This is a genomic window from uncultured Porphyromonas sp., assembly GCF_905372525.1.
Lineage (GTDB): Bacteria > Bacteroidota > Bacteroidia > Bacteroidales > Porphyromonadaceae > Porphyromonas.
In genome coordinates, this window is record NZ_CAJPPN010000013.1 from 1 (window position 1) to 52,725 (window position 52,725).

Consider the following 52,725-nt stretch of genomic DNA (forward strand, 5'->3'; position numbering starts at 1 on the left):
ATCTAGGAGGGAAAAGTATACACGCGTGTACACAAGAGTGTACACGCGTGTATACAATAGTGTACCCACGTGTACACAAGAGTGTACACGCGTGTATACGATAGTGTACCCACGTGTACACAACAGCGCTCTAAGTATCTCCCCGGTGGGGCTCTCGCATGGTCGTCCCTTGAGCCTAGCGTCCAAGGCACCCCCGGGATCAGCGAAGGCACTCTAGGGGAAGAACTCATACCTCAGTAGAGCCCAGAAAAGTAGAGTGCGGGCGAAGGGTACACGCAGAGATCCTCTCCCACCTCTCCACCCCTAGGTATCCCCCTAAATACTCTATACGAATGGTATAAAGATTATTCTTATCTTTGCTGGTGCTGAAAGGCGATATGTGCATAGCAGGGGCACACCCTCTATCCCCCCCTAATGACTTAACTAGGATCGGGGAGGCATGAGGAGCCACCCACTGTGTGCAGGTGCTATAGGCCAGAGGGGAACCGAGAGGTTGTCCTCAACACTCGACTTAAGTAAGTATTAAACACAAACCCAGAACATGGCAGAAGACAAAGACTTTCTTCCTCGACCAGAGCAGACTTCGGAGGACGTGGCCGTCCGTCGTGTACGTACTCGTCGTGTCCCTACCGCTTCTACTGATGGGACGACTCAGCCCCCTTCGCATGGATCGGCGGCTCATCCACGCCGCAAGCGTGTCTATATCGTCTCCGATGATCCCGCTCCACACCCTAGCTACAGTACTCCTCGGAGTCCACGAGCCGAACACACCTACGACAGCCACAGCTCATCTAACTATCGTGGACACACACCCTCGAGTGAACGCTCTCAGTACGACGAACGCTACCAAGCCGAGCGTACGAGCGGTAACTACAGCTATCAGTACAATCGCGCAGAGCGTCCCCGCCCCAACTCCGGTGGCGGTGCCCCATACCCAGGAGCCAAGAAGGGCAAGAAGCCCGCTAAGGGTGCTCCAGCTAAGAAGGGTAAGGGGAAGAAGCCCCGCGCCTTCGTCCCACCCCCTCCTGTCAAGTACGAGGAGGTCGTAGACCCATCGCAGGACCTGCGCCTCAATAAGTTCCTCGCCAATGCAGGGGTCTGCTCTCGTCGTGAGGCCGACCTGCTCATCGCCGCTGGTGAGATCACCGTCAACGGGCAGGTCGTCACCGAGCTGGGCTCCCGAGTCACGCGCCTGGACGAAGTCGTCTACAAGGGGCAGCGTGTCACCTGCCAGAGCAAGATCTACATCCTGCTCAACAAGCCTAAGAACTGCGTCACGACCTCCGACGACCCTGAGTGCCGCAAGACGGTGATGGACCTCGTCAAGGGCGCTTGTGAGGAACGTATCTACCCCGTCGGTCGCCTGGACCGCAATACTACTGGGGTCATCCTCATTACCAACGATGGTGACCTCTCCAGCAAGCTCACTCACCCCTCCTACATGAAGAAGAAGATCTATCATGTATGGCTCGACAAGCCCGTGGCTATCGAGGATATGCAGCGTATCGCTGAGGGGATCGAGCTGGAGGATGGCGAGATCCATGCCGATGCGATCAGCTATGTCAGCGAGGAGGATCTAAGCCAGGTCGGCATCGAGATCCACTCCGGGCGTAACCGTATCGTCCGCCGTATCTTCGAGCACCTCGGCTACCATGTCCACAAGCTGGATCGTGTGTACTTCGCTGGGCTCACAAAGAAGAACCTCGGGCGGGGTCGCTGGCGCTACCTCACCGAGCAGGAGGTGAACAACCTACGCATGGGTGCCTTCGAATAGTCACTGCATATACATCCTAAGTTTGTATCTATGAAACGAACAAGAATCATCGAGCTACTCCGTGGTGAGCTCCTCGGACAGATTGTGAACGTAAAGGGCTGGGTACGTACCCGCCGAGGTAACAAGGCTGTTAGCTTCATCGCGCTCAATGACGGCTCGGTCATTCACAACATACAGATCGTCGTAGACCTCGAGAAGTTCGATCCAGAGCTCCTAGCTAAGATCACCACGGGTGCGAGCCTAAGTGTCGTAGGGGAGCTGGTCGCCTCTCAGGGGCAGGGACAGTCGGTAGAGATCCAGGCTCACGAGATAGAGGTGCTCGGTACGGCTGATCCTGCGACCTATCCACTGCAGAAGAAGGGACACTCGCTGGAGTTCCTACGTGAGATCGCACACCTACGTCCCCGAACGAATACCTTCGGAGCGGTCTACCGCATGCGCCACCACATGGCGATGGCTATCCATACCTTCTTCCATGAACGTGGCTACTTCTACGTGCACACCCCACTGATCACGGCTAGTGATGCAGAGGGGGCTGGCCAGATGTTTCAGGTCACGACACTCGACCTAGACAACCTCCCGCGTACGGAGGATGGTGCGATAGACTATCGTGAGGACTTCTTCGCACGTCATACCTCCCTCACGGTCTCCGGTCAGCTGGAGGGCGAGATGGCTGCCCTAGCTCTGGGTGGAATCTACACGTTTGGGCCTACCTTCCGTGCCGAGAACTCCAATACACCTCGTCATCTAGCTGAGTTCTGGATGATCGAGCCCGAGGTGGCCTTCCTCGAGATAGAGGAGAATATGGACCTCGCCGAGGACTTCATCAAGTACTGCGTGCAGTGGGCACTAGATCACTGTATGGATGACTTGACCTTCCTCGCCGAGCACTTCGATGCTGAGCTCATTGATCGCCTACGCTTCGTGCTGGAGAAGCCCTTCAAGCGTATGACCTATACGGAGGGGATCGAGATCCTCGAGGCGGCGGTGAAGGCTGGGCGCAAGTTCGAGTTTCCCATCTATTGGGGGGCAGACCTCGCCAGCGAGCATGAGCGCTACCTCGTCGAGGAGCACTTCCAGCGTCCGGTCATCGTGACGGACTACCCGAAGGAGATCAAGAGCTTTTACATGAAGCTCAACGACGACGGTCGTACAGTCCGAGGGATGGATGTCCTCTTCCCCAAGATCGGGGAGATCATCGGTGGTTCGGAGCGTGAAGCCGACCTCGAGAAGCTCACCAAGCGGGCTCAGGAGATGGGTGTCCCCGAGAAGGATATCTGGTGGTATCTGGACTCTCGTCGCTATGGAACAGCTCCTCACTCGGGCTTCGGACTCGGCTTCGAGCGTCTGCTACTCTTCGTCACAGGTATGACCAATATCCGTGACGTGATACCCTTCCCACGTACGCCTCGCAATGCCGAGTTTTAGTCAGAGCCTATACGCTTTCTGATTTTTAGTTAGTATGTCTCACGCCCCCGAGGAGTCTCGTGCTCCTCGGGGGCGTGTGTGTATCTATAGGGCTAGCTCTAGGAGCTAGGGTGGGGGAGTACGCTACAGCTGCCGTGCCCATCCTTGACTAGACCGACTGAGATACTTCTGCGAAGGGTAGAGGGGGCGGAGTGCGAAGAGTAGAGAGGGACGGAGTGTGTAGGGTAGAGGGGATGGGGTGCGGAGGATAGAGGGGAACGAAGTGTGTAGGGTAGAGGTCAAAGCGACGAAGGGCGGTCACCCCCAGTATATGGAGGTGACCGCCCTTGGGGTCAGTGTCTATCCTGATGGGATAGGGGAGAGGAGGCGAGCTACTTATCTACCTGCAGTAGGGATAGGATCTGAGTACGTAGTAGGAGCGTAGCATCTGGATCCTCTAGGATCTCGGAGAGGAGCCCGAGGAGCCTATTGACCTTGTTCTCGGGGGTATGCTCATCATTGACGGGGAGGATACGTATCGCCTGCTCATCGCCACTAGTCGGCAGCGCCTTAGCTGCGTGTATACGCTGGGTGGCGAAGAAGGTGAAGGGCTTCATCTCCGCAGGTAACCGCTCCGCTACCTCGGCCAAGGGGAAGAGGGGACGGTAGGAGTGAATGAACTTGTAGAAGGGTCCGATGACAAAGGGATTGATATGCTGTAGGATCGAGGAGAGCTGTACGGGTGTCAGGTGCTCCAGGGTCTCGACGTGCATATAGAGGTGCTTAATCTCGAGCTTCTTTAGAGCTAGAGACACGGGGTTCTTCCATTCCTTGAGGCAGTCTGCATCATTGACATAGACGAAGGAGGCACGGGTGCCCTGAGGGATCTGGATCTTGACGAACTGCTCCTGGGACATCACCTGCACGGGTAGATGGACATACTCGCTGTACTGGAAGAGTATCGCCTGCCAGACAAGGACGTCCGTCTCATTGCCGACGATGACATAGCCCTTCTCCCGTAGCTCCTCGCCCTGATAGACTTCCTCGACGAGGCGGGCGATGAGGTGAGTATAGAAGGGGTGCTTGAGCCCGACGATGAAGCCGAAGCCCTGATAGCATAGGTCGTAGAGTAGCCGCTCGACGATCTCGAAGGGCTCGACGAGGGTATGCTTGTTCCAGGGGATGGCCTCCTCGGGATAGGTAGCCTTGAGCTCTGCTCGCCACTGCTGCTCCCTGAGGCACTCTAGGACGAACTCATGGACGTCTTCGTAGCAGCGAAAGGAGGAGGAGATCGCCTGCGCTTGCTTGCATATATGGTCTAGGTGTACATACTGCTCTAGAGGGAGGATCCCATCCTCATCGAAGTACTGATAGAGTAGACGCTGGTACTCGGCCTGATAGGCTGTACCGATACGTACACGGATGCTACGCCCTCCCTTGTAGCTGACATAGATGGAGGTATACTCAGCTGAGTAGCTGAGACCAGCCCAGGGATAGCCTGGTACATGATCCTGGAGGTAGAGGGTCACGGCCTCCAGATGCTTGCAGGTGCCTAGTCCGTTGGTGCGGAAGTCCAGGCAGGAGCAGAAGTTACGATCACTCTGCACCCCACGGAAGGCTACCTTGTAGCGCCCTGTCGCACTGCTGACGAGGTAGTCCCCCCAGATGCGGTTCTTATCCAAGTGCTCGACTTGGAAGTCGCTCTCTCGAGCATTCTCACGGCGAAGAGCCACCTGCCACTCCTCGACCGTCATGTTCTCTGGACAGATCTTGTTTGATAGTCGATTACCTAATTTCATTTGTGTGTTGGTGTTTGTAGTGTATGTAGTGTGTGGGTTATCGTTTTCGTTGTCGCCTAGTGGCTGATGTAGTCGGTGGTGCGAGCTCCTCGCTGAGGAAGGGAGCCGTAGGACTATCGGTGATGTGTGTGAGTCCCTCTGGCGTCCCTTCGTAGAGGAGCTTTCCCCCCCCCCTGCCACCGTCGGGACCGATCTCGATGATGTAGTCTGCGCTCTTGAGTACATCTAGGTTATGCTCTATGATGATGACGGTATTTCCCCGATCGACGAGGCGATTGAGGATACCGAGCAGGACACGTATATCCTCGAAGTGCAGTCCTGTCGTGGGCTCATCGAGGATATAGACGGTCTTGCCCGTGTCACGCTTAGCGAGCTCGGAGGCGAGCTTGATACGCTGGCTCTCACCCCCTGAGAGAGTAGTGGAGGACTGCCCTAGCTTAATGTAGCCGAGGCCGACCTCCTGTAGCACTTGTAGTTTCTTGAGGATGTGGGGGACGTGGGCGAAGAACTCTACGGCCATGTTGATCGTCATATCGAGGACATCTGCGATAGACTTACCCTTGAAGCGCACCTCTAGGGTCTCTCTATTGTAGCGACGGCCGTGACAGACTTCGCAGGGAGCAAGTACGTCGGGCAGGAAGTTCATGGCGATGGTCTTGTAGCCATTGCCAGAGCAAGTCTCACAGCGTCCTCCCGATACGTTGAAGGAGAAGCGCCCGGGCTTGTAGCCTCGCATCTTGCTCTCGGGTAGCCCGACGAATAGGTTGCGGATATCGGTGAATACTCCTGTGTAGGTCGCGGGGTTGCTCCTAGGAGTACGTCCGATGGGGGATTGGTCTACCGCCACGACCTTGTCTACGAGGTCGAGCCCTTCGATCTCTCGGTAGGGTAGCGGTTCCTTGAGTGAGGCGTAGAGGTGCTGGCTGAGGATCGGGTAGAGCGTCTCGTTGATCAGAGTGCTCTTCCCGCTACCCGAGACACCAGCGACACAGATGAGGGTCCCTAGGGGGAAGGATACATCGATCCCCTTGAGGTTGTTTCCCTCGGCGCCTCTGAGACGTAGGACACGATCGGTGATAGGGCGCCGTGTGGAGGGGAGGTCTATCTGCTGCTCGCCACTGATGTAGCGAGCGGTGAGTGTACCTGCCTGCATCATCTCTCTTGGAGTGCCGGCGAAGACGACATGACCACCTAGTCGCCCAGCCTTGGGGCCTAGGTCGATGATGTGGTCAGCCTGTAGCATCATGTCCTTGTCATGCTCTACGACGATCACGGTATTGCCGAGGTCGCGGAGCTTCTGTAGGGAGTGGATGAGTCGTAGGTTATCTCGCTGGTGGAGGCCAATGCTAGGCTCATCTAGGATGTAGAGTACCTCTACGAGCTGCGTCCCGATCTGGGTAGCTAGGCGGATACGCTGACTCTCTCCTCCAGAGAGCGAGGCAGACATACGGTTCATCGATAGGTAGCCCAGCCCGACATCCAGGAGGAAGGAGAGGCGCGTGCGGATCTCCTTGAGTATCTCGGAGGCGATGATCTGCTGCTGGGGGGTGAGCTCGCGTTCGACTTGCTCGACCCACTGCATCAGTTGGGTCAGTTCCATAGAGGCTACCTCGCCGAGGTTCTTTCCTGCGATGAGGTAGTGTAGTGCTTCCTTGTTCAGTCGCCACCCGGAGCACTCGGGGCAGACCTGCGGCTTGGTGAACTGTAGGAGCCAACGCTGGCTCTGCTCGCTATCCTCCTCCTGATCCTGAGAGCTCATGAGATAAGCCCCTAGTCCGTCGTAGGAGAGGGGGATACCACGCAGGTCGGGGAAGCGGTCGTCTGTGAGGGTGATCTCCTCCTCACTGCCCTCGAGGATCTCCTGGATGAGGTCCTCGGGGAGGTTCTTGATCGGATCTTTGATGGATACTTCATACTTGGCACAGAGCGCCTCGAGCTGTGCGAAGATGAGTTGACGGCGGTACTTGCCTAGTGGGAGTATACCCCCCTGGTAGATGCTCTTGTTCTTGTCGGGGATGATGCTCTCTAGGTCGATGACACGTACCTCGCCGAGCCCCTTGCAGCGGGGGCAACTACCGTTGGGGGAGTTGAAGGAGAAGTTGTGTGGAGCGGGCTCGTTGTATGAGAGCCCGGTCTCGGGATCCATGAGGTGGCGGCTGAAGTAGGAGATCTCGCCCGTCTCCAGCTCCTGGAGCATCATCACGCCGTCACCCTCCTTGAGGGTAAGGCGTAGGCTAGTCATCAGACGGTCACGGTTCTTCTCCGAGATGGTGAGCTTGTCGGTCTGTACCTCTACGCTGTGGAGCTTATAGCGGTCGAGCTTCATCCCGTAGGTGATCTCTCTGAGCTCACCATCGACACGCACATTGAGGAAGCTCTTCTTGCGTAGCTGCTCGAAGAGCTCCTTGTAGTGTCCCTTACGCTGCTTGACCACTGGGGCTAGTAGCAGGACTTTCTTCCCCGAGAAGCGAGCCAGCAGTAGCTCTAGGATCTGCTCCTCGGTGTAGCGTACCATCGGTGCCCCTGTTAGGTAGGACACGGCTTGGCCAGCACGGGCATAGAGTAGGCGAAAGAAGTCGTAAATCTCCGTTACGGTACCTACCGTAGAGCGGGGATTCTTATTGGTAGTCTTCTGCTCAATCGAGATCACGGGCCCCAGGCCCTCTATCTGCTCCACGTCGGGACGCTCCATACCTCCGCCTAGGAAGCCACGGGCATAGGAACTGAAGGTCTCGATATACCTCCGCTGACCCTCGGCGTAGATCGTGTCGAAGGCGAGCGAGGACTTACCACTCCCACTTAGCCCCGTAAAGACGGTCAGGGAATACCTCGGTATATGAGCGTCTACGTTCTTCAGATTGTGCACTCGGGCACCCTTGATCTCTAAGTCTTGCATCTAGCTAGCCTAAATAAAAAGCATAGTACATACAAAAATACGAATAAATGCCCATCCTGCTCCTATTTTAGGTGGGGCAGAGGCTGTGAGATCACTAGAGGTCGTGGACAAAGAGCTCAAGGAGCATCGGCCGAAGGTAGTGACATCTGTATTCTAGGTGTGGAATGATCGAGTATACACCTGTTATCTAGGAGGGGAGAGTGTACACGTGTGTACACTAGAGTATACCTGCGTGTACACAACAGTGTACACACGTGTACACTGTAGCGCTCTAGGTATGTCCTCTGTAGCGCTATCGTAGGTTGGCTTCTAGGGGGCTAATGGCAGACGTCCTGGGGGATCAACTTCTGGGACTATAGGGTGTGTGACGGTCTGCTGAGAAAGCGTAGGACGGCATGCATGGTGAGCGAGGGACGGCATGCTGAGAAGGCGGGAGACGGCATGCTGAGAGATACGCTAGGCTCATGCTGGGGAAGTGAGCTCCTAGTACCCTGCTCGAGTCCCCGTATGAGGTCGTTACGGGGGAAAAGGGGTACTTTTGTTCCCAGATTGGATCATCTCCGATGACATTATTTATAGCAATTCTAGTATGAACTTACCCAACATAGCTGTCGTAGCAGGGGGATACTCGGGCGAGTATTCCGTATCTCTACGCAGTGCCTCTGGTATCCTCTCCTGGATCGATCGCAGTGCTTTCTCTCCCTATCTAGTCGTCGTGGAGCGAGAGGGCTGGTTCGTCCACCTAGGGCAGGGGAGTGAGCCTATCCCGGTGGATAAGGACGACTTTAGCTTCCTTGGTCCTACCGGGCGGATACGCTTTGATTATGCCTTCATCACGGTGCACGGTACCCCAGGGGAGAATGGTCTCCTACAGGGTTACCTCGATCTAGTCGGCGTGCCCTACAATACCGGGGGCGTGCTGACCGAGGCACTGACCTTCAGTAAGTATCACTGCAATCGTTACCTCGGCTCCTTCCCCCATCTGCGGGTAGCCGACTCGGTACGTCTGCGCCAAGACATGCCACAGCCTTCGTCACATGAGCTCGTGGAGCGTCTAGGCCTTCCCCTCTTTGCCAAGCCCAATGCGGGAGGGTCGAGTGTAGCGACCTCTCGGGTGAATACCGAGGCGGAGCTAGAGCAGGCTATCCGTGAGGCCTTCACCGAGTGTGACGAGGTTCTCCTCGAGCGGTTCATCGCTGGCGTGGAGGTCACCTGCGGGTGCTACGAGGCTGAGGGAGCCCTTCATCCTCTGCCCGTGACGGAGGTAGTCCCCAAGGGGGCTTTCTTTGACTTCGATGCCAAGTACAACGGCGCCGTCGAGGAGATCACTCCCGCACGCATATCCCCCGAGGCCACAGCACTCATCCAGCAGCTGACCTCGGAGATCTACCGGCATATAGATGCTCGGGGGATCATACGTGTAGACTATATCATCGAGGCCGATGGCCAGCCCACACTCCTAGAGGTCAATACCACCCCGGGGATGACCCCTACGAGCTTCATCCCTCAGCAGGTAGCAGCTGCTGGGCTCACGATGCCCCAGGTGCTCACCTCGATCATTCGCGAACGCCTCCCTCAGGCCTAAACCCTCCCCCCACTATGGATACCGATAAATATAAGAGCATTCGCCCCCTGATCCCAGAGGAAGTGCCTAGTGCTATCGCTCAGCTCGCCTCTCTAGCTCCCCTGCGTGGAGTCTACGAGAGCCTCGGGCTCAGTGCCAGCTGGGACGAACTGATGGCTACGCTGAAGGCCTGCCACAGTGTCGAGGACTTCAAGCAGCGTGTGAGCTACTATTGGGTCAAGCACGTCATGGAGCACTGCTGTCGCTCTGTAGAGCTAACCGGTACGGAGCATATCTCGCAGACGGGTGCCTACACCTACATCTCCAACCATAGAGATATTATCCTAGACTCGGCCTTCCTCAACGTACTCCTCGTCGATGCTGGGGCACACTTCCCTGAGATAGCTATCGGGGACAACCTCATGATCTACCCTTGGGTAGAGACCCTCGTCAAGCTCAATGGGAGCTTCCTCGTACGTCGTAACCTCCAGGGCCGAGAGGTACTACTCGCTGCCAAGCTCCTCTCCGAATACATGCACGAGGCTGTAGGCGAGGGGAAGAGCCTGTGGATCGCACAGCGTGAGGGACGAGCCAAGGACTCCTCGGACCAGACTCAGCCTGCCCTACTGAAGATGCTCAGTCTAGGCTCGGGGCAGCGGGAGGCAGTAGCAGCTCTGACACCCCTGAATATCGTCCCCGTGACCTGTAGCTATGAGTATGACCCCTGTGACTACCTCAAGGCGCAGGAGATGCAGCTCAAGCGGGATGTCGAGGGCTTCAAGAAGAGCCCCGAGGATGACGGTATCAATATGAAGACGGGAGTCTTTGGCTGGAAGGGACGTGTCTCCTTCCATATCGGACGACCACTCTCGGAGCTCCTCATGGGGATCGACCTGCCCGAGGGTGACCAAGCTCGCTATGCTAGCCTAGCGGCTATCCTAGATCGGGAGATCCATCGGGGCTATGCCCTCTATCCGATCAACTATGTAGCTGCCGACGAGCTACGGGGCGAGTCTACTCATCGTGAACACTATACGTCTGAGGAGCGGGATGAGGCGCTTCGCTATATCGATGCTCGTATCGCCCTCGTGCGCCTACCTCAGCATCTGACTCCCGACGAACCCTTCCTGCGCCGTGCGCTCCTGACGATGTATGCCAACCCCGTATATAACCAGCTAAAGGCCTATGATCCGAGCTAAGAAGCTACATAAATATCTAGGGATCCCCCTCTGTGTCCTCCTCTTCCTAGCCTCCCTCTCTGGGATTATCCTCAACCATCGTGAGCTCCTACAGCAGGTAGATATACCCCGAGCTCTCCTACCGAAGGACTACCTCTTCGATCACTGGAATAATGGTGCCGTACGGGGTATCCTGCGTGCCGATAGCCTAGCCTATATCTACGGTGGAGCTGGGGTCTGGCGTACCGATAGCACCCTCACGGCACCCGCAGTGCTCCTCGATGAGGGCTTCGTCAAGGGGGGGGATGAGGCCAAGATCATGTCCATGGCTCGAGACCATATGGGGCGGATCTGGGTAGCCTCGCAGTACCGTCTCTACAGACTCGACAGCTCGGGGAAGCGGTGGGAACAGCAGCCCCTGCCCTCCTCGGTGCACGGACGTCTGGCCGACATGCAGATCCGTGGAGATAGTCTCCTACTGCTCAGTCGCTCCCTCCTCTACCAGCGTACCCTCACGAACCCCGAGTGGAAGACCTACGAGCTCGGGGAGCCTGATACCTATACGGGGCGTCTCCTCCTATTCCGTATCGTGTGGGCGCTACATAGTGGAGAGTACTTTGGCCTCATTGGTCGTCTCATCGTAGACCTCGTCGGCCTACTGGTGATGGTACTGTGCCTGACGGGTATCTTCTACTCCCTATACAGCCACAGGCTGATGGGGAAGAAGAACAAGCGGGGGACAAAGAAGGCCTCGGAGGCCAAGCAACGACTCTCGCGTAGGCTCTCCTTCCACTTCAAGCTACATAAGCGGCTCGGGACAAAGCTCTTCTACATCGTCCTCTTCGTCTTCGTTACCGGCTGGCTACTACGTCCGCCGATGATGATCCCTCTGGTACTCAACGAGGCACGCCCCAATCGCTTCAGTGCGCTCTACAGCGAGAACCCGTGGTTTGACCGCCTCAGGGCTATTCGCTATGATGAGACGAACGGCTCGTGGCTCCTCTCTACGAGTGAGGGCTTCTTCACGCTTACCTCCTTCACCGACACACCTGAGCCCTGGGGCTATCAGCCACAGGTCAGCCCGATGGGGATCAACGCCTTCGCCCAGCGGCCCGATGGCTCCTGGATCATTGGTTCCTTTGCCGGGCTCTTCGAGGTACACCCCGAGCAGCCCGAGGAACCTCTGCGGGACTACTTCACCCACGAGCCCGTCGAGGAGGTGAGCTCTGGACGTCCCATAGGAGCCTATACAGTCTCTGGGCTCTTGGCTGGGGCTAACGAGCGGGAGGATCTAGTCTTCCTCTACGACCGAGGGGCTGTGCGACGTACCGAGGAGGGCACTGCCCGACAGGTATCCTTCACTCCTCAGCCGAGGGAACTGAATGAGATGCCCTACTCCCTCTGGCAGGCAGCGCTGGAGCTCCATGCAGGGCGCCTCTATAGCCCCTTCTTGGGCAAGTGGGGGACAGAGCTCTTTATCTTCTTCCTCGGCCTAGCCTCGATCATTGTCCTCGTCACGGGGCTACGCTCCCGTCGGCGCAAGCGCAAGGCCGAGCAACCTCCCTCCTCCAGCGAGGCTACCTCCTAGTCGGTAGCATAGCCCCCATTATTTTTCCCTTACCCCCGAGGCTTAGCTTGTGTTCTGTCTAAGTCTCGGGGGCGCTTTTTCTCCCCCGAGCCTATCGGGCATGCTTCCTCGGAAGCCTTTCTATAGCCTGCTCCGATGTGGTGGTGTACCTTGAAGGGCTAATGCGAGGGGTTGATTTATAGTTAGTTGAGGTGATTTCAGAAAAAGATGCTCGAGGTGTTGCTTTTTAGATTCCCTTTCTCTAACTTTGTGGGTGGATAGAGATTATGAGCCCCTTGCCCCTAATGCTCTGTCCTTATGTTAAACATCATACACTAACAAGCTATGAAGAAAATCATTCTTCTTGCAGGGGCAATGCTCCTGCTTCTAGCTGGGCAGTCTGCCCAAGCTGTTATCGTCGTTACCACCTGTGGCAAAGCCATTATGACTGTTGGCCCTGAGGGTTATGATGGGAGCGATAAGGAATATGAGGACTATCTACGTGAAATCAACAAGGATCTCTGTGGTACCGATGATAAAGCCATAGTTGTAGATCCTCGGATTATGTCTGTGGGCTCAATGACCGAGTATCATCCGCTCGCAGAGTTGACTCTGGATTTGAAGATCGGTACTCCAGCCCCATCCCAGTCGGAATAAACACAGGCTTTCCTACAACTATACACTAGGTGTTAATAAGACATTCTAGGGTATGTTGCTCTGTTACATAGGGGAAGGGGAAGTTTTCCCTTCCCCTATGTAACTATTACGATTAAACCATGATATGTTATGAAATCTTTTACGATACATAGCGCTAACCTGTTCCTCCTCCCCGTTTTTCTATGCCTTGGGATATTCGGGGTATACCAGCACTCTTCTGCTCAAAACGGAGAGCGTGTTTCTTACTATCTTCGCTTTAGGACTATAGATACAGCCTATCTGAAGTGTGAGTATCGTTATGCTTTCGTGGATAGTGGTAAGACAGATACCCATCTGATGGTACTTCTCGTGGGGAATAAAGTTCAGAAGTTCCAAGGAGATGATGGTTATCAATCGGACTCGCTAGCGATAATCTTCGATAATAAGCCCCATCAGGTGAGTTACTTTAGGTCTAGGGAGAAGGGGGTACCCTTCAATAGGTCGAACACCAAGTGGACTGTCTACCTAGATTACCCCGAGGGTAAAGTCTCTGTGGCGGATCGCGTATTCACCGATAACTACCTCTCTGAGGAGCCACTCGAGCCTATCCAGTGGAAGATTAACGAGGATTCGGTGAAGAACCTCATGGGCTACGACTGCATCCAGGCAGAGTGTGACCTCTATGGTCGTCACTGGGTCGCTTGGTATGCCCCCGAGCTATCCTGCTCGTCAGGCCCGTGGCTCTTGAGGGGCTTACCTGGGCTCATCGTACAGGCCTACGACACCGAGTATCTGCACGACTTCCTCCTACTGAGTGTCGCAGACCGCAAGATCCCTATTCCGTTCATTGAGCGGAACTACTTCAAGTCTGAGCGGGAGAAGGTCATCAAAGCCTATATGAAGTATGCGGCAGATCCCGGCAAGGTTATACTAGGCTCAGGTCTAGTACGTCCCGTTGGCAAGGAGCCCTTGTCCTTCTATCGTCGTCTTTTCACTCCGCTACGTCGGGTGAACCTCTGACCACTGTGGAACCTGCCTAGGAGTCGATCTATAACTATTACGAGAATGACAGCAACAAAGCATCGGTTACATGCCCTGCTCCCTTCCCTCCTTCTGTGTCTCGGGCTGTTGGGCTTGCCCCTATGGGCCTCCGCCCAGTGGGAGGACAAGCCCTATGTCTATAACGACTATGTGGCTATAGATACGGCCTATCTGAAGTGTGAGTATCGCTATGCTTTTGTGGATAGTGGTAAGACAGATACCCACCTCATGGTACTTCTCGTAGGGAATAAAGCGCAGAAGTTTCAAGGGGATGATGAATATCAAAGGGATTCACTAGGGGTGCTCTTTGACAACAAACCTCATAAGGATAGCTACTTTGTGGCTAGGGAGAAAGGGGTGCCTTTCTTTAGGTCTGGAACTAGATGGTCTGTTTACCTAGATTACCCCAAAGGGAAGGTCTCAATAGCTGATCGAGTGTTCATTGACAACTACCTCTCCGAGGAGCCACTTGAGCCTATCCAGTGGAAGATCAATGAGGACTCAGTGAAGAACCTCATGGGCTATGACTGTATCCAGGCTGAGTGTGATCTGTACGGCCGTCACTGGGTCGTTTGGTATGCCCCGGAGCTACCCTGCTCGTCAGGCCCGTGGCTCTTGCGGGGGCTGCCTGGGCTCATTGTACAGGCCTACGACACCGAGTATCTGCACGACTTCCTCCTACTGAGTGTCGCAGACCGCAAGATCCTTATCCCGTTTAATCTGCTGAACTACTTCAAGTCTGAGCGAGAGAAGGTCATCAAAGCCTATATGAAGTATGCGGCAGATCCCGGCAAGGTCATGATTGGCTCGGGCCTAGTACGTCCCATTGGTAAGGCTGCTGAGGAGCCCTCGCCTCGTCGTCGCTTCCCCTACACACCCCTACGCCGGGTGAGCCTCTGATGAACCTCTGAACTCTGTGAAACCTGTCTAGGAGTCAATCTATAACTATTACGAGAATGACAACAAAGCATCGGTTACATGCCCTGCTCCTTTCCCTCCTTCTGTGCCTCGGGCTGTTGGGGATATATCAGCATTCTTGGGCTCAAAAGGAAGATCGAATTACCTATTATCTTCGCTTTAAGGCTGTAGATACAACCTATCTAAAGTGCGAGTATCGGTATGCCTTTGTGGATAGTGGTAAGACAGATACCCATCTAATGGTGCTCCTAGTAGGGAATAAGGTGCAAAAGTTCCAAGGTGATTTTCGATCTGGTACTAAGTGGTCTGTCTATCTAGGCTACCCCGAAGGCAAAGTATCGATAGCAGATCGAGTGTTCATTGACAACTACCTCTCCGAGGAGCCACTTGAGCCTATCCAGTGGAAGATCAACGAGGACTCAGTGAAGAATCTCATGGGCTACGACTGCATCCAGGCAGAGTGTGACCTATATGGCCGTCACTGGGTCGTATGGTATACTCCAGAGCTGGCTTGCTCGTCGGGGCCGTGGCTCTTGCGGGGCTTACCTGGACTCATTGTACAGGCTTACGACACCGAGTATCTGCACGACTTCCTTCTACTGAGTGTCGCTGACCGCAAGATCCCTATCCCGTTCATTGAGCGGAACTACTTCAAGTCCGAGCGGGAGAAGGTCATCAAAGCCTATATGAAGTATGCGGCAGATCCTGGTAAGGTTATGTTTGGCTCAGGTCTAGTGCGTCCTATAGGCAAGGCTGCTGAGGAACCCTTGCCTCGCCGTCGCTTCCTCTACACGCCCCTACGTCGGGTTACTCCCTAACCCTAAATAGATATTAGCTCCCACATTCAATACCCAGCTACTATGAGGACGATAACAAAACACCCACTACGCCCCCTGTCCCTCTCCCTTCTTCTGTGTCTCGGGTTGCTGGGTTTGCCCCTTCATGCCTCTGCTCAGATGTTCGATAAGCCCTATGTCTATCGTAATTATAAAACTATAGATACGGCCTATCTGAAGTGTGAGTATCGCTATGCCTTTGTGGATAGTGGTAAGACAGATACCCATCTCATGGTACTCCTTGTGGGAAATAAAGCACAGAAGTTTGAAGGAGACGATGACTATCAAAGGGATTCACTAGGGATAATTTTTGATAACAAGCCTTACGAGGAGAGCTATTTTAGGACTAGGGAGAAAGGGGTGCCTTTCAATAGATCTAATATCAAGTGGAAGGTCTATCTAGGTTATCCTGAGGGTAGGGTCTCAATGACGGATCGCGTATTCACCGACAACTACATCTCTGAGGAGCCACTCGAGCCTATCCAGTGGAAGATCAACGAGGACTCGGTGAAGAACCTCATGGGCTACGACTGCATCCAGGCCGAGTGTGATTTGTACGGTCGTCACTGGGTCGTGTGGTATGCTCCTGAGCTGGCTTGCTCGTCAGGACCGTGGCTCTTGCGGGGCTTACCTGGACTCATTGTACAGGCCTACGACACCGAGTACCTGCACGACTTCCTCCTACTGAGTGTCGCTGACCGCAAGATCCCTATCCCGTTCAATCTGCGGAACTACTTCAAGTCTGATCGAGAGAAGGTCATCAAAGCCTATATGAAGTATGCGGCGGATCCCGGCAAGGTCATGCTGGGCTCGGGCTTAGTGCGTCCCATTGGCAAGGCTGCCGAGGAACCCTTGCCTCGCCGTCGCTTCCTCTATACGCCCCTACGTCGGGTTACTCCCTAATCCACCCCCTAATCTATCTACACACTATGCTGCGAAAACTACTCATCCTGCTCCTCTGCCTCTACGGAATCATAAGCCAAGGCTATGCACAAGAGAAGCAGACACAGACACTGAAGGGACGGATACAGAGCAAGGAGGGCCAGCAGCCCCTCTCTGGTGTCATCGTCTTGCTTGAGCGTGTGCCTGCTGAGGGTGAGAAGCCTCGCCAGGTCGCCTATGCTCAGACGGATAATGAGGGCTCCTTTGTCCTCTCTTGGCAGGAGACCAGTGGGGGAGAGGCTCTGCAGCTCCGCCTGAGGCGTATGGGCTACGAGAGCCTGGTTCTGCCCCTTCGCCCCCCTTATGAGTCCCTTACCCTACAGCTAGCCCCTAAGGCTATTGAGCTCCGTCCCGTGCGTGTCAATGCTCCCGCTATCCGAAGTAAGGGAGATACGACGACGTTTAGTGCTCGCCAGCTGAAGACCATCGCAACCAGCACGTTAGAGGACTTGATCAAGCGAGTACCCTCTCTCAATGTCGATGGGCATGGCGTCATCACCTTCCAAGGGAAGCCCATATCGGGAGTGTACATCGAGGGGATGAATATGCTCGGGGGAAGGTATGCGGTGGCTACACGCAACATCAAGGCTGACGACGTCGCAAGTATCGACCTAATCGAACACTTTCAGAAGGTCAAGTTCCTGAGAGATAAGCAGCAGGGTACTGAGACTATCCTCAACGTACATCTGAAGAATAAGAATATGCTTCGCCCCGTAGGTGAACTCCAGGCAGAGGGTGGAGTAGAGGAGGGGACTCCCCGAGAGCCCCTCTATGGGGGCAAGGCTCTTGCCTTGCTGGTGAATAGCCGACTGCAGTTCCTCTCCCTCCTAGGAGCCCATCAGACCCCCGAGGCGATCGCTGCCGAGGGACTCTATCCACCCGAGGAGGGGATGCTGGGGCTCCGCTCCCTAGTGGGTATGGGGGCTCTCTCCACATCTATGGGGCGTGCCGATCTAGGGCATGGAGCTCTAGGGGCTACGATCAACGGGATACACCGACTAGAGGAAGAGGAAGTAACCCTCCGCTACAACTTCGCCTACAGTGCCAAGCGCGCTGCTACCCGGGAGCACAATGCTGTCCGCCTACACCTAGGCGATCAGACGGAGCAGTACGAGGAGCTTCGCCCTGAGCACCGGTTAACCCATCTAGGTCAAGCTGTAATCGACTATACCGCCAACCGCCAGAAGAGCTACCTATCGAGTGTACTCACCCTTGACCTCAACGGGGGAAAGGGCTCTACGGATCTGCTGCGTGATGCTCACCCGATACCTCACAGCCAGTCTTGGCTCTACTATACGCTGAGAGAGCAGTGTACCTGGCGTAGAGAGACGAGTGAGCAGGGGCACCTCAAGCTAGATGGTACGCTGAAGTTCCATGCGATCCCTCGGATGAAGTATGCCGTCCCGACCAGTGGCTATGCCTTCGATGAGTCCCTAGCGGGATACGCCGGATCGGCGACGACCTCCTTTGGCTACAGCCATACGCTCTCCTCACGGATCAGCCTATCGGGTATGGTAGATGTCCTCGCACACTATGGCCAGATCTCGGCTGGGGATCACCTACAGCCTCGGGGTGAGGATGAGGTGAGGGGCGGAGGGCTATCCCTTAGCACGTCGCCGACCTTTAGCTATCAGACCCCGAAGGCTACCCTCTCTCTAGGCCTACCGACGACCCTACTACTGGAGCACTACCGCTATGGGATGGAGGGGGCAAGGAGCTCCTATTCGCTTGTCCGTCTGACCCCGGGAGTATCCCTCGATGCCTCCTATAGCTTCTTCCCAGGACTGAAGCTGACGGGGAGTGGGGGCTATCGGGGGCAGCTCTCTCGTAGCTTGGCGACCTTCCTGCTAGAGCCTCTGAAGACTCGCTACGACACACGTATCTATCAGCGGGTACCTCAGCTACTAGCTCATAGGGAGCTACGGGGAATGCTCTCCCTAGTCTATAGGCGCCCGATGCAGGGACTCTTCTGCAACCTCTCGGTGGGGTGGACACGTAGCTACTCGGAGTATAGCCTAGTGCGTGATGTACAGCATGGGGAGCAGATCTCCAGCGTCACCAGACGGCCCTCGGAGCGGGATACGTGGATGGGGAGCCTCTGGTTCTCTCGCTACTTCCCGGCACTGAATACGACCTTCTCGCTGGTGTCTTCTCTGAACTTTGTGAGCCAGCCAGTCCTGAGACAGGGACGCACCTACGATAGCTTCGGAGGGGGCTATCAGCTACAGCCCCGTATCTCGTTTGCCCCATCGTCCGTGGTCACACTCGATATAGACGGTAGCTACTATATGAGCCATCTGTCCTCTCGCTTCTTCCGTAGCCATGCTGAGACCTGGGGGCTAAGTCCGAAGCTGACCCTACAACCCCTGAAGTACACCTTCCTCGTGCTCTCCTCAGAGTCTACGTGGCTACGTACCGAGGGGCAGCGTCCAGACGATCTTCACTTCCTGGATGTGAGTCTGCGCTACAAGCGCCGTCTCTGGACACTAAGCCTTAGTGCAGAGAACCTCTTGGATGCACGAGAACGCAAGTCGGTGCACTACAACCTTCTTGACGAGTTTGTACGTAGGACATTCCTGCGCCCTCGCTCCATACTGCTGACCTTTAACTACCGTTACTAGTCCTCTGGCGCCCCCTCTATCCCTACAGGGCTAGGAGCGTAGGGACGATGAGTGGGGCTTTATGGCTCACTCCGAGGTATGCCCGCTACCCCTACAGAGGTAGCGGGTATATCCGTCCTAGGGGCATGGAGACAGCAGTGTAGAGGGGGGGAGGGATGTTCTTCGGGGGAGTAAGGAGGCTCTGCGGCAGGTATGGAGGGAGAGAGACAGAGGAGCTAGAGGTGCGAGGGAAAATTAGCTACCTTTGGAGATGCTATCAAGAATGGACTAGAAACTACAGATTTATGATACGAGTACACGAGGTGTGGGATGCCCTAGAGGCGAAGATCCCTTCGGCACTGCAAGAGAGCTATGACAACTGTGGCCTTCAGGTCGGGGATCCCTCGGCCGTAGCTACGGGCGTCCTCTGCTGTGTGGATGTCGCCGAAGCTGTCATCAGAGAGGCTATCGAGCGAGGAGCAAATGTCATCATCGCCCATCACCCCCTTCTATTTAAGGGGCTTAAGCGTATCGGCACCTCGAGCTATATCGAGCGGTGTGTGCGCCTAGCCCTCCAGCATGGGATCAGTATCTATGCCGCCCACACTTCGGCGGACAATGCCCCTGAGGGGCTGAACCACCTGATGGCTCGTGACCTTGGTCTCCAGCAAGTGCGGGTACTAGAGCCTTCGCCGAACCAGCTCGTGGAGCTGGTGACCTTTGTCCCCAGAGCCCATACCGAGGCTGTCTCGGCTACTCTCTGGGAGGCAGGGGCAGGCCGCCTAGGAGCTTACGACAGCTGCAGCTACCGCTCACAGGGTGAGGGGACGTTCCGTGCACTCGATGGGGCGCAGCCCTTTGTGGGGCAAGTGGGTACCCTGCACCGAGAGCCAGAGGATCGGCTGAGCGTCGTCCTACCAGCCTACCTCGAGGGGCGAGTGGAGGAGGCTCTCCTTCGCTCCCATCCCTACGAGACCCCCGCTTATAGCTTTGTAGCTCTGCGGAATCAGGATCGGACTACTGGTAGCGGTATCATCGGCGATCTCCCAGAGCCTCAGCCCCTGCGCACTTTCCTCGCTGAGGTGGAGCGCTACTTCCAGACACGACAGCTACGCTATAGTGTGACGAAGAAGGAGAGCGTAAGTCGAGTAGCCCTATGTGGTGGGGCTGGAGCATTCCTCTGGAGGAAGGCTCGGGCACTAGGTGCCGACATCTTCATCACGGGGGAAGCGAAGTATAATGACTACTTTGACTGCGAGGGGAGTCCCGTCCTCGTCACGGTCGGCCACTACGAGAGCGAAAAGATAGCCTCACGGCTACTAGCGGAAATCATTTCAGCGAAAATAGCTAACTTTGCGGTCTATCAAAGCGAGTTAGACTCCAATCCTATAATAGCGCTATAGAGCATTTTATAATGGCGAAAGAAACAACGAAGAAGACTACAACGGCAGCGAAGAAGACCGTGAAGAGGGCTGAGGTCCCCGCCGTCCAGACCGAGGCGGTCGTCGAGCAGCCCGTCGCTGATCCTGCTGTCAGCTCCCGCGAAGGAAGTGTCGCAGATAAGCTCATCGCACTGAGCCGTCTGCAGGAGACCTTTACCAAGATCGATCATATCAAGACCCTGCGTGGCGAGCTCCCACTAGAAGTGCAGGATCTCGAGGATGAGATCGCAGGGATGGAGACACGTCTAAAGCATCTCGAGGAGGACAACAAGCGGCAGAAGCAAGCCATCGCCACCGAGAAGGCTCGTATCGTGACCTCGGAGGAGAAGATCGAGAAGTACAAGGTACAGCTCGACAATGTCAAGAATAACCGCGAGTACGATAACCTCTCTAAGGAGATCGAATTCCAGGGACTCGAGATCGAGCTCTCCCAGAAGCGTATCAACGAGGGCAACGCAGACATCCAGCAGCGTAGCGAGCGTATCGCCGCCCTCAAGGAGACGATCGCTGAGCGCAAGATCGACCTACAGTCCAAGCAGGAGGAACTAGCTCGTATCAAGAACGAGACGAAGCAAGAGGAAGAAGCTCTACGTGCTGAAGCCATCCGCCTAGAGGAGGGGATCGAGGAGCGTCTCCTACATGCCTTTCGCCGTATCCGTGAGGGTGCTCGTAATGGCCTAGCCGTAGTACCCATTGACCGTGATGCCTGCGGAGGTTGCTTCAATAAGATCCCACCCCAGCGTCAGGTAGACCTGAAGCTCCACAAGAAGATCATCGTCTGCGAATACTGCGGACGTATCCTCGTTGATCCCGAGCTCATCGAGGAGGCTCACGAGCACCAGTAGGCCTATGCCTCATCCGCTCCTCGTGCGGGTCTCGGAGACGATACGGTCTCACCAGCTCCTACCCACTGGGAGGGAGCAGATACATCTTGCCATCAGTGGGGGCGCAGACTCTGTAGCCCTGCTGATGGCTCTTTTAGCTTTAGGCTATGGAGCGCATCTACGGCTCCTGCACTGCGACTTCGCCCTGAGGGGTGAGGAGAGTGACGGGGATGAGGCCTTCGTCCGTAGCCTAGCAGAGCAACACGGCCTTCCCTATCTCGTCCAGCACTTTGATACCCGAGCCTATGTAGCAGCTCACGCAGGAGTCTCGGTGGAGATGGGGGCGAGGGGGCTCCGCTATCGTTGGTTTGCCTCCCTGAGGGATCAGGCGAGGGTGCCTACGGTCACTGCCGTAGCTCATAATGCGGATGACCGGATAGAGACCCTCCTGCTGAACCTCTCGATGGGGACAGGTATACGGGGCATGAGTGGTATGCCTTACCGCAGGGATACGGATGGGATCATTCGTCCCCTAATGGACTGTCCGAGGACACTGGTCTTGGACTATCTCCGCTCTCTTGGTCAGCCCTATCGCGAGGATAGCTCCAACGCAGACCTACGCTATCGGCGTAATCTCATTCGCCACCGCTTAATCCCTTTGCTGGAGGAGCTCAATCCCTCCTTCCGCAGGGCAGCCGAGCGTACTCTGGAGAACCTCCGTGGGGTGGAGACGCTTTACCTAGAGCGGGTAGAGGAGCTTCGGCGGGAGCTCCTCACAGAGCGAGGCGAGATCAGTGTGCCCGGTATCCTCGGCACCTCAGCTCCACAGACGCTACTCTACGAACTCCTTCACCCCTATGGCTTCTCACGGGAGCTCGTCCTACAGATCCACTCGCAGCTAAGAGAGGGGACTGCAGGAGCTACCTTTCACAGCGCTGGGTACACCCTGGTGCGGGGAAGTGAGTATCTGGAGCTAAGGCCACGAGACAAAGAGGTCACTGCCTATCGGGAGACCATCGATATAGCTCAGGGGGGAGAGCTAATACTTCCCTCGGGCTCTGTACTCAGGTGGGAAGTCTATCCTAGTCCCGAGAATCATCGTAGCCTCCTTCCTCTGCCCCCTAATGAAGCTCTCTATGACTACGAGGCATTGGGGGTGACAGAGCTCTTGATCCGCAGACGCGAGGAGGGGGATGCCCTCTATCCCTATGGTATGAAGGGGCGCAAGCTCCTCCGCCGTATCTTCATCGATGGCAAGTATAGCCACCGAGATCGGGCAGAGGCACTGCTTCTCGTCCGAGGAGATCAGATCCTTTGGCTCATTGGGCACGTCCCCGATCGTCGGTATGCCCTGTCAGCAGAGACCAAGCAGGTCCTGCACCTTCGCCTAAGCAGCCCTCTTGGAGAAGAGAGGGATAGGGAGGAAGAGTAGGGTAGGGAGCTATCCCCCTAGAAAGTGTACCTTTGTCCCTCCCAAGGTTGATTATAAGCAGAATAAATAAAGCATAGAACGAGTATGTCGATCATACAATCCCTACAGCAGTCTGCGATGGAGGCTGTAGAAGCCCTCTACGGACAGCAGGTCAGTGCCACACAGCTTCAGCTACAGCGGACACGTAGCGAGTTCGAGGGGCAGTGGACACTTGTTACCTTTCCCCTATTGAAGATCTCACGAAAGAGCCCAGAGGCAACAGCACAGGAGCTCGGGAGCTATCTGCTGGAGCACTCGCCACTGGTGAGCTCGGTGCAGGTCGTTAAGGGCTTTCTGAACCTTACGATTGCCCCCTCCGCTTGGCTTGAGGAGCTGAATAGCATTCGCCACGAGGAGCACTATGGGCATGTCCAGGCAGGTGCTGATGCGCCCTTTGTCATGGTAGAGTATTCATCGCCTAACACCAATAAGCCGCTCCACCTAGGCCATATCCGCAACAACCTCCTCGGCTATAGTATTGCCAAGATCCTAGAGGCTACGGGGAACAAAGTCTTCAAGACAAATATCGTCAATGACCGAGGTATCCATATCTGTAAGTCGATGCTTGCGTGGATGCGTTGGGGCAATGGCGCCACTCCAGAGAGTACGGGTAAGAAGGGAGACCATCTGATCGGGGACTTCTATGTGCTCTTCGACAAGCACTACAAGGCCGAGGTAGCTGCCCTCATCTCCGAGGGCAAGAGCCAGGAGGAAGCCGAGGCTGCCTCCCCCCTCATGGCCGAGGCTCGTGCCCTGCTCCGTCGCTGGGAAGAAGGCGATGAGGAGGTGGTGAGCCTCTGGCGCATGATGAACTCATGGGTCTACGCAGGCTTCGATGAGACATACCGTCGTCTAGGGGTAAGCTTTGACGAGATCTACTATGAGTCTCTGACCTATCTCCTAGGCAAGGAAGAGGTACTCCGTGGACTCAACGAAGGGCTCTTCGTACAGGACCCTGATGGTTCTGTATGGGCGGACTTCACCAGCGAAGGGTTGGATAGGAAGATCCTCCTTCGCTCTGATGGCACCTCTGTCTACATCACGCAGGACATTGGTACTGCGAAGATGCGCTTTGATAAGTATCCCATCGATAAGATGGTCTATGTCGTGGGTAACGAGCAGGAGTATCACTTCAAGGTGCTCTCCCTACTCCTTGACCGCCTAGGCTATGCCTTCGGCAAGGGACTTGTACACTTTAGCTATGGGATGGTAGAGCTACCCAATGGCAAGATGAAGAGTCGTGAGGGTACCGTCGTGGATGCCGATGACCTGATGGACGAGATGACTCAGACGGCGCTCACCATCGCTCACGAGCAGGGTAAGGCCAGCGATATGTCCCCCGAAGAGGCTCAGGAGGTAGCTCGCCGTGTCGGGCTCGGTTCACTCAAGTACTTTATCCTAAAGGTAGACCCTAGGAAGAATATGGTCTTCAACCCTGAGGAAAGTATTGACTTCAATGGCAACACGGGCTCATTCATCCAGTACACCTACGCTCGTATCTGTAGCGTGATCCGTAGGGCTGAGGAAAAGGGACTCGGTACGATCCCAGAGGTCCTACCCACAGATCTCCCCCTCTCGAGTAAGGAGATCTCCTTGATCTCTAAAATCACAGACTACCCCGAGGTGGTACAAGAGGCTGGACGCACCTTCAGCCCAGCCGTCATCGCGAGCTACGTCTATGATCTGGTGAAGGAGTACAACCAGTTCTACCACGACCACTCTATGCTCCATGAGCCGGATGCCTCACTGCGTTCGTTCCGCCTAGCTCTCTCCTCTGTGGTAGCTCGTACGATCGCCTCTGCCTTCGGTCTACTAGGGATCGAGATGCCTGATAGGATGTAGCGTTGGTCGAATTTTGTTACCTTTGTGCGTGAGGTAGGGCAAAGAAGCCCTACTAAAGGTCACTCACAAGCGTATCAATGACACTGAGGTCTCTGCTCCTCGGGAGCAACCAAAGATATAGAAAGCCGTATGTCAAGCTCTGCTTGGTAGACGGCTTTTCTCTTTATAATACCTTTGCTGACCGATCTTCATCACCTTACATATAGATAAAGCCCAATGCAAGAGTACAAGCATGCGACACTGCTCCTAGATGATGGTAGCCGATTCGAGGGATATTCCTTCGGCTACGAAGCTTCAGTAGCTGGGGAGGTGGTCTTCACTACCGCCATGACTGGCTACACAGAGAGCTTCACCGACCCCAGCTATAGGGGTCAGATCCTCGTGATGACCTATCCCCTAGTGGGGAACTATGGGGTACCCTCCTCGGAGCGGGATGCTCACGGGATCGCACTCTACAGAGAGAGCGATCGGATCCATCCCCTAGGGATCGTGGTCTCGGACTACTCAGAGGAGCATAGCCACTGGAATGCAGAGGACTCCCTGGGACACTGGCTCCGTCAGGAGCATGTCTTCGGACTCACGGGGGTAGATACCCGCGAGCTCGCCAAGACGCTGCGGGAGAAAGGCTCGATGCGAGGTAAGATCCTCCTAGAGGGAGCCGAAGATATTCCCTTCGAAGACCCCAACGTACGTAACCTCGTAGCTGAGGCCTCACCCAAGGAGGTCACGATCTACGGCAATGGTCCGAAGAAAGTGGTGCTCGTGGACTGCGGAGCGAAGAACAACATCGTGCGCAACCTCATTCGTCCCGAGGTCACACTCTACCGTGTCCCCTGGGACTATGACTTCAACCAAATAGACTTCGATGGTCTCTTCATCTCCAACGGCCCTGGCGACCCCAATATGTGTCAGGTGACGGTAGAGCATATCCGCCGTGCCTTCGAGAGGAAGAAGCCCATCTGCGGTATCTGCATGGGGAACCAGCTCCTAGCGGCAGCTGCTGGGGCTCGAGTCACCAAGATGAAGTATGGGCATCGTAGCCATAACCAGCCCGTACGGGAGGTCGGTACGACCCGATGCTACATCACTAGCCAGAACCACGGCTACGCTGTCGATACCTCCACGCTTGGCGAGGGCTGGAGAGAGAAGTACGTCAACCTCAATGATGGTACGAACGAAGGGATCTGCCACGAGACGCTACCCTTCTTCTCTGCTCAGTTCCACCCCGAGGCTTGCAGTGGGCCTACCGATACGGTCTTCATCTTTGACGAATTCCTAAGCCTCCTCTAATCCCCTAAATACAGATAGACGATGATCGACAAGAACAAGATACAGAAGGTGCTGCTCCTCGGATCAGGAGCTCTGAAGATAGGTGAGGCTGGGGAGTTTGACTACTCAGGCTCGCAGGCGCTGAAGGCTCTACGAGAGGAGGGGATACACACCGTCCTCGTGAACCCCAATATCGCTACCGTACAGACCTCCGAGGGGATAGCCGATGAGATCTACTTCCTCCCCGTCACTCCCTTCTTTATCGAGAAGGTGATCGAGAAGGAGCGTCCACAGGGGATCCTCCTTGCCTTCGGTGGGCAGACGGCGCTTAACTGTGGGGTGGCTCTCCATCAGAGTGGTGTCCTAGATCGCTTCGGTGTAGAGGTGCTTGGTACCCCCGTAGAGGCGATTATGAATACCGAGGATCGTGACCTATTTGCCCGCAAGCTTGACGAGATCAATGTCAAGACGATCCAGAGCCACGCTGTGGAGTGTGTCGAGGATGCCCGCCGTGCAGCCTCTTCGCTAGGCTACCCAGTGATCATCCGTGCAGCCTATGCCCTAGGAGGGCTCGGGAGTGGCTTCTGTGACAACGAGCAGGAGCTAGATGAGCTGTGTAGCAAGGCCTTTGCCTTCTCCCCACAGGTGCTCGTAGAGAAGAGCCTCAAGGGGTGGAAGGAAGTCGAGTACGAGGTCGTGCGTGACTGCTATGATAACTGCATCACGGTCTGTAATATGGAGAACTTCGACCCCCTCGGTATCCACACCGGGGAGAGTATCGTCGTAGCTCCCTCTCAGACCCTAACCAATAATGAGTACCACAAGCTCCGAGAGATCGCTATCCGCATCGTCCGCCACATCGGGATCGTCGGGGAGTGTAATGTCCAGTACGCCCTAGACCCCGATAGCGAAGATTACCGAGTGATCGAGGTCAATGCCCGTCTGTCTCGCTCCTCTGCGCTAGCCTCCAAGGCTACGGGCTACCCACTGGCCTTCGTAGCTGCTAAGCTAGGGCTCGGCTATGGCCTCTTTGAGCTCAAGAATTCGGTCACACGTACCACTCCTGCTTTCTTTGAGCCAGCACTGGACTATGTCGTCTGTAAGATCCCTCGTTGGGACCTAGGTAAGTTCCATGGTGTGTCCCGTGAGCTAGGCAGTAGCATGAAGTCCGTGGGCGAAGTAATGGCCATCGGACGTACCTTCGAGGAAGCTATCCAGAAGGGGCTACGTATGATCGGCCAAGGAATGCATGGCTTCGTCAGCAATAGCACCAAGGAGATAGCCAGCTCCGAGCTAGATCGTGCTCTGAGTGCACCTACCGACACACGTATCTTTGCGATCAGCCAGGCGCTACGCTCTGGCTACACAGTAGAGCAGGTGCACCAGCTGACCAAGATCGACCGCTGGTTCCTCGATAAGCTACAGAGCATCGTCCGTACTTCTCTCCGCCTAGCAGAGACGGACGCCATAGCAGACCTGTCGAAGGAACTCCTCCTACATGCCAAGCGTCAGGGCTTCTCGGACTTCCAGATCGCACGCTTTGTCCTGAACAAGCACGGTGAGCGAGCTCGTGACGAGCAGGCCCTAGAGGTACGCTCCCTGCGTAAGAAGCTTGGTGTCCTCCCCGTAGTCAAGCAGATCGATACCCTCGCTGCCGAATACCCAGCCGAGACGAACTACCTCTATCTCACCTACAGCGGTACGGCCAACGACATCTCCTACGAAGCCGATGGTCGCTCTGTCGTCGTCCTGGGCTCGGGGGCATATCGTATCGGTAGTTCGGTAGAGTTCGACTGGTGTGGGGTGAATGCCCTACAGACCATCCGAGAGCAGGGGCTACGCTCGGTGATGATCAACTACAACCCCGAGACCGTCAGCACGGACTACGACATCACCGATCGTCTCTACTTCGATGAGCTGACCCTAGAGCGTGTCCTAGACATCCTCGACCTCGAGACTCCACGTGGGGTCATCCTCTCTACGGGTGGACAGATACCGAATAACCTCGCCCTCAAGCTCCATGCGCAGCAGATCCCGATCCTCGGGACGCAGGCAGAGGATATCGACAATGCGGAGGATAGGCATAAGTTCTCCGCTATGCTCGACCGCCTCGGCATCGACCAGCCCCGCTGGAGAGAGCTCACCTCGCTGTCTGATATAGATAGCTTCATCGCAGAGGTTGGCTTCCCCGTACTCGTCCGTCCTAGCTACGTCCTATCAGGGGCAGCTATGAACGTCTGCTCCAATGCCGAGGAGCTCTATCGCTTCCTCGAGCTCGCTGCCGAGGTCTCTAAGGAGCACCCTGTCGTCGTGAGCCAATTCATCGAGCACGCCAAGGAGGTAGAGATCGATGCCGTCGCACAGCGTGGCGAGATCATCGCCTATGCGATCAGTGAGCATATCGAGTTCGCTGGAGTCCACTCGGGCGATGCGACGATCCAGTTCCCTGGGCAGAAGCTCTATGTGGAGACTGTTCGCCGTATCAAGCGTATCAGTCGTCAGATCGCAGAGGCTCTGCATATATCGGGGCCCTTCAACATCCAATTCCTCGCCAAGGGCAACGAGATCAAGGTCATCGAGTGTAACCTAAGAGCCTCCCGCAGCTTCCCCTTCGTGAGCAAGGTGCTGAAGATTAACTTTATCGAGCTAGCTACCCGCATCATGCTCGGTCAGCAAGTCGAGAAGCCGAATAAGAGTGCCTTCGACCTAGACTATGTGGGGATCAAGGCCTCGCAGTTCTCCTTCGCTCGTCTACAGAAGGCTGACCCCGTCCTCGGTGTGGACATGATGAGCACCGGCGAGGTGGGCTGTCTAGGCGATGATACGAACGAGGCGATCCTCAAGTCTATGCTCTCCGTGGGCTATCGTATCCCCGAGCGTTCTGTCCTGCTCTCTACTGGGGGCTATAAGCAGAAGGTGGATATGCTCGATGCTGCACACCTCCTCCACGAGCGGGGCTATACGCTCTATGCTACGCAGGGGACGCACGACATGCTCGCTGAGAATGGTATTCCCTCCACGCTGGTCTTTTGGCCTACGGATGAGGGACGGCACCCTCAGGCTCTAGACCTCCTGCACGAGAAGAAGATCGATATGGTCGTCAATATCAACAAGAACCTTACTGCAGGTGAGCTGACCAACGGCTATCGCCTACGTCGTGCTGCCATTGACCTCAATATCCCCTTGCTTACGAATGCTCGTCTAGCCTCGGCCTTCATCACGGCCTTCTGTACCCTTCCGCTGGAGGGGCTCCAGATCAAGAGCTGGCGCGAGTACCGCTAAGACTCAAACGCAACCCCAATAAGCACTACGGGCGAGAAGGCTCCTCCAGCCTTCCCGCCCGTAGCTTTTCCCCCGAGCTGGGAGAGTGTATCGTTAGGGTCGTGTTAGGTGTCATTAGATGGTAAGAGAGGCCATCCCCCGAGATCTGGGGATGGCCTCTCTTCGTATAAAGTGTATGGAAGGAAGATGTTATTCGTCGAGCTCTTCGCCGTTGTCTAGGAGCTCCTTGTGGAAGGCTTCGTCGGCTAGGATGTCAGCGAAGTTGGACTCTGTCTCAGCCTTGAAGACGAGGAAGTTCTCCTGCTTGACAGCTCTGCGTAGGGCTTCACGAGCCTCTTCGATATTCTTCTGACGAGCGTAACAGAGAGCCTTGAGGTACTCTACCTTACCCGTTGGGTTCAGCTGGCTAAGTACGATGAGTGCACGTTCGTCATCACCCATAGCAGCGAAGGCGACAGCAGCGTTGTAGTCTGGATACTTGCGGAATATCTCCAGAGCGGCTCGGTAGTCACGTGCCGCCATGCGGTCGAGCCCCTGCTGGTATTCCTTAGCGGACTCCTCGGTATCGCTCCAGCGCTCGATGAGTGTGGGGTCTACGAGGTCGTTGATCCCAGAGATTACATAGCTCAGGGTATCTACTCCTCGCTGAGCCCAGGTACTCTTGTCGGTAGCTACCACACGGGTCTCGATGAAGAGCTGGATCTTCTTCTGGATCTGGGGCGTCACGTCGATATCCTGACTGTAGAGATAGGCGAAGGTCTTATTCGGTGTGATCGTCTCGTCTAGGTGTGCGCTATCCACTGGGGGGAAGTTCACGATATGCCTCTGGTAGGCTTCGTGGTTCTTGATCCGGTCCTCGTTACGAGCGATCGCGCGGAAGTCATAGGTGTGCTGAGAGATCTCTAGGGAGTCACGCTCCGACAGAGACTTATTCTCCAGAGAGTCTACTGTGAGGCCTCTCTTATAGATGTCTCGGAAGCCTACAGGGATATTCTTCAGGTCGATATTACGATCCTTGCGGGCGAGATACTTCTCCTCACGCTGTGGGGTGTAGGTAGAGCGGAAGCGTCCACGGATCCCGGTGGAGTCCTTGCCGGCGAGGTTCACCTGATAGCTATTACGTAGCATCTCGAGGGCCTTCTTGTGGTAGTGCTCGTCGTAGGAGCCCTTGACCTTAGCGTTGTACTGGAAGTAGCGTTCCTCCATCTTGCGGCGCCAAGCCTCGTAGTTCAGCAGGCGCTTGAGCTGGCTCTTGTACTCGAAGAAGTAGTCGTCCTGGATGTGCTTGACGGCGACCTTGTACTTCTTCATGTCAAAGAAGACGCTATCGTAGCGAGAGGAGTCTACGAGGCTCTTCTCGAAGGCAGCGAAGTTCTTCAGCTCCTGATCCTGGACCTTCTTGAACTCCTTACCCTTTAGGACGATCGGAGCGAGTTGGAAGATCGTATCTCCGCTGGTGACCGTAGGAGTAACGACGACCTGATAGCGATCATCCATGAATGCCTTAGGGATATTGACCAGGAAGGTGAGGTTCACCTTCCCCTGGCGTAGGGTAGAGATCTTCACTCGGGGGCGCTCAGCGGTGATGGTTACCCCTTGTAGGTTGAAGGTCTTCAGTCCGTCATTCTTAGTGGCGGTAGTATCGACCTTGGGGCGAGCTATAGTATCTACTTTCTTCTGATAGGAGACGATCTCGGAGAGCTGGCCTACGCTATTTGCCTTCTCCTCCTTCTCTGTGGGGAGGAGCGCCTGAGGCCTATGAGCCTGATAGAAGAGCTTCTTAGTCATAGGCTGGGCACAGGAGGCGAGCGCGACCACGATCAAGAAGCTAGCTATACGTGGTGCGATTCTTATTGATTTCATATAGGGTAAATATTAAGGCACGTAGACGATACTGAGGGACATGCGGGTCGGGAGGATGAGTGTACGACTGAGGTCTTTCCGGATGACCACATCCTTGTCATTGAGGAGGTCGTAGCGGGTGCGTATCACTGATCCCCCTAGCTCTACTTCAATATTCCAATGCTTTGATAATTCATGAGAATAGCCAGCCGACAGACCACCACCATAGTAGTAGCCCTTGGAGTAGTTGGGATCGAACTTGTCGGACCCGAACTTGTAGAGGGAGGCTATTCCATTTACGCCAAAGAAGATCCCCCGGTTGTAGGTACCCTTCGTCCAGTAGCGGAAGCTGGGCGTGAAGGTAATATTCTCCGAATGGGTGACTTTACTGAAGCTCAGACGCTCGTTAGACCCGTAGACTCCGTGGTTGTAAAGTGTGTGTATCATACCCGCAGGCATCGGGAGAGCGTACTTGAAGGGGCGAACCTGCATCGAGAGGTGCAGGGAGAGTCTAGGTCCAAGACCTATGGATGGCTCAATGTTGATATTCCCCAGTGCTAGGGAAGGTACATTCGTGCTGATACCAAAGCTCTGAGCCCGAACGATAGATGCGCTACTCAGCAAGACCAGGATAACGCATAGGAATAGATGTCTTCTCATTTATCTAGAGTTATTTAATCATTAACGAACCGGCTTCTTTGGTGTGGTGTGGTGCACATGAGCCGGCGAACAAAGATACGAATTATATCTATCTCAATCATCATCTCCAGAAATATCCTAGTGCTCGCCTCGTATTCCCAACTCCGTCCCTCCCCCTTCCCTCCTACCTCTCCTCAGCATCCCAGCTCCTATATCTCTAGAGCATGTAGGTATCTAGGGGTGAGTGCCCTCCCACAACCCTCTCGATACCGAGGGTGAGACCTAGGAATTCCCCCTACAATACCCCATCATTCTGAGTCTACTCAAGGGGGGGGAATCGGGCATATCTAGGGTGGCAGATGCGCCCTAGGTAAGAGCCCCCTCATCACCTTACATAGGTGACGGAAGCGTTCATTATAGGAGCGCAGATGCGCTCTCGGTAAGAGTGTTCCCATCACCTTACATAGGTGATGAAGCCGTTCATTATAGGGGTGCGAATACACCCTCGGTGTGATCGTCCTAGGGGGGCTGGTAGACCGTCGATGATTGGGGCTATTAGATGCACTTCGTCCCTTCGATACCCTCTGAGAGCTAGGTAGATGGATTTTCTGGTCGATCCCTCCTCGGAGCAGAGTCTGAGGATACGAGGCTTGATCTCTAGTGGGCTTGTACGTCTCGCCTCAGGCGAGGTAGCCTTGCCAGGCTTTACTCGGGATTGTATCCGTCGTCCTAATCCTGCGGGGAGATACCCGGGGAATAGCAGAGGGGTGCTTTATGAGTCCCTTGCTCTCACAGACGGTTTTGCGTGGGAGGCGGGGGCGACTTCCGTAGCGGTCGGCTAGGTATCCCATTACCATCCTCATTGGGTTACCCTCCTCTGATTTTGCAGGGCTCACCACTCAATACTAATATAAGGGGAATATTATGGAGGAATATAAGGGGATACCGAGGGGCTGACGCATGAAATCACTATAGTGCGAGGGCAAGGTCGGGAAGAAGTATACGCCGAAGATAGAAATATCCGTGTCCTAGTCTAGGTATGTCCAGCGAATCCCTCCTACCTAGGAGGGATGAGTATACACGCGTGTACACAACTGTATACCCACGTGTACACAACTGTATACACGCGTGTACACAAGTGTGCTCTAAGTATCATCTCTGTAGGGCTCGCTCGTATGTCTGTTTCTTGGGGATAATGCCTAGGATCTTTAGTGATGGGCTAAGGCTCCCTAATATATGAAATAATACCCCCGGAGATCCAAAGGCAGGAGTGTGCGAGCGAGATCATGCGTCGACCCTGAGGGTACTCACCTAGGGAAAATATACAGAGCAAAGGGGGGATACCCCCCCCCTCCCACCCAGGGCACTAGAGTGCAAATAATACTGCCCCCTCCTCTCATCTTCTCGCTTCCTCCTGCTTACTCCAAAGAGAAGCCCCAAGGCCATTCCCCGTGCAGGGGAGATGACCTTGGGGCTGTAGAGCTTTAGCCTTATCTCGTCTTATAGATCGAGGGTAGCGGAGAGGTAGAGTCGACGGGGCTGGTTCGGCCCATAGATATAGGCTGAGGCTCGTCCTGGACCCATATCGGTGTCCCGCTGGAAGGAGTTGAGGAAGTTCTGTATACCAGCCTCCAGCGTCAGCTTCACGAGCGAAGTGAGGTCAAAGGCATAGCTTGCCCGAAGGTCAAGGTCTACAAATGGCTTCGCATGGTAGAGATAGGCATGCCCGTCGGCTACTCCACGGTAGCGAGTGCCGTCCTGCTCGTACTCAAAGTGTCCATCGGGGCGGATCTTACCAGCAGGTACTCCAAGCTTGTCAAAGCCATCATAGGGCTCATGGGGTACCTTCATCCCACCCGTATAGGTGCCCGAGAGAGTAAGGCTTAGGGCACGTGTGGGGTGGATTGTCCCTGTGAGGTAGCCATAGACATTGGGGGTACGTTCGTAGTCCTTGGTGGCTACACGCTTCTGACCGGTATTCGCATCCTCGCCGAAGAGTTCCTTTTCTTCTCCATAGAGGCTACGCTGGAGCGTGAGTCCACCCTGCAGGTCAAAGAGGCGGCGGTAGGCTAGCTTCCCCTCGAGATTGATCCCGTAGACCTTGCTGGGGGCCCCCTTCATGTTTTGGATCGTGATCACGTGCTTCCCAGTGGAGGGATTGAGGACACCATCCTCGCTGTCGGGGGTAAACTTATTCTTAATGAAGGTAGCAAAGCCTTCGCCCATGACGTTGAGTTGCCATCCACCGAAGGCTGTGTACCAGTCTGCCGATAGGCTTAGGCTGCGTGAACGCTCTTCCTTGAGATTCTTCCCTAGGACACGTTCCTTGGGCTCACCACCTGCCAGCTGTACGTGCATATCTTCGTCGAAGAATTGTGGCGCACGGAAGCCCTCGCTGTACGAGAGACGTAGGCTAAGATCCTTCGTTGGGGAGAAGCGCACATTGGCACGAGGGCTTAGGATAAGCAGGGGATCGATGCTTAGCTTACCCCCCTGCAGTAGGCGCACATAGTCCAGACGGCCACCGAGGAGGACGCTCCAGCGGTCGTTCGTATACTCGATCTGATCGTACTGGGAGAATGTCCAGGTGACTTGGTCGATAGCTTGTGAGCGGTAGCCGCTCTTGTCCCGAAGGGTTGCATACGTACCCTCTGCCCCGGCAGTGAGAGTAAAGGAGCGAGGGAAGTGGTGGATGTAGTTACCACCCACTTGGGCATCTAGCCCCTTAGTCTCGCCGTAGGAGGTGAGGGCCTTTAGGGCTTCGTCGTATGCTTCTTGATACTTGCGTGCTTGTTCCTTCTCGAGGGCAGTGCCGTTTTCGTTCCCTCGGGGAAGGGTCTTTAGTGGATCTAGCAAGTCTCCAGCGTAGTCCCCGCCACCATAGTAGCTCTTACGCAGTACCTGCTGGGCAGATGCGTAGAGGCTAAACTGGTCTTTGCCCGAAGCCGTAGCCTGATCAAACCGCAGACTCCCTCCATCGACGAAGTGCTGGAGGTACTCCGATATACGGGCTTGGAAGGGAGCCTCACTGAGGCGATCTCCCCCACGGCGGTACTCGTGCATGGAGCGATACTCCGCTGTGAGCTTGCTGTACATACCCGTCTTATAATAGGAGCGGAAGCCAAGGGCTCTATTCTTCAGCTCTGGTATATCGGTGAAGCTGTCTCCGTCGATATCGACCATCCCTCGGCGGGAGTGCTGTCCGAAGACCATCGCTGCTGCCCGACGATCCTCTGTGACGAGAGCGCCATTGAAGCTCGTGGTAGGCATCAGCGAAGTATAGCGGTGATCCGCACCCTCGTAGCTGGTGTAGCTGTGGCGCAGGCTAGCGGAGTTCCTCAGTGGCTCACGTGTGATCACGTTGATGACGCCTCCGACGGCATTTGCTCCGAAGAGTGCCGAGCCCCCTCCTCGGATGATTTCCACACGCTCGATCATAGATGAGGGGATCTGCTCTAGACCATATACTCCTGCCAGCGCACTGAATATAGGGCGACTATCGATGAGGATCTGCGAATAGGCACCTTCGAGTCCGTTGATACGTACTTGGTTGAACCCACAGTTCTGACAGTTATCCTCTATTCTAAGTCCTGGCTGGAAGCGCAGGCCTTGGCTGAGGTTCTCTGAGTGGGTCTTTTGGAAGACCTCTTGGGAGAGTACCGTGACGAGACTAGGGGCACTACGGCGTAGGGTCTCGTGGCGGTTGGCAGATACGACTACGCCATCCAGGTCGATAGCCTGCTGGCGAAGGTACAGGTCGAGGTGCCTACTATGTCCAGCCTCTATAGCTACGCGGCTGCTCTCAGCTGCATAGCCTACCAGGCGAGCCTCTAGGGTGTAGGTGCCTGGGCGAAGGTGAGGGAGACTAAAGGCACCATTAGCGTCTGTCGTCGTGCCTACGGTAGTCCCCTTGACAATGATTTGGACGTAAGGAAGGGCCTCGTGTGTCGAAGCGTCTACGACGGTGCCCACGATACTTCCTGTCGCCTCAGAGTGCTGAGCAGCCAGCTGAATCCCACTCGATAGGAGGAGTAGGAGAGCAAGCATCACTCGGTGTAGCATACTCTTCATGATGGATATAAATTATTAAATGATTAGATGTCCTAAGGCTGTGCCTCTACCTCGTTGCGGACGCAGTCCTTCCCCAAAGGAACACTCTATAGATGTCTTGGGGGGATGCTTGTCTACCCGAGCACATGGCTTGGCTAAGGCCCCGTGGGGCTCTTCTCCGCAGTCTTAGTCAGGACAAAGATAGCGAAGGGAGGTGTGTCATCACTCCTTTTGTACCGAAATACCTAGCAAAGGGGAGGCCATCCCTCATACTCCTCCCACTCCATGCTACCTAGTCTAGGGCGGGGAAGTGAAGGGGAGACTCTGAGGTGGTGGTCGTGCTTTCTCGGAAGAGCGTGAAATAAGGCCGGCTGGGGACTCGAGAATATACTGAGACTGTAAACATTGCTGAAAGTTTAACGCATAGGTAAGAAACTCGGCCGGAGAGCCGTTTTTTCAGCAAAGGACTCACAAGTTAAAGCTAACTAAATCCAATTCAGTATGAAGAAATTCATTCCTATGCTACTCCTAGCAATCTTTGCCTTAGGTGTAGCCTCGTGTAAGAAGAAGAACGAAACACCAGTCCCCCCTGCTCCTCAGCCTATGGCGCTGGAGGGTACTACTTGGGACGCTAAGAGCGTAGCCGGTATCGAGAGCAATGCCAACATCCAGATGAAGGCTGACTTCGTCAAGGGTGGAGTAATGAGACTCACCGTAGTACGTCAGCCTAAGGCTACCGCAGCCGCCGTGAATACTACCGTCTTCGAGGCTAAATATACCTTCAACAAGCCTGTCCTAACGCTGACTGGTATGAAGATGACGACGCAGGCTGGAGATCCCCTCCTCAGCGATGCTGCCAAGAAGAATATAATCGAGATCTTCAGCAAGGGAGGAAAGCTCGTCGATCAGAGACCGCTCTCCCTCGTCTTCAATGAGAAGGCAAACAACCCGATTACCCTCGTCAAGGTAGAGAAGAAATAACCCTCATACCCGAAAAGGTAAGCGAGGGAGCATGGGGTCGAGTCCGCCCAATGCTCCCTCGCTATTTATCCGCTAGGGGTGTTCGTTATTCCTTTACTAGCCGAGCGAGTTCTTGCCAGAGACGATCGGTGGGTAGTGGGGCAATGAGTGATACAGGTAGCTTGCTCACAGGATGAGTGAAGGCGATGCTTCGTGAGAGCAGGCTGATACTACCATCGGGATTGCTCCTCGGGGCTCCGTACTTCAGATCGCCACGGATAGGACAGCCGAGGTGTGCTAGCTGACAGCGTATCTGGTGATGGCGTCCCGTATGGAGCTCTACCTCCACTAGGTGGTAACGTTCTCCCGAGGCAAGTAGCCGATAGGAGAGGCGCGCGAGCTTGGCACCCTCCCTCATCGGGTCTCGGGTGACGTAGCTCTTATTTTGCTGCTCGTTGCGGACGAGGTAGTTCTCCAGTGTCCCCTGAGGTTGGGGTGGGGCTGCAGTGACGATCGCCCAATACTTCTTCTGCACCTCTCCGTGACGAAAGAGGTCATTCATCCTCGTCAGTGCCTTGCTGGTCTTGGCGAAGACCACTAGCCCCCCGACAGGACGATCCAGGCGATGGATCACACCGAGGAAGACGTTGCCAGGCTTCTGGTACTTCTCTTTCAGCCATAGCTTCAGCGTCTCACTCATAGGTGCGTCTCCCGTCTTATCGCCTTGGACGATCTCCCCTGGACGCTTAGCGACACAGAGTAGATGGTTGTCTTCGTAGATGATGGTAGGTGTGTATGGATGAGCCATAGGAGTTAGTTATTTATTTAGGCTACGTAGGGCACGCTTCGTGATGTATCTTGTCTCAGGGCAGTCATGCTCCCTAAGCCAAGTCTCGCATAGTGTCTCGACGAACTTAGGCTGGGTCTTGGAGGCATCGTTGAGCCAGTTCCCGACACTATTCTGTACGTATCGTGAGGTGTCTCTACTTAGGGGGGCGAGGATAGGTAGCCCCAGCTCGGGGGTATCCTTGAGCCGAGTGATATGCTCGCACCATACCCCACAGGGGCGAGTCGCTTCGCAGGCAAAGCGACGAATATATTCGTTCGGATCTGTAGCCCAATGTGCTAGAGACTGCAGTGCCTCATCTAGCTCATCTATGATATGCTGGCGGAGGGCGAACCAAGCGACCTCCCGTACCCCGAAGTGTGCGTCTTGGGCTAATGGGTATATGTACTTCAGTTCATCCTCAAGGGTAGTATAGGGATGAGCATAGGCAGCCCAGCATCGGAGCATATCAGACCTATGTGCGCCCAGCTGCTGGAGCAGAGCCTTGTCGCCATGCTGAAGGATGAGTTGTCCGAGGGTACGACCTATCACTCTACACGTGCTGTTGGTAGAGGGTTTCTTTTGGTCACGTATCTCAGCTAAGAGATGAGGAAGATACGCGTCACGTCCTAGGAGATGGAACTGATGCTGTAGTAGCGCTACTTGGTCTACCGCTAGCCACTCTGTGAGGTTGGCCGTTTCGAGCTCTCCTCGGTTGATTTGCTGAAGAATCTCGGGAGGGATCTGAGCGATAGAACGTGCGCCTACACGCTTTCCTTGGGTCATGTATCTTGATAGAATACTTGGTACTTAGTCCCCGATGAAGGTAGCATTGAGTACCTCTCGGTAGTTGTTGAAGATGGCGCTCTTGCTGATGAAGCCGAGGTAACGCCCCTCGTCATCTACGACAGGCATCTTCCACTCCTTCGTCTCATCGAATAGGCGCATGACCTCTGTCATGGGCATTGACGCCCGGATCTTCACCTCGGGGGTAACCATGATCCGTCGTACTCGATAGCGGTCGTAGAGCTCTGGACGGAACATGATGTTGCGTACATTATCCAGCTCTACGATACCTACGAGGATCCCCGAGGCATTGACTACGGGGAAGGAGTTGCGGTGGCTGACAGAGATGACCTTGACCATCTCCCCAAGAGTCATCTCGGGATGTACTACTTCGAAGTCATGCTCTAGGACATTCTCCAGATTCATGAGCGTCAGTACGGCAGTATCCTTCTGGTGGGTCAGTAGCTTGCCCTGCTCGGCTAGACGTAGCGAGTATATGCTGTGAGGCATGAAGATACGTATGGTAGCGAAGGAGGTGAGGGAGACCAGCATCAGTGGTAGGAAGAGGTTGTACCCTCCCGAGAGCTCAGCGATGAGAAATACTCCTGTTAGCGGGGCATGCATCACACCAGCCATGAGGCCAGCCATCCCGAGGAGGATATAGTTCTTCGGGGAGATGAAGACGCGCATCGAGGAGAAGTAATTGACGAGGTAGGAGAAGAGGAAGCCCGTGAGCCCTCCGACAAAGAGTGTAGGAGCGAAGAGGCCACCACACCCACCGCCGGAGTTGGTGGCTACGGAGGCAAAGACCTTGAATAGTACCGTCAGTAGGAAGAAGGCAAAGACGACCCAATAAGAGGACGAGAAGGCCTCGAAGATACTACCATCCAGTAGCTGTGTGTACTGCCCGTCGAGGAGGATATTGACCGAGTCATACCCCTCTCCATAGAGCGGAGGGAAGAGGAAGATCAGCAGAGAGAGTACCGCAGCGGAGATGAGGTAGCGGGTACGCTGGCTCTTGAGTTTCTTGAACTCACCCTCGACGTAGAACATCGTCTTGGAGAAGTAGAGCGAGATGAGCCCGCACACGACCCCCAGCAGGAGCATCAGGGGGATACGCTCGATATAGTAGGGATCTGTCTGTATGAAGAGGAAGAGGTTCTCCTTGCCAGAGAGCACATAGGCTACGGCAGCAGCCGAGACGGAGCTCACCAGCAGAGGGAGGACGGAGGCCATCGTGAGGTCCAGCAGGAGTACCTCGATCACGAAGACTAGACCTGATATAGGAGCCTTGAAGATCCCCCCTAGAGCCCCAGCCACACCACAGCCGATGAGGAGCATGAGGTTGCGCTGCTCGAGGCGGAAGAGACGCCCGAAGTTTGACCCAATGGCAGCCCCAGTCATGACGATCGGTGACTCCGCACCTACTGACCCCCCGAAGCTAATGGTCAGGGCACTAGCGAGCAGGGAAGACCAGGTGTTGTGTGGCTTAATCCGGCTCTTGCGCTGCGAGATGGAGCTTAGGACCTTCGTGACACCATGGCTAATATCATCACGGACGATATAGCGTACGAAGAGTAGCGAGAGCAAGATCCCCAGAGCAGGGAAGACGAGATAGAGGTAGCTCCTCTGCTCGATATGTAGGAGTACAAAGCTCTCTATATGGTGTATGATGAACTTCAGCAGAGCTGCCAGAAGCGCCATCGTCACCCCTATAGAGAGGCTGAGCAGGAGGATAAAGTAGCGCTCGCTGATGTGCTTCTCCCGCCAGAGGATCACCTGATCCTGTAGCTTCCGTCTATCGAAGAGCCGTGCATTCATCATCTATATGCTGTCGTGATACCGAGGACTAGGGACGCAAGACCTTCACCTCGCCCCCTGCACCCAGCTGGATGATCTGTGAGGGCTCTCTCGGGGTAGTATCCTCCTGACGATAGCGGACGATATAGTCTACTCCCGAGCGGATCTCCTCACTGATACCAGAGAAGAGGAGAGGGGTAGGCTCGCCACTGATATTGGCAGAGGTCGAGACGATCGGGTGGCGGAGCTGTCGGCATAGGGCCGAGGAGAAGGCCTCCCGAGTCTGGCGTATCCCGAGGCTGCCTCCCTCACCTATTAGACTTGGGGCAACCCCCGAAGCTCCCGAGGTGTAGACGATAGTGATCGGACGTACCGCCAGCTCCATTAGATCATAGGCTACCTCGGGGACGTCGCTGATGAGGCGCTCTACCTCGTGGGTCTCTGCGACGAGGACGAGCATGCTCTTACTGTCCTCCCTTCGCTTGAGTGCATAGATCCGTCGTACGGCTTCTTCGTTGGTGGCGTCACAGCCTATCCCCCAGACCGTGTCTGTGGGGTAGAGGATGATCCCCCCTCGGCGTAGCGTAGCGACGGCCTCCTCGAGGTCGGCCTTGTCATAGGAGGGCTGTATGGTCTCTTTTATCTTCATTCTTTTGTTCCTTAGGCGAGGGCTTCAGGAGCCCTCTATAGCGGTATCTTTATGTCCCCCTATGAGTGAATCTTCGTAGTCTCCGGCGAGGCTGTCATATAGATCCTAATGGGATGGACGAACATATTCGATGGACGATAAGCCGGAGGGCGGTGGGGACTCTTGAAGTAAGGGGAAGCCTTCGGTGGGGGCTTACTCCTCTCGCTCCTGAGGCCACCCCTGAGCGATGAGACGCAGCTCCGTGCCGTCGGGGGCGACTAGATAGCACCCCGCACTAGCCTCGGTGACGTGCCCGATGATACGGATACCCTCCAGGGTACGTAGCTCATCGAGCTGCGCCAGGGGGACGGTGAAGATGAGTTCGAAGTCCTCCCCACCACTCAGCGCTACGGTCGTCGTAGACATATGTAGCTCCTCGGCCATACGTGCTGTCTCGTGATCTATGGGAAGGCGATCCTCATAAATACGTACCCCTACACCACTCTCCGTGGCGATGTGTAGGAGCTCCGAGGCTAGTCCATCTGAGCTATCTATCATGGAGGTGGGGCGGATCCCTGCGCGACGTAGGGCGAGGAGGATGTCCTGCCGTGCCTCAGGCTTGAGCTGTCGCTCTAGGATGTACTCACGCTCGGCGAAGTCGGGGGTAAACCCTTCCCTCTCCCCAGCGAATACACGCTTCTCTCGCTCGAGGAGCTGGAGACCCATGTAGGCAGCTCCTAGACTCCCACTGACACAGATTAGGTCTGTCGGCTTAGCGCCACTGCGTAGGATCGCTTGCCCCCGCTCCACCATCCCTAGGCAGGTGATGCTGATACAGAGCCCTGTGAGGCTCGCTGAGGTGTCCCCTCCGACGAGGTCTACTCCGTAGCGGTCACAGGCTAGTCTGAGGCCTGCATACAGCTCCTCCAGGTCCTCGAGAGCGAAGCGAGCCGAGACACCAATCGAGGCGGTCAGCTGCTGAGGATGCCCGCCCATAGCGTAGATGTCAGAGAAGCTCCCTATGGCAGCTTTGTAGCCTAGGTGCTTGAGGGGCGTATAGGTGAGGTCGAAGTGGATACCCTCTAGGAGCAAGTCCGTGGTTAGGAGGGTCTGCATCTCAGGGGGGTAGGCGACTAGGGCTGCGTCATCACCGACACCGAGTAGGGTCGTCTCGTTGTGCTTGGGCAGAGCCTGCGTAAGATGCTTGATCAGGGCAAACTCGCCGAGCTGGGACAATTCTGTTCGTTGCATAGAATGGATACAAACAACGCTCCCACCCCTAGCTCCTATGCTGGAGCGAGGAGGGGAGCGTCTTGGCTGCTTGGAGGATCATCTTACGAAAGTCTTCGGGCTTGAAGAGGATCTCCGTCTTGATGGGTAGGTAAAATATCCGCTTGGCTAGCTCTTCATCGAGCTTGGCTCCTAGGTCGATCAGGCGTACTGCATCCTTCTCTGTGCAGACGATGGATACGGGCTGAGCGATACCAGCTATAGCCTGCTCTCGCTCCCAGATGGAGCGTATCTGCTGTAGGTCGCTGCTGCGGAAGTTGTGATGGTCGTGGAAGGAGATCGTCGCCATGACCTTGTAGTATCGCTTCAGATCCTCAAAGAAGACTGTGGGGGAGGCGATCCCTGCCACAGCAACGATGGGAGCACCACAGGGGAGGATCTCGCTCCCCGGGCTCCTCAGAGCATGTAGCGGGCGAGCCTCCTGGTAGACAATCCTAGAGAAGAAGATCCGCTGATGTGTATATAGGGCGAGATTCCTACGCATGATACGTAGGTCTATCGGCTGTAGATCTATGGGGCACTTGGTGAGGATGATGCAGTCGGCACGGTAGCGAGCCGAGGCGGGCTCACGTAGCGAGCCCATCGGGAGCAGTGTATCTTCGTGTAGCTCCCTAGAGGCGTCCACTAGGAGGATGGAGAAGGAGGGCTGGACGTAGCGGTGCTGGAAGCCATCATCGAGGAGTACGACCTCGGGACGTTGCTCTGCAGGCTGGGCGAGGAGGAACTTCATCGCACGTCGCCTATTGCCATCGACGATGATCTGGACGTGAGGGTACTTCAGAGCCAACTGTCTGGGCTCGTCCCCCACCTGCTGCACTGTAGAGGTGGGCGAGGCTATCTGCAGCCCATGACTCTGTCGCTTATAGCCACGGGAGATGACCGCCACACGCAGGGTAGGGGACAGCAGACTCAGTAGTAGCTCTATATGTGGGGTCTTGCCTGTCCCCCCGACGGTGATGTTACCGACACAGATTAGGGGGATGGGGTACTTCTTTTGCCTCAGTATGCCTTGGTCAAAGAGAGTATTGCGTAGATCGACTCCCAGGCCATATAGCCAAGAGAGGAGGTGAAGCAGGGGATTGGAGGTTCGCTTCGTCATAGCTCGATACTTGGGTTGCCAGAGTGTACCAGCCACTAGAGGGCTGGTAGACCATAGGGGAGGCGTGCCTGTATCCCCGTATAGGTGAAGCTCTGACGGAGGAACTGCTGTAGGCGGCGCTCTTGCTCGGTCATGAGCCGATCCCTCAGTCGGGCGACAAAGCCCTCGGTGGTCGGGCTCCCGAAGAGCTGATCCCAGAAGCTATGGCTCGTAGTGCCATAGTGTACATAGTAGTCCCCAGAGATGTTCGCTAGCTTCGCGGCGAGCTTGATAGCGGTCTGTAGTCCACCCAGCTCGTCCACTAGCCCGAGAGCCTTAGCCTGCTCCCCGAGCCAAACACGTCCCTGACCGACATGGTCTGCTGAGTCTATACTGATCGATCGCCCCTCGGCGACACGGGAGAGGAAGGTACGGTAGCCCCGCTCGACGATCCCCTGGATGACGGCCTTCTGCTCGGGGGAGAGTCCATTGATCCCTAGACCGAAGATCCCCCCGATCTCTAGGTCTGCGTAGGGCGAGGTCTTCACGACATCCATACTCAGACCCAGTCGCTTGGCTAGGGTGGAGGCCTCGGGGACGATCCCAAAGATCCCGATAGAGCCAGTCACCGTCATCGGACTCGCCACGATAGCATCAGCGGCAGAGGCGATGTAGTAGCCCCCCGAGGCAGCGACGTCACCCATCGATACGACGACGGGGAACTTCCGCTTGAGCTCACGTAGCTGGTGCCAGATCTGCTCCGAGAGGAAGGCACTACCCCCCGGGGAGTTGATACGTAGGACAAGGGCTTTGGTGCTCGTCCCGTCCTCGCCGAGTCGCTTGAGCTGCTCGGCGAGTGCACTCTGTATGCCCTCTTGGCTATAGGGGCTATCCATGATCTCGCCCTCGGCATAGAGGACGGTGACCTCATTGTCGCCCATGGGCTCATCGGGAGCATCGGGGAGGGAGATGAGGTCGTTTAGGGTGACCTGATGGATCTTGCTGGGGGAGGAGACTCCGAGCTCACGTGCGACCACCTCCTCCATATCTAGTCGATAGGCAAGGGTGTCTACGAGCCCGCTCCGTAGATAAGTCTGTGCGGCATCGAAGGCATGCCCCCCTTCGGCGAAGGTACGGATACTATCTACGGATAGGTTACGTGCGGTAGCTATCCCTGAGAGGATGTGCTCCCAGGCACCACTGATATAGGCTCGTATCTGCTCGCGGTTAGGTTCGCTTAGCCGATCGAGGATGTAGGGCTCTACGGCACCCTTGTAGGTGCCGACCTTGAAGACCTCGGCCTTGATACCGAGCTTCTCCAGAGCCTCGTGCATCATCAGCGTACCACTAGCTATCCCGACGAGGGGGATCATCCCCTCGGGGTTGAGTACGACACGGTCAGCGACGGAGGCTAGGTAGTAGGCCTTCTGCGAATAGTTGTCTGCGTAGGCGATGACGAACTTACCACTCTTCTTGAAGTCCAATAGGGCCTCTCGGAGCTCATCTGTAGAGGCGAGGCCTGCGGAGAGGTTCTCGACGTTGAGGTAGATCCCCTTGATGTTGGGGTTTGCCTTGGCCTTGCGTATCCCTTGTAGTGCCTGAGTGAGGGACACAGGGGGATTCGCCGAGCCTCCGAAGGGGAGTATGCTGCCGAAGTCGTCCGTCACTACGATCTCCTGGAGTGAAGCGACGTCGATGCGTAGGACGGTATTATCCTTGAGAGTGACAGTACGATCCTTAGTGAGGACAGCTCCTAATATAAGGCTGATGGAGACGAAAAGGAAGAAGAGGCAGAAGAGGATGTGTGCGCCCAGAAACCCTAGGAAGGAGGCTAGGACGGTCTTCCAGAAGCCTAGTGGTTGCTTGGGTGGTAGATTTGTATCCATGTGGTGAGGGTCGGGTATAGTGTTGATGTCTATGCTATAATATCTAGTGGTGTGCCCCAGGATGATTGGCTCTGAGGCTAAGTGCAAATATACTAAATACTTTACATTGACCCTCCCCTTACACTTGAGGAAATCCCCCTACCACTTTATACAGAGAGCCACAGGGGGACACCTCCCCTTCACCCCAGGATGAACCTAGGGGAGGGGGTGGTGTCCCCTTGTGGCGTGCTGCTAGAGCAGGGGAAGGAGCTCTGAGAGGTGAATACTATTAGAGCCCTTGACGAGGATGAGGCTCTCACTGAGGGGATGAGCCTCTAGGTGTGCCTTGAGCTCCTGGACGGAGGCGAAGGTCTCGCCCTCGCCTCGGCGTAGGGCGACCCATCGGGGGCCACAGAGCAGGACTCTCAGGGGCTGATGTGTGCCGTACTGCTGGAGCTCTGTCCAGAGCCTCTGGTGTGCTTGGTCGCTCTCCTGGCCGAGCTCATTCATGTCCCCGAGGATGAGGATGCGGGGGGCATCAGTAGGGGGGATATGTAGGAAGTTGTGAATAGCCGTCCGCATGCTCGAGGGATTGGCATTGTAGGCATCGGCGATGATCCGGTTGCCCCGAGGGGAGAGGATGAGCTGTGAGCGACTATTACTCGGGACGTAGGAGCTGAGAGCTTCATTGATCAGCACTACGGGGAGATCGAAGAAGAGCCCTATGGCGATAGCGGCCAATGCATTGGGTAGATTATAGTCTCCGACGAGGTGTGTCCGTATCTCCTGCAGTGGGAATGGGAGAGCGGGGGCTATCCAGCGGAAGTGTAGGAAGAGCTCCCCATCATGTGGCGCGACCTCCCCCTCTACTAGAGCAGGGACATGCTCGGCATAGGTGATAATCCGCTCTGCCCCCTGACTCATCTCTAAGAGGGTCGGGTCGTCTGCGTGCACGAAGAGTACCCCCCCTCGGCTACGTACACTCTCATAGAGCTCTCCCTTGGTCTTGCGCACCCCCTCGAGCGAGCCGAAGCCCTCTAGGTGTGCCTCACCGATGTTGGTGATGAGTCCGTAGTTGGGCTCGGCGATGGCGCAGAGCTCGGCGATGTCCCCTGGCTTGCTCGCTCCCATCTCGATGAGGGCGAGCTGGTGTTCTGCCCTGAGGCGAAGGAGCGTCAGGGGGACGCCGATATGATTGTTGAGGTTGCCCTCAGTGTAGAGGAGGCGGTAGCCTCGAGAGAGGACTGCAGCTGTGAGCTCCTTGGTGGTCGTCTTGCCGTTGGTACCGGTGATCGCGATCACGGGCAGGCCGAGCGCCTTGCGGTGGTGGTGGGCGAGCTGCTGTAGGGTCTGTAGGACATCTGCTACGAGGAGTAGGCGGTCGTCCTGCACAGCGACCTCAGAGTCATCGACTACAGCATATGCAGCCCCAGACTCTAGTGCCTGTAGGGCAAACTTATTCCCATCAAAGGTCGTCCCTCTGAGAGCGAAGAACAGACAGCCCTCAGAGAGCTGTCGGGTATCGGTACAGACGACCGGATGCTGGAGGTATAGGGTGTAGAGCTCCTCTAGGGGTATCATTTCTCTTTATGTTGTTTGGGGGTGGATGGAGTCGGGCATGAGGCGAGTCGGCTGGGGAGCTGCTCGCCCAGCTCCCCGAGGCCGAGATGGAGGTAGGGACGGGTGAGGTCTCGGGGCTTGAGGACTAAGTCGTCCCAGCAGATGAGGTCTATATCTATAGGTATCTGCTCAGGGCTGGTCGCCCGCTGCTCGGGGGTACGCCCAGCGCTGTGCTCTAGGGCCTTGAGCTGAGCGGCGAAGACGGTGAGCTCCTCATGGGTCTCCCCCACGACGACGACATCAGTGAAGGGTGCTGAGGAGAGGGGAAACTCCACCGGCGCCGAGAGGCGCGGGGTGGAGAAGCGTAGGGAGCAGTGGGGTAGGGCACATAGTCGCTCCCGTACGAAGGCGATGTGTGCCTCGGCCTCGGTATTGCTCCCTAGGGTGAGGATGAAGTGGTGTGGGCTAGTCATTGGTCCGTGGAGAGGGGGATATGTTGGACGTGTACGGAGGCCTCATGGATGCAGCTGAAGAGCTCATGCAGGAAGCCCTCCTCCAGTGCGAGCTCACTCCCTAGGCGGAGTCGCTCCTCGAGTAGGGTACGGTATCGCTCGGGCTGTACGATCGGTAGGTGATCCTTCGCCTTAATCTCTCCGATGGAGCGGGCGAGCTTCATCCGCTCTGAGAGGAGGAGTAGGAGCTGTCGGTCTATATGGTCTATCCCCTGACGTAGCTGGCTAAGTTCTGTAGAGTCAGCAGTACTGCGTGTAGGGTGGATGAGCAGGGAGTCTAGCAGGGTGATGAGTGCCTCGGGAGTAAGCTGCTGGGCAGCGTCACTCCAGGCAACCTCGGGGGTAGGGTGGGTCTCTATCATGAGCCCCGAGAGGTTCATCTCCAGAGCAGCCTGACAGACGAGGGGGACGAGCTCCCGACGCCCTGCTATATGGCTAGGATCCCCGAGGATCGTGAGCTCGGGGTGGCGCCGACGTAGCTCGATGGGGATCTGCCAGAGAGGGGCATTGCGGTACGGCCCCTTGCCGTAGGTGCTGAAGCCCCGGTGTACAGCTCCGATACGCTCGATACCCGCAGCGTGGAAGCGTAGGAGGGCTCCCTCCCAGAGCTCAAGGTCGGGGTTGAGGGGGTTCTTTACCAGTAGGGTGACCTCCTCGCCTCTCAGTGCCTCGGCGAGCTCCGATACGGCGAAGGGACTCGCTGTCGTCCGAGCCCCGACCCACAGGGTACGTATCCCCGCTCTCAGACAAGCCTCTACATGAGCTGCCGAGGCTACCTCAGTCATCGCCTGCATCCCCAGCTCCTGCTCGATACGTCGTAGCCAGGAGAGTCCCTCAGCCCCGACACCCTCGAAGGAGCCTGGGCGTGTACGAGGCTTCCACAGGCTCGCACGGAAGAGGCGTATCCCACGAGCCCTCAGCTGGCGGGCCGTCTCGTAGGTCTGCTCCTCGGTCTCGGCACTGCATGGACCAGCACAGATGAGGAAGGGGTAAGGAGAGGGATGCTCAAAGGTGAGCGTATGGAAGAGATCTGTGGACATAGCTGTCTGTCGGCGTATGGAGTCTGGGGCTGAGATATACTTGCTCTACGTGGGCTAGTGAGGGGCTGAGGGACGTTAGTAGGAGCTGATGACCGAGTCTTGCTCGGCTGCCTCTATGGCCTCCCGGTCGATCTCCTCGATCTGTCGGAGGAGGGAGCGATAGAGGACAGAGTGCCACGGGTGGGTCTTCTGCGAGAGGAGGTGATTGTGCCAGAGCAGGGTGAGCTCACCGTTGTAGCGAGCTACCGTGTGTACGAGCTCACTCGCTATCTGCTCCGCCTGCTCGTGGTCTAGTCCCATAGCCTCCCCACTGCTCAGGGTGAGGTCTCGCAGGATGAGAGGATGGAGGGTCAGCTCAGTGAGCTGGCGGGTATTGGGGTTGATGAAGCGTACGGGATGACAGGTACCTAGGCGGAAGCCTACGACATCGGCATAGCCCATCGTGTAGTCGTGTCTGAAGCCCGAGTAGAGAGCCTGTAGGTAGTCCTCGGGTTCGCAGGCCGCTAGAGAGCTGTAGCGCAGGCTGTGAGGGGGCTTGGCATAGGCTTGCTCGAAGGCCTTGCGCTCCCCCCCGATCATCTCGGCATAGAGGCAGGCCTGGTGACTGCCTAGTAGTCCGAGGTGTGCCTTCGCACGGCCAGCCTCCAGCAGTACCCGTCGCATGTAGGAGGAGCGAGGACGATACCGTGGGCGGTCCAGTGCTGAGTGCGAGGGCATCCTGATGAAGAAGTGGATGTGAGTCACTCCCTTGGGTAGGTGCTCCTTGAGCTCCTGATCCCACTTGAGGAACCTAGGGTAGGTATAGAAGTCATCCTCCTTGTCTAGCCCGAAGGCGAGCTTGAGTGACCGAAGGGGGCTCTTCCTCTCCCTCAGCCATGCCCTCAGGAAGCTCCTCCAGCCCCTATAGTTGTAGGGGTAGGCGAGGTCGTGAGTGAGGTGTACGGCGCTGAAGGTCTTCGCCCGCTCGGGGATACGAAGGTTGTACCGCTCGGCGATACCACTACTGAGGAGGATCTCTCGTAGGGCATCGCCATACTCGTCCACGATGGGACGATGGAGGAAGCCAGCACGATAGGCTAGAGAGCTCTTGCCGGGGAAGCGACCCAGCTGATCCCGCTCATGCCTCAGGTACATCTCCTCGTAACGAGAGAGGAGGAAGTAGCTGGAGGCGATGAGGTCTGCGTGGATGATGACCTGATGCCCCTCTCGGCTCCATTCCTCCCGGGGCTCCCCGAAGAGGATCGGGATCCCCCGCCACTCCCTCAGTGGTAGGCTCGGGCAGCTCCTCGGGGTGCCATAGTGGCTACTGTCGAAGAAGCCAGAGGGGAGGATCACCACAGGGTACTGCTTCATCTCCTCTGGGTCATCTGTGTAGCCGACAGCCTCGAAGCGCCGCTGGTAGCGGTCTTCGCCTTGGCTCTGGATGAAGAGTGGCCCGACGAGGAAGTCTATGAGGTACTGGCGGATCTTATTGTGAAGCATACGTCTCAGTAGGGCTAGATGGGGTGACTACTTGTCCGAAGTAGGGGATAGGGAGAGCACGGCCTGGATCGGGTAGTGATCGGACTCTGCTGCCGAACGATCGACCTGACAGCTCTGTGCCTGGAAGGCCTTGCCGTAGATGATATGGTCAATGCGCACGTAGAAGGGTCGTGTGTGGAAGGTAAAGCCTAGGCCATTGCCCCGCTCTACGAAGGCATCCTCCATCCCCTCCGATACCCGACGGTGGACGTAGGAGAGAGGCGTGTCGTTGAAGTCTCCACAGACGATCACACGTCCCTCCCGGCCATGCTCCTGGATGAACTGCCTTAGGATCTCGGCCTGCTCCTCATGAGCCTTGAGGGTCGGAGCGAGCTTGGCTCGTAGTGCATCCTGTAGGCGGATAGCATTACCCTGCTTGACGAGGTTGAGGTACTCCTCGCCATCCACACGCCCTAGGTGGAAGGACTCTAGGTGTGCATTGATGACGAGTACCTCACGGCCATAGAGGAGGATCTTGGCTGCTATCGCCCCATTGACCCATGAGGGGATAGGGATCTCTTGGAGGCTGGTGATAGGGTGCTTGGAGAGGATCGCTAGCGTGCTCCCCCCTCGATTGACCCGTATGACTCGTATGTAGGGGTAATCTTGGCTGAGGTAGCCCCTGAGGGTCTTGGAGACGACCCCTGCGAAGGGGTTCTGGTTCAGCATAGCCTCCTGGATACAGACGATGTCCGCTCCACTGCTCTTGATGTACTGCAGGGTCGCATTGGGAGCCACGGCGGAGTGGGGCTTGAAGCCAAAGGCACAGACATTATATGAGAGCACACGTATCGTGGGCTCACCTCCCTCATCTGAGAGCTGTACAGAGCGGTTGATAGGGAAGTAGATGAGTAGCTGGGGGAGGGAGAGGAGCCAGACGATGCAGAGCAGGAGCAGGCGCCTACGATCAAAGGCTAGTAGCCATAGTATCGTTACCCCGAGCTGTAGAGCGAGCAGGACGGGGAAGAAGAGCCCCAGCAGGGCTGGGATGATCCACTTCGTCGGTGGGATGTAGCTCGAGTAGGCCCCGAGGAGGAAGGTGAGGCTCACTGCAGCAGTCAGGACGCTGAGGGTAACCTTGATGATATGTGAGCTGATCCGTAGGAGCGGACCAGAGGAGAGTCTATTCGTCATCTAGTGAGTTGGTTTTGTGTCGCCCCGCCCGATCTGCTCTACTCGTCTACGCTCACCTCTGGTGGGGGGCTCGCAGTCGGAGTGTCGTAGCTCACTCTGTGAGGCTCCATCCTCGGGGATGTATCTAGGGGAGACCTCTGGGCTACCTAGGCGGGAGTTTATATAGAGGTGAATATACCTTAGTGGCTTAGCTATAGGGGTGGTTAGGTCGATACCACGACACAGTAGGAGGGCATAGACGATCCCGCATATGATCCCCCCGATATAGGCTAGAGGATGCCCACCTAGCCCTGCCCTCCATGAGGATGCCCCCAGACTGATCACTGCGAGTAGGAGGACGAGACCAACCCCTACGACGGTGTATTCGCGGAGGGAACCTCCCCTACGGATATGCAGGGTGAGGGAGGCTGAGAGGAGCGAGAGCGCTGCAGGCTGGGCACCGACCAGCTCTAGGGGGAGGGGTGTCCAGAGCCCAAGCCCTACACCCAGATAGTAGCAGAGTAGATCCCCAAGTGCTCCAGCCAGAGCCCCGTAGAGATAGAGCCCGAGCACACGCTGGGGGCACAACTGCTCCTGGAGGGTACGATCTATGAGGGCGAGTAGGAGGCCTACACCGATGAGCTGTAGCAGACTGTCGTGGGGGATGATATAGGTCAGGAGCGTCCAGGGATGGCTCACTAGATAGCCCATCGTAGGCTGGAAGGCTAGGAGACTCCCCGCATCCCACCAGCGCATCGGGGAGACGAGGGTGAGCACCCCATCTATGAGGGCGAGCAGTAGGTACAGCACGACCTGTGCCACTACGATCCGCCGGATCATAGTCGCTCCTGCGAGGTAGTGCAGTAGGCGGTTAGTTGAAGCTCTGACGTGAGATCTCACCTCTCTTGCGCCATAGAAGGATTAGGATTAGTCCGCCGATCATCCCCCCGAGGTGGGCGAAGTGTGCAACACTCCCTCCCGTATTATGCGTACCGAGGTAGAGCTCTAGCGCTCCATAGATGAGGACGAAGTACTTTGCCTTGAGCGGGATGAAGAACCCCACGAAGACATAGGAGTTGGGGAAGAGCATCCCGTAGGCAAGCAGTAGCCCGAAGACCGAGCCCGACGCTCCTACCGTGATGAGGAGATCGAGGAAGGCTCGTGTGGAGAGAATCTCTGTGCCTATATCTACCATCTGGTAGCCTTCGATACCACTGAGCTCATACATCCAGAATAGCTCCTGTGTGAGTCCTGCTGATATACCGCAGAGTATGTAGAAGAGGATAAACCTACGTGATCCCCATACCTGCTCTATCGCAGAGCCAAACATCCAGACGGCAAACATATTCGACAGTACATGCTCCAGAGAGGAGGTGTCGTGTAGGAATGTATAGCTCACGAGCTGGAAGAGGCGAAACTTATCTGCTGTGAAGTAATGCAGCCCCAGGAGATCATTGAGGTCAATACCCCGGCGTAGGAGCACTATTGAGGCGACCCAGATGATGAGGTTGATGACAATGAGATTACGCACGACTGGGGGTGCCAAGCGTGACCAGAGGGATGTGGGTTGTTGCATTATCTTGCCTTGTCTATGACTCTTATTGCTTATTCATTTGTCCCCATCGGACTAGGAGGGGGCTTCGCCTCACGGCTGTCACAAAGATAACTATTCTAGTGCTCTCACGTGCCCCTTATCCCCACCCATCCCCTCCCTAGGCACTCACTCTGCTGGTGACCATCTAGGATATATGTACATATTAGAGACCATTGCGCAAGCCCGCCTCTTCATAGCTTTCCCCTTCTTGCCTCGAAAATCAGGATCTCTAGGCCGAGAAGTGGGATGGCTGTCTCTCCCCCTTGCCCCCTCTCGGGAGGATCATCCTCCTGAGAGGGGACTTTTCCGGGCTATTGGGTGCTCTGGAGCACA

General features: G+C 56.0%; 37 protein-coding genes. 18 read left to right on the forward strand and 19 right to left on the reverse strand.

The genetic code is table 11. From position 1 onward, the window contains the following. The first annotated feature begins 541 nt into the window (after positions 1 to 541). Together QZ170_RS03725 and asnS are read left to right on the forward strand one after the other, a co-directional pair. Positions 542 to 1,774 carry a pseudouridine synthase gene (locus QZ170_RS03725; RefSeq protein WP_297177311.1) on the forward strand — a complete coding sequence of 411 codons (1,233 nt, stop codon included), beginning with the start codon at positions 542 to 544 and terminating at the stop codon, positions 1,772 to 1,774. Between the two features lie 30 nt (positions 1,775 to 1,804). Further along, a complete protein-coding gene (gene asnS, locus QZ170_RS03730; protein WP_297177315.1) occupies positions 1,805 to 3,202 on the forward strand; it encodes an asparagine--tRNA ligase in 1,398 nt (465 codons plus the stop codon). A 371-nt stretch (positions 3,203 to 3,573) separates the two neighbouring features. On the opposite strand, the gene QZ170_RS03735 is transcribed toward asnS, so the two are convergent. Both QZ170_RS03735 and uvrA read right to left on the reverse strand, forming a co-directional pair. Continuing rightward, a complete protein-coding gene (locus tag QZ170_RS03735) occupies positions 3,574 to 4,980 on the reverse strand; it encodes an SWIM zinc finger family protein (protein ID WP_297177317.1) in 1,407 nt (468 codons plus the stop codon). 37 nt (positions 4,981 to 5,017) lie between these two features. Beyond that, complete coding sequence (gene uvrA / locus QZ170_RS03740) at positions 5,018 to 7,876, reverse strand: excinuclease ABC subunit UvrA (protein WP_297177320.1); 2,859 nt, start codon at positions 7,874 to 7,876, stop codon at positions 5,018 to 5,020. 589 nt (positions 7,877 to 8,465) lie between these two features. On the opposite strand from uvrA, the gene QZ170_RS03745 reads away from it, so the two are divergent. The 15 genes from QZ170_RS03745 to carB all read left to right on the forward strand — a co-directional run bounded on the left by QZ170_RS03745 (position 8,466) and on the right by carB (position 29,288). Next, a complete protein-coding gene (locus tag QZ170_RS03745; RefSeq protein ID WP_297177323.1) occupies positions 8,466 to 9,461 on the forward strand; it encodes a D-alanine--D-alanine ligase in 996 nt (331 codons plus the stop codon). A 14-nt stretch (positions 9,462 to 9,475) separates the two neighbouring features. Then, the gene (locus QZ170_RS03750) at positions 9,476 to 10,639 is read left to right on the forward strand and encodes a 1-acyl-sn-glycerol-3-phosphate acyltransferase (RefSeq protein ID WP_297177326.1); all 1,164 of its coding nucleotides are present in this window, start codon (positions 9,476 to 9,478) and stop codon (positions 10,637 to 10,639) included. Continuing rightward, positions 10,626 to 12,206 carry a PepSY-associated TM helix domain-containing protein gene (locus QZ170_RS03755; RefSeq protein ID WP_297177329.1) on the forward strand — a complete coding sequence of 527 codons (1,581 nt, stop codon included), beginning with the start codon at positions 10,626 to 10,628 and terminating at the stop codon, positions 12,204 to 12,206. The genes QZ170_RS03750 and QZ170_RS03755 overlap by 14 nt, the downstream gene beginning before the upstream one ends. Positions 12,207 to 12,530: 324 nt before the next feature. Continuing rightward, positions 12,531 to 12,842, forward strand: a complete 312-nt coding sequence (locus QZ170_RS03760; protein ID WP_297177331.1) for a hypothetical protein — start codon at positions 12,531 to 12,533, stop codon at positions 12,840 to 12,842. Positions 12,843 to 12,971: 129 nt separating this feature from the next. Beyond that, on the forward strand, positions 12,972 to 13,841 hold the full coding sequence (locus QZ170_RS03765; protein ID WP_297177334.1) for a GLPGLI family protein: 870 nt from the start codon (positions 12,972 to 12,974) through the stop codon (positions 13,839 to 13,841). Positions 13,842 to 13,886: 45 nt separating this feature from the next. After that, on the forward strand, positions 13,887 to 14,762 hold the full coding sequence (locus QZ170_RS03770) for a GLPGLI family protein (protein ID WP_297177337.1): 876 nt from the start codon (positions 13,887 to 13,889) through the stop codon (positions 14,760 to 14,762). Between the two features lie 56 nt (positions 14,763 to 14,818). Further along, a complete protein-coding gene (locus tag QZ170_RS03775) occupies positions 14,819 to 15,598 on the forward strand; it encodes a GLPGLI family protein (protein ID WP_297177339.1) in 780 nt (259 codons plus the stop codon). A gap of 138 nt (positions 15,599 to 15,736) precedes the next feature. After that, positions 15,737 to 16,519 carry a GLPGLI family protein gene (locus tag QZ170_RS03780; protein ID WP_297177343.1) on the forward strand — a complete coding sequence of 261 codons (783 nt, stop codon included), beginning with the start codon at positions 15,737 to 15,739 and terminating at the stop codon, positions 16,517 to 16,519. 26 nt (positions 16,520 to 16,545) lie between these two features. Further along, positions 16,546 to 19,179, forward strand: coding sequence for a hypothetical protein (locus QZ170_RS03785; RefSeq protein WP_297177346.1), 2,634 nt, complete (start codon positions 16,546 to 16,548; stop codon positions 19,177 to 19,179). Between the two features lie 284 nt (positions 19,180 to 19,463). Continuing rightward, on the forward strand, positions 19,464 to 20,561 hold the full coding sequence (locus tag QZ170_RS03790; protein WP_297177349.1) for a Nif3-like dinuclear metal center hexameric protein: 1,098 nt from the start codon (positions 19,464 to 19,466) through the stop codon (positions 20,559 to 20,561). Positions 20,562 to 20,572: 11 nt separating this feature from the next. Next, entirely contained in the window at positions 20,573 to 21,445 is an 873-nt protein-coding gene (locus tag QZ170_RS03795) for a C4-type zinc ribbon domain-containing protein (RefSeq protein WP_297177352.1), read from the forward strand. A 4-nt stretch (positions 21,446 to 21,449) separates the two neighbouring features. Beyond that, positions 21,450 to 22,856 (forward strand): tRNA lysidine(34) synthetase TilS, encoded by a 1,407-nt coding sequence (tilS, locus tag QZ170_RS03800; protein ID WP_297177356.1) that lies wholly within the window; start codon positions 21,450 to 21,452, stop codon positions 22,854 to 22,856. Positions 22,857 to 22,940: 84 nt separating this feature from the next. Beyond that, on the forward strand, positions 22,941 to 24,737 hold the full coding sequence (argS, locus tag QZ170_RS03805) for an arginine--tRNA ligase (RefSeq protein ID WP_297177359.1): 1,797 nt from the start codon (positions 22,941 to 22,943) through the stop codon (positions 24,735 to 24,737). Between the two features lie 216 nt (positions 24,738 to 24,953). Next, positions 24,954 to 26,027 carry a glutamine-hydrolyzing carbamoyl-phosphate synthase small subunit gene (gene carA / locus QZ170_RS03810; protein ID WP_297177362.1) on the forward strand — a complete coding sequence of 358 codons (1,074 nt, stop codon included), beginning with the start codon at positions 24,954 to 24,956 and terminating at the stop codon, positions 26,025 to 26,027. 21 nt (positions 26,028 to 26,048) lie between these two features. Then, positions 26,049 to 29,288 carry a carbamoyl-phosphate synthase (glutamine-hydrolyzing) large subunit gene (gene carB / locus QZ170_RS03815; RefSeq protein ID WP_297177365.1) on the forward strand — a complete coding sequence of 1,080 codons (3,240 nt, stop codon included), beginning with the start codon at positions 26,049 to 26,051 and terminating at the stop codon, positions 29,286 to 29,288. Positions 29,289 to 29,477: 189 nt separating this feature from the next. On the opposite strand, the gene QZ170_RS03820 is transcribed toward carB, so the two are convergent. The 3 genes from QZ170_RS03820 to QZ170_RS03830 form a co-directional block, all read right to left on the reverse strand. After that, a complete protein-coding gene (locus QZ170_RS03820; protein WP_297177367.1) occupies positions 29,478 to 31,151 on the reverse strand; it encodes a tetratricopeptide repeat protein in 1,674 nt (557 codons plus the stop codon). Between the two features lie 12 nt (positions 31,152 to 31,163). Further along, a complete protein-coding gene (locus QZ170_RS03825) occupies positions 31,164 to 31,790 on the reverse strand; it encodes a DUF3575 domain-containing protein (RefSeq protein ID WP_297177370.1) in 627 nt (208 codons plus the stop codon). A 1,479-nt stretch (positions 31,791 to 33,269) separates the two neighbouring features. Further along, on the reverse strand, positions 33,270 to 35,840 hold the full coding sequence (locus QZ170_RS03830; RefSeq protein WP_297177373.1) for a TonB-dependent receptor: 2,571 nt from the start codon (positions 35,838 to 35,840) through the stop codon (positions 33,270 to 33,272). A gap of 480 nt (positions 35,841 to 36,320) precedes the next feature. Here QZ170_RS03830 and QZ170_RS03835 point away from each other — a divergent pair, with 480 nt between their 5' ends. Further along, positions 36,321 to 36,800, forward strand: coding sequence for a hypothetical protein (locus QZ170_RS03835; protein WP_297177376.1), 480 nt, complete (start codon positions 36,321 to 36,323; stop codon positions 36,798 to 36,800). 85 nt (positions 36,801 to 36,885) lie between these two features. Here QZ170_RS03835 and QZ170_RS03840 read toward each other — a convergent pair whose 3' ends face one another. From QZ170_RS03840 to QZ170_RS03905, 14 genes are all read right to left on the reverse strand, one after another. After that, the gene (locus QZ170_RS03840) at positions 36,886 to 37,587 is read right to left on the reverse strand and encodes an RNA pseudouridine synthase (RefSeq protein ID WP_297177379.1); all 702 of its coding nucleotides are present in this window, start codon (positions 37,585 to 37,587) and stop codon (positions 36,886 to 36,888) included. A 9-nt stretch (positions 37,588 to 37,596) separates the two neighbouring features. Beyond that, a complete protein-coding gene (locus tag QZ170_RS03845; RefSeq protein WP_297177382.1) occupies positions 37,597 to 38,391 on the reverse strand; it encodes a DNA alkylation repair protein in 795 nt (264 codons plus the stop codon). Positions 38,392 to 38,415: 24 nt separating this feature from the next. After that, positions 38,416 to 40,215 (reverse strand): chloride channel protein, encoded by a 1,800-nt coding sequence (locus tag QZ170_RS03850; protein WP_297177384.1) that lies wholly within the window; start codon positions 40,213 to 40,215, stop codon positions 38,416 to 38,418. Positions 40,216 to 40,240: 25 nt separating this feature from the next. Next, complete coding sequence (locus QZ170_RS03855) at positions 40,241 to 40,840, reverse strand: L-threonylcarbamoyladenylate synthase (RefSeq protein ID WP_297177387.1); 600 nt, start codon at positions 40,838 to 40,840, stop codon at positions 40,241 to 40,243. A 192-nt stretch (positions 40,841 to 41,032) separates the two neighbouring features. Next, complete coding sequence (thiL, locus tag QZ170_RS03860) at positions 41,033 to 42,070, reverse strand: thiamine-phosphate kinase (RefSeq protein WP_297177390.1); 1,038 nt, start codon at positions 42,068 to 42,070, stop codon at positions 41,033 to 41,035. Positions 42,071 to 42,098: 28 nt separating this feature from the next. Continuing rightward, entirely contained in the window at positions 42,099 to 43,208 is a 1,110-nt protein-coding gene (lpxK, locus tag QZ170_RS03865) for a tetraacyldisaccharide 4'-kinase (protein ID WP_297177394.1), read from the reverse strand. A gap of 35 nt (positions 43,209 to 43,243) precedes the next feature. Next, positions 43,244 to 45,073 carry a signal peptide peptidase SppA gene (gene sppA / locus QZ170_RS03870; RefSeq protein ID WP_297177397.1) on the reverse strand — a complete coding sequence of 610 codons (1,830 nt, stop codon included), beginning with the start codon at positions 45,071 to 45,073 and terminating at the stop codon, positions 43,244 to 43,246. 231 nt (positions 45,074 to 45,304) lie between these two features. After that, positions 45,305 to 46,630 carry a UDP-N-acetylmuramoyl-tripeptide--D-alanyl-D-alanine ligase gene (murF, locus tag QZ170_RS03875; protein WP_297177417.1) on the reverse strand — a complete coding sequence of 442 codons (1,326 nt, stop codon included), beginning with the start codon at positions 46,628 to 46,630 and terminating at the stop codon, positions 45,305 to 45,307. Then, positions 46,630 to 47,085 carry a 2-amino-4-hydroxy-6-hydroxymethyldihydropteridine diphosphokinase gene (locus QZ170_RS03880; RefSeq protein WP_297177400.1) on the reverse strand — a complete coding sequence of 152 codons (456 nt, stop codon included), beginning with the start codon at positions 47,083 to 47,085 and terminating at the stop codon, positions 46,630 to 46,632. The genes murF and QZ170_RS03880 overlap by 1 nt, the downstream gene beginning before the upstream one ends. Continuing rightward, positions 47,082 to 48,164 (reverse strand): bifunctional 3-deoxy-7-phosphoheptulonate synthase/chorismate mutase type II, encoded by a 1,083-nt coding sequence (locus tag QZ170_RS03885; protein ID WP_297177403.1) that lies wholly within the window; start codon positions 48,162 to 48,164, stop codon positions 47,082 to 47,084. Before QZ170_RS03885 ends, QZ170_RS03880 begins: the two co-directional genes overlap by 4 nt. A 75-nt stretch (positions 48,165 to 48,239) precedes the next feature. Beyond that, the gene (locus QZ170_RS03890) at positions 48,240 to 49,646 is read right to left on the reverse strand and encodes a hypothetical protein (RefSeq protein ID WP_297177406.1); all 1,407 of its coding nucleotides are present in this window, start codon (positions 49,644 to 49,646) and stop codon (positions 48,240 to 48,242) included. 27 nt (positions 49,647 to 49,673) lie between these two features. Continuing rightward, on the reverse strand, positions 49,674 to 50,819 hold the full coding sequence (locus QZ170_RS03895; protein WP_297177409.1) for an endonuclease/exonuclease/phosphatase family protein: 1,146 nt from the start codon (positions 50,817 to 50,819) through the stop codon (positions 49,674 to 49,676). Beyond that, the gene (locus QZ170_RS03900) at positions 50,820 to 51,638 is read right to left on the reverse strand and encodes a rhomboid family intramembrane serine protease (RefSeq protein WP_297177412.1); all 819 of its coding nucleotides are present in this window, start codon (positions 51,636 to 51,638) and stop codon (positions 50,820 to 50,822) included. A gap of 31 nt (positions 51,639 to 51,669) precedes the next feature. Next, entirely contained in the window at positions 51,670 to 52,374 is a 705-nt protein-coding gene (locus QZ170_RS03905; RefSeq protein WP_297177414.1) for a rhomboid family intramembrane serine protease, read from the reverse strand. Positions 52,375 to 52,725: the final 351 nt, after the last annotated feature.

Excerpts from the sequence above, each read along its gene's own strand:
- QZ170_RS03840 (WP_297177379.1), bottom strand. The coding sequence starts at position 37,587 with ATGGCTCATCCATACACACCTACCATCATCTACGAAGACAACCATCTA.
- carB (WP_297177365.1), top strand. The coding sequence starts at position 26,049 with ATGATCGACAAGAACAAGATACAGAAGGTGCTGCTCCTCGGATCAGGA.
- QZ170_RS03750 (WP_297177326.1), top strand. The coding sequence starts at position 9,476 with ATGGATACCGATAAATATAAGAGCATTCGCCCCCTGATCCCAGAGGAA.
- QZ170_RS03900 (WP_297177412.1), bottom strand. The coding sequence starts at position 51,638 with ATGATCCGGCGGATCGTAGTGGCACAGGTCGTGCTGTACCTACTGCTC.
- sppA (WP_297177397.1), bottom strand. The coding sequence starts at position 45,073 with ATGGATACAAATCTACCACCCAAGCAACCACTAGGCTTCTGGAAGACC.
- QZ170_RS03850 (WP_297177384.1), bottom strand. The coding sequence starts at position 40,215 with ATGATGAATGCACGGCTCTTCGATAGACGGAAGCTACAGGATCAGGTG.
- QZ170_RS03745 (WP_297177323.1), top strand. The coding sequence starts at position 8,466 with ATGAACTTACCCAACATAGCTGTCGTAGCAGGGGGATACTCGGGCGAG.
- QZ170_RS03880 (WP_297177400.1), bottom strand. The coding sequence starts at position 47,085 with ATGACTAGCCCACACCACTTCATCCTCACCCTAGGGAGCAATACCGAG.
- uvrA (WP_297177320.1), bottom strand. The coding sequence starts at position 7,876 with ATGCAAGACTTAGAGATCAAGGGTGCCCGAGTGCACAATCTGAAGAAC.
- QZ170_RS03830 (WP_297177373.1), bottom strand. The coding sequence starts at position 35,840 with ATGAAGAGTATGCTACACCGAGTGATGCTTGCTCTCCTACTCCTCCTA.
- argS (WP_297177359.1), top strand. The coding sequence starts at position 22,941 with ATGTCGATCATACAATCCCTACAGCAGTCTGCGATGGAGGCTGTAGAA.
- QZ170_RS03845 (WP_297177382.1), bottom strand. The coding sequence starts at position 38,391 with ATGACCCAAGGAAAGCGTGTAGGCGCACGTTCTATCGCTCAGATCCCT.
- carA (WP_297177362.1), top strand. The coding sequence starts at position 24,954 with ATGCAAGAGTACAAGCATGCGACACTGCTCCTAGATGATGGTAGCCGA.
- QZ170_RS03785 (WP_297177346.1), top strand. The coding sequence starts at position 16,546 with ATGCTGCGAAAACTACTCATCCTGCTCCTCTGCCTCTACGGAATCATA.
- QZ170_RS03775 (WP_297177339.1), top strand. The coding sequence starts at position 14,819 with ATGACAACAAAGCATCGGTTACATGCCCTGCTCCTTTCCCTCCTTCTG.
- asnS (WP_297177315.1), top strand. The coding sequence starts at position 1,805 with ATGAAACGAACAAGAATCATCGAGCTACTCCGTGGTGAGCTCCTCGGA.
- QZ170_RS03765 (WP_297177334.1), top strand. The coding sequence starts at position 12,972 with ATGAAATCTTTTACGATACATAGCGCTAACCTGTTCCTCCTCCCCGTT.
- tilS (WP_297177356.1), top strand. The coding sequence starts at position 21,450 with ATGCCTCATCCGCTCCTCGTGCGGGTCTCGGAGACGATACGGTCTCAC.
- QZ170_RS03725 (WP_297177311.1), top strand. The coding sequence starts at position 542 with ATGGCAGAAGACAAAGACTTTCTTCCTCGACCAGAGCAGACTTCGGAG.
- QZ170_RS03895 (WP_297177409.1), bottom strand. The coding sequence starts at position 50,819 with ATGACGAATAGACTCTCCTCTGGTCCGCTCCTACGGATCAGCTCACAT.
- QZ170_RS03905 (WP_297177414.1), bottom strand. The coding sequence starts at position 52,374 with ATGCAACAACCCACATCCCTCTGGTCACGCTTGGCACCCCCAGTCGTG.
- QZ170_RS03855 (WP_297177387.1), bottom strand. The coding sequence starts at position 40,840 with ATGAAGATAAAAGAGACCATACAGCCCTCCTATGACAAGGCCGACCTC.
- QZ170_RS03885 (WP_297177403.1), bottom strand. The coding sequence starts at position 48,164 with ATGTCCACAGATCTCTTCCATACGCTCACCTTTGAGCATCCCTCTCCT.
- QZ170_RS03825 (WP_297177370.1), bottom strand. The coding sequence starts at position 31,790 with ATGAGAAGACATCTATTCCTATGCGTTATCCTGGTCTTGCTGAGTAGC.
- QZ170_RS03790 (WP_297177349.1), top strand. The coding sequence starts at position 19,464 with ATGATACGAGTACACGAGGTGTGGGATGCCCTAGAGGCGAAGATCCCT.
- lpxK (WP_297177394.1), bottom strand. The coding sequence starts at position 43,208 with ATGACGAAGCGAACCTCCAATCCCCTGCTTCACCTCCTCTCTTGGCTA.
- QZ170_RS03835 (WP_297177376.1), top strand. The coding sequence starts at position 36,321 with ATGAAGAAATTCATTCCTATGCTACTCCTAGCAATCTTTGCCTTAGGT.
- QZ170_RS03820 (WP_297177367.1), bottom strand. The coding sequence starts at position 31,151 with ATGAAATCAATAAGAATCGCACCACGTATAGCTAGCTTCTTGATCGTG.
- QZ170_RS03890 (WP_297177406.1), bottom strand. The coding sequence starts at position 49,646 with ATGCTTCACAATAAGATCCGCCAGTACCTCATAGACTTCCTCGTCGGG.
- thiL (WP_297177390.1), bottom strand. The coding sequence starts at position 42,070 with ATGCAACGAACAGAATTGTCCCAGCTCGGCGAGTTTGCCCTGATCAAG.
- QZ170_RS03770 (WP_297177337.1), top strand. The coding sequence starts at position 13,887 with ATGACAGCAACAAAGCATCGGTTACATGCCCTGCTCCCTTCCCTCCTT.
- QZ170_RS03760 (WP_297177331.1), top strand. The coding sequence starts at position 12,531 with ATGAAGAAAATCATTCTTCTTGCAGGGGCAATGCTCCTGCTTCTAGCT.
- QZ170_RS03735 (WP_297177317.1), bottom strand. The coding sequence starts at position 4,980 with ATGAAATTAGGTAATCGACTATCAAACAAGATCTGTCCAGAGAACATG.
- QZ170_RS03795 (WP_297177352.1), top strand. The coding sequence starts at position 20,573 with ATGGCGAAAGAAACAACGAAGAAGACTACAACGGCAGCGAAGAAGACC.
- QZ170_RS03780 (WP_297177343.1), top strand. The coding sequence starts at position 15,737 with ATGTTCGATAAGCCCTATGTCTATCGTAATTATAAAACTATAGATACG.
- QZ170_RS03755 (WP_297177329.1), top strand. The coding sequence starts at position 10,626 with ATGATCCGAGCTAAGAAGCTACATAAATATCTAGGGATCCCCCTCTGT.